We start from the raw sequence: 56,626 nt of genomic DNA on the forward strand, positions 1-56,626 counted from the left end.
CCCGCAAGATCGGCGAGGAGGAGGCGTACAGCCTGCTCCGGAAGGTCGCCATGAACGAAAAGAAGAAGATCTCCGAGATCGCACAGTCCGTCATCACCGCCGCGGAGCTGCTCTCATGAGTCTCGACCGCCTCAGGATCGGCTTCATTCCGCTCGTGGACGCGGCGATCCCGATCGTCGCCGCCGACGTCGGCTTCGCGGCGGAGGAAGGCTTCCGAATCGAGCTGTCGCGCGAGGTTTCGTGGTCGAACATCCGTGACCGCCTCGTGCTCGGCCATTTCGACGCCGCCCACCTGCTGGCGCCGATCGCCATCGCGACCTCGCTCGGCCTCGCCGGCATGAAGGCGCCTCTGTCCACGCCGCTCGCGCTCGGTCTGAACGGCAACGCCGTCACGTTGTCGCCCTTCCTACACGACGAACTGCTCGGCCATCTCGCGCCCGGCGCGGCGCTGTCGGACCCGCTCGCGACCGGCGCCGCCTTCGCCTCGCTCGTGCGCGCGCGCCGCAGCCGGGGCGACGAGCCGCCGACGCTCGGCATGACGTTCCCGTTTTCGACGCACAACTACCAGCTCCGGCTCTGGCTCGACGCCGCGGGGCTCGCGCCCGACCAGGACGTCCGGCTCGCCGTAGTGCCTCCGCCCTACATGGTCGACGCGCTCCAGAACGGCCATGTCGACGGCTTCTGCGTCGGCGCGCCGTGGAACTCGGTCGCGGTCGACCTCGGGCTCGGCCGCATCCTGCATCTCGGGGTCGAGCTCGTCCGGCGCTGTCCGGAGAAGGTGCTGGCCGTCCGGTCCGGCCTGCTCGACGAGGAGCCTGAGCGGATCGAAGCGCTCGTGCGGGCCTGCGTGCGAGCCGCGGCCTGGATCGACGACCCGGCGAACCGGGCCGAGACGGCGCGCGTTCTCGGCGCCGAGAACCGGCTCGACCTGCCCGCGGCGCAGATCGAGCGAAGCCTCCACGGCCGCCTGCTTACGGGCTGGCGCGACGAGGTGCGGATTTCGGACGACTACCTGCTGTTCGGCCGTAGCGACGCCACGCGTCCCGATCCCCGTCACGCGCGCTGGCTCCACGCCCAGATGGCGCGCTGGGGGCAGGCGCCGGACAGCGCGGCCGCCTCGGACGCGGCGGCCGCGCTGTATCGGACCGACATCTACGACAAGGCTCTCGGCGCCAAGCCGCCGGCCCTGTCGGACGACCCGCTCGGGCTCTTCACGAGCTGATCGACGAGCGGCGTGATTGTGTGCACTGCACACAGCCGAGGCGCGGCCTGCGCTTTCCACAGGCGCCTGAGCGCTTCCGCGCCTGATCCGTAAAACCCCCTAGCCTCTCCTGAAATCGTTCCAATTCGAGCGTATGCGCATCCCGGCCGGAGATTGGCACGGGTCTTGATTGTCATTAGCCAAGGTTCACGTCGGCGCTGACGTCCGGACCCTGCCGCCCAACGATGGGCAACCAGCGACGCCGCTGATCTGACACGCCTGACCGCGTGCCCAGACAGCGGCTTTTTCTTTTTCGGCCGTCCATTTCCGGACGGTCTCCAGACGACGCGGCGCCCGCGGGCGCGAATGGAGCCGATAGCTGATGAGCAAGGACGCCAGCACTTTTCTGACCGCGAGCTTGGGCCGGCGCGACGTTCTTCGCGCCGGAGCCGGCGCCGCCACGACGATGGCCGCAGCGCGCGTTCTCGCGCCGTCGGGGGTCTTCGCGCAGGGCGCCGGGCCGGAGACGACCAAGGCGACGCTGGGCTACATCGCGCTAACCGATTCCGCGCCGCTGATCGTGGCGAAGGAGAAGGGCTTCTTCGCCAAGCACGGCATGCCGGACGTGCAGGTCGTCAAGCAGGCGTCCTGGGGCACGACCCGCGACAACCTCGTGCTCGGCTCCGAGGGCAACGGCATCGACGGCGCCCACATCCTGACGCCGATGCCGTACCTGATCTCGGCCGGCAAGGTGACCCAGCAGAACATCCCGCTGCCGATGTATATCCTGGCGCGGCTGAACTACGACGCCCAGGCGATCTCCGTCGGCGCGGCCTACAAGGGCCTGAAGCCGACCGTCGACGCCAAGCCGCTGAAGGACGAGTTCCTGAAGAAGAAGGCGGCGGGCCAGCAGGCCAAGGTCGCCATGACCTTCCCCGGCGGCACCCACGATCTGTGGATCCGCTACTGGCTGGCCGCCGCCGGCATCGACCCCGACAAGGATGTCGAGACCATCGTCGTGCCGCCGCCGCAGATGGTGGCGAACATGAAGGTCGGCACCATGGACGCCTTCTGCGTCGGCGAGCCCTGGGGCGCCCAGCTTGTCGGCCAGGGCATCGGCTTCTCCGCCTGCAACACGTCCGAGATCTGGAAGGATCATCCCGAGAAGTCGTTCGGCATGCGCGCGGCCTATGTCGACAAATATCCCAACGCGACCAAGGCGCTGCTGATGGCGGTCATGGAGGCGCAGAAGTTCTGCGACGACATGGCGAACAAGGATGAGGTCGCCGCGATCGTCGGCACCCGCGCGTGGTTCAACGTGCCGGTCAAGGACATCGTTGGTCGTCTGAAGGGCGTCTACGATTACGGCGACGGGCGCGTGGTGGAGAACAGCCCCGGCCTGATGAAGTTCTGGGGCGGCGGCCCGGTCTCCTACCCCTACCAGAGCCACGACCTTTGGTTCCTCACCGAGGACATCCGCTGGGGCAAGTTCGCGCCCGACACGGACGTCAAGGCGATGGTCGCCAAGGTGAACCGCGAGGACCTCTGGAAGGAGGCCGCGAAAGCGGTCGGCGGCGCGACCATCCCGGAGTCCACGTCGCGCGGCGTCGAGACCTTCTTCGACGGCAAGACCTTCGATCCGGCCCAACCGACGGCCTACCTCGAAAGCCTCGACATCAAGCGCGTCGCCTGACGCCGCGACATCCCACCGGGGGCGCGGCCGCCGCGCCCCCTCGCCGCTTCCGCACCGTCAACCTTGAGGAGTCGCCATGTCGGCCCCCGTCCTGAAACTCGACGACGCCCGCGCCTCGAAGGCGGCGCCCGCCGCCGAAGTCGTGGCGTTCCGCGCGCCGAAGGCGCCCTCGCCACTGCAGAAGCGCGCCAGGAGCGCGCTGAACTGGGCGACGACCACGCTCGTGCCCCCGCTCGTGGTGCTCGCGCTGCTGCTGCTGTTCTGGGAGCTCGTGTGTTCGCGGCCGGGCTCTTCGCTTCCGCCCCCAAGTCAGGTCGTCACCGACACCTGGGAGCTGATCATCGACCCGTTCTATGACCGGGGCGGGCTCGACAAGGGCTTGTTCTGGCATCTGCTGGCGAGCCTCCAGCGGGTCGCGTTCGGCTACGCCATCGCCGTGGTCGTGGGCGTCGCGCTGGGCGTGCTCGTCGGCCAGTCGACCTGGGCCATGCGCGGCCTCGATCCGATCTTCCAGGTGCTGCGCACCGTGCCGCCGCTCGCCTGGCTGCCGCTCTCGCTCGCCGCGTTCCGCGACGGCCAGCCCTCGGCGATCTTCGTGATCTTCATCACCTCGGTCTGGCCGATCATCATCAACACCGCCGTCGGCATCCGCAACATCCCGACCGACTACTCGAACGTCGCCAAGGTCATCCGCCTGAACGGGTTCGAGTATTTCACCAAGATCATGATCCCGGCCGCGGCTCCCTACATCTTCACGGGCCTTCGGATCGGCGTCGGCCTGAGCTGGCTGGCGATCGTGGCGGCCGAGATGCTGATCGGCGGCGTCGGCATCGGCTTCTTCATCTGGGACGCGTGGAACTCGTCCAACATCAGCGACATCATTCTGGCGCTCGTCTACGTCGGGGTGGTCGGGTTCATCCTCGACCGGATCGTCGCCTTCATCGCCGGCGCGGTCACGCGCGGCACCGCGAACGCGTGAGGATCCCGGCGATGTCCAAGCAAGCCTTTCTCTCCATCCAGCACGTCGACAAGGCGTTCTCGCGCGGCGGCGTCACCAACGAGGTCCTCAAGGACGTCTCGCTCGACGTCCAGCAGGGCGAGTACATCTCGATCATCGGCCATTCCGGCTGCGGCAAGTCCACCCTGCTCAACATCGTCGCCGGCCTCACAGGCGTGACGAAGGGCGTGGTGTTCCTCGAAGGCAAGGTCGTGGACGAGCCCGGCCCGGACCGAGCCGTGGTGTTCCAGAACCACAGCCTGCTGCCCTGGCTCACGGCGTATGAGAACGTCGCGCTCGCGGTCGACAAGGTGTTCGCCCGGACGAAGACCAAGGCCGAGCGCCACGAGTGGACCATGCGCCAGATCGAGCTGGTGAACATGGCCCACGCCAAGGACCGGCGCCCGTCGGAGATCTCCGGCGGCATGAAGCAGCGCATCGGCATCGCCCGCGCGCTCGCCATGCAGCCGAAGGTGCTGCTGCTCGACGAGCCCTTCGGCGCGCTCGACGCGCTCACCCGCACCCATCTGCAGGACCAGGTCATGCAGATCCAGGCGGAGCTGAAGAACACGGTCCTGATGATCACCCACGACGTGGACGAGGCCGTGCTGCTCTCGGACCGCATCGTGATGATGACCAACGGCCCCTCGGCCCACATCGGCGAAGTGCTCTCGGTGCCGCTCGAGCGCCCGCGCAAGCGGCTCGAACTGGTCTCCGACCGGACCTACATCGCGGCCCGCGCCGCGGTGCTGAAGTTCCTCTACGAGCGCCACCGCTTCGTCGAAGCGGCCTGAGGAGCGTCGCCATGGAACGCGAGCGTCTCGTCGTCGTCGGCAACGGCATGGCCGGGCTTCGGCTCCTCGAGGAACTGAAGGCCGCCTGCCCCGGCCGTTACGCCGTCACGGTGATCGGCGCGGAGCCGGAGCCGGCCTACAACCGGGTCCTGCTCTCCTCGCTGCTCGCCGGCGAGGCGAGCGACGAGGACCTCGCGTTCCGGGACCGCGCCTGGTACGCCGCGAACGGCTATCGCCTGCTGACCGGCGCGCCGGTCCAGTCGATCGACGCAGCCGCGCGCAAGGCGACGCTGAAGGACGGCCGAGTGTTCGCCTACGACCGGCTCGTGCTCGCCACCGGGTCCGAGGCGGTCCGCCTGCCGCTGCCCGGCGCGCACCTCTCGCAGGTGCTGGTGTTCCGCGACCGCTGCGACGCCATGCGACTCAAGGCGCTCGGCGGACACGGGAAACGGGCGGTGGTGATCGGCGGCGGGCTGCTCGGGCTTGAGGCCGCCTACGGCCTCGTCCAGATCGGCTGCGCCGTCACCGTCGTCCACCTGATGGACAAGCTGATGGAGCGCCAGCTCGACGCCAAGGGCGCCGCCACGCTGCGCCGCGCGCTGGAGGCCAAGGGCGTCGCCTTCGCGCTCGGCGCTGAGAGCAAGGGCGTCGTGGGCGTCGAGAAGGTCGAGGGGCTGGAGCTGGGATCGGGCGAAATCCTTCCCGCCGACATGATCGTCATGGCCTGCGGCGTCCGGCCGAACGTTACGCTGGGGCGCGCCGCCGGTCTCGCGGCGAACCGCGGCCTGCTGGTTGACGACGCCATGCGCACCTCCGACGAACGCATCTACGCGCTCGGCGAATGCGCCGAGCATCGCGGCGTCGTCTACGGCCTCGTCGCGCCCGCCTACGAGCAGGCGAAGACGCTGGCGCGCAGGCTCGCCGGCGACGAGGCGGCCTACGACGGCAGCCTGCTCTCCACCAACCTGAAGGTCTCCGGCGTCTCGGTGTTCTCGGCCGGCGCGATCGAGGCGGAGGACGGCGACGAGACCCTCACGCTCTCCGATCCCGGCCACGGCTGCTACCGCAAGCTGATCGTCCGCGACGACCGCCTGAAAGGCGCGATCCTCGTGGGCGAGGCCTCGGACGCCCTCTGGTACCTCGACCTGATCGCGAGCGGCGCGGCGCTCGGCCCCTTGCGCGACGACCTCGCCTTCGGGCGCGGCTTCGCGATGGCGGCCTGACGGAGACGGATGATGAGCGGCGATTTTTCCCCCGATCAGAAGCGCTATCTCGAAGGCTTCGTCTCCGGCGTGCAGGCCGTCCGCGGTTCGCGCGGCGCGCCCGGATTCGGCGGGAGCGCGCCGTTCGGCGGCGCCGCGCCAGCAGCCGAGGCCGAGCCGACCGGGCCGGACGCCATCCATCTGAAAGCCATGGCGGCGCAGGAGAAGGCCGGCAAGAAGCTCGTGCCGCAGGAGAAGGCGAAGCGCGAGGAGCACCCCTTCGACGCCTACGCTCGCTTCAAGGACATGGCGGAGAAGGGCCAGTTCGCCAAGCAGCTCGACGATTTCCGCATCCGCTTCCACGGCCTGTTCTACGTCGGGCCGACGCAGGACGCGTATATGTGCCGCCTCCGGATCCATAACGGAGTCCTGAAGGCGTGGCAGTTCCGGGCGGTCGCCGATCTCTCCGAGCAATACGCCGGCGGCTTCACCCATGTGACGACCCGCGCCAACCTGCAGGCGCGGGAGATCAGCGCGGCGAACGGCATTCCCTTCATCGAGGGCCTGGTCGACGCCGGGCTGACGGCGAAGGGATCCGGCGCCGACAACATCCGCAACGTCACCGGCACGCCGACCGCGGGCGTCGATCCGCAGGAGCTGCTCGACACGCGGCCCTACGCGAAAGAATGGCACCACCACATCCTGAACGACCGTTCGCTCTACGGCCTGCCCCGCAAATTCAACGTGGCTTTCGACGGCGCCGGCCGCATCGCCGCGCTCGAGGACACCAACGACATCGGCTTCCAGGCTGTCGAGGTGAAGGACGGCTTCGGGGTCGCGCCCGGCGTCTGTTGGCGGCTCGCGCTCGGCGGCATCACCGGCCACAAGGACTTCGCCCGCGACACCGGGGTGATCGTGCCGCTCGACAAGGCGATCAAGGTGGCGGATGCGATCGTGCGCGTGTTCATCGCCTCCGGCGACCGCAGCGACCGCAACAAGGCGCGCCTGAAATACGTGCTCGACGCCTGGGGTTTCGACAAATTCCTGGCCGAGGTGGAGAAGACGCTCGGCTGGACCCTTACGCGCGTTCCGCCGGACGCGGTCGCGCCACGGCCGGAGAGCGACCGACTCGCCCACATCGGCGTCCATCCGCAGAAGCAGCCCGGCCTCAACTGGGTCGGTGTCGTGCTGCCCCTGGGCAAGCTGACCTGCGGCCAGATGCGCTCGCTCGCCGATCTCTCCGAGCGCTACGGCGACGGCGACGTGCGCCTCACCGTCTGGCAGAACCTGCTGATCTCCGGCGTGAAGGACGCCGACGTGGCGGCCTTCGAGCAGACTGTCGCCGACATCGGGCTCGCTACCTCCGCCTCGAACGTGCGCGCCGGCCTCGTGGCCTGCACCGGCAACCGCGGCTGCAAGTTCGCGGCCTCCGACACCAAGGGCTTCGCCGATCTGATCGCGAACCACGTCGACGGGATCGGTCTCGCGGTCGACACGCCTGTGAACATACACGTCACAGGCTGCCACAACTCCTGCGCCCAGCACTACATCGGCGACATCGGCCTGATCGGCGCCAAGGTGCCGATCAACGACGAGGACACGGTCGAGGGCTTCCACCTCCATGTCGGCGGCGGCTTCGGTTCGGACGCGACGATCGGCCGGGAGCTTCTGCGCGACGTCAAGGGCGAGGACTGCCCTGCCGTCGTCGAGAAGATGCTGCGCGGCTACCTCGCCAAGCGCGACGGCGCGGAGACCTTCGCCGCCTTCACGCGCCGACACGAGATCGATGCGCTCAAATCCCTCTTCGAACTCGAGACAGCGTGAACCCCATGACCGCGCAAGCGACCATCCTTCCGCCGCTCGTCCCGGAAAACGCGCCCTTCAGCCCCGAGCAGCGCGCCTGGCTGAACGGCTTCTTCGCCGGCCTGCTGTCCATGGACGGCGGCGTGCAGGCGCTGTCGCGCGACGCCGCGACCGCCCTGCTGGGCAATCCCCTCCCCGGCGAAAGCCAATCCGCGCCGGCCGAGGAGGATGACGGCGCTCCGTGGCACGACGCATCCATCCCGATCGACGAGCGCATGGAGATGGCGGCCGGCAAGCCGGTGAAGCGGCGCATGTACGCCGCGATGGCCCAGCAGGACTGCGGCCAGTGCGGCTATCTCTGCGAGAGCTACTCCGCCGCGATCGCGGCGGGCGAGGAGAAGAAGCTCAACCTCTGCGTGCCGGGCGGCAAGGAAACGACCCGCATGCTGAAGAAGCTGTTCGAGGAGCTCGACGGCGGCGGCGCGGCGCCCGCGAAGCCCGTAGCGACGGCGCCCGCCGCTCCCGCCCCGGCCGAGCCCGGCCGCTCGCGCGAGACGCCGGTCGAGGCGGCGTTCCTGTCGAAGCGCGCGGTCAGCGGCGAAGGCTCCGACAAGGAGACCAACCATGTGGAGATCGACCTTTCCGCCTGCGGCCTGACCTACGAGCCCGGCGACTCGTTCGGCCTGTTCGCGACCAACGCCCCGGAGCTGTGCGAGGCCGTCGCCGCGCGCCTGGGCGTCGCGCCGGACGCCGACGTCACGCATGACGGCCACACGCTGCCGCTTTCGACCTGGCTTTCGGAGCGCGTCTCGCTCGGCGCGGCGCCCGACGCGCTGTTCGAACTGCTGGGCGTCTACGCCGAAAACGCCGACGACAAGCAGAAGCTCGCCAAGCTCGCCGAGGGCGAGGACCCCGACGGCGACCTCGCGACGCTCGATGTGCTGGCCGCGCTGGAGAAGTTTCCGGCTACGACTCCTCCGGCCGCCGAGTTCCTCGGCGCGCTCGATCCGCTGCAGCCGCGGCTCTACTCGATCTCCTCGGCGCTCTCGGCCGACCCTAGCAAGGTGAGCCTCACCGTCGCCGCGGTCCGCTACCGCATCGGCGACCGCACGCGGCTCGGCCTCGCCTCGACCTATCTCGCCGACCGCGTCGCGCCCGGCGACAAGCTCAAGGTCTACGTCCAGAAGGCGCACGGCTTCGCGTTGCCGAAGGCCGGCGACACGCCCATCATCATGGTGGGGCCCGGCACGGGCGTCGCGCCGTTCCGCTCGTTCCTGCGCGAACGCAACGCGACCCGCGCCACGGGCGGCGCCTGGCTGTTCTACGGCCACCAGCACGAGGCGAGCGACTACTACTATCGCGAGGAGCTTGAGGAGCTACAGGCGGCGGGCGCGCTGACGAAGCTCTCGCTCGCATGGTCGCGCGACGGCGCGCAGAAGGTCTACGTGCAGGACCGCATGCGCGAAGCCGGCGCGGAACTCTGGAGCTGGCTGGAGAAGGGCGCGCATTTCTACGTCTGCGGCGACGCCAAGCGCATGGCGGCGGACGTGGAGAAGGCGCTCGTCGACGTCGTGGCGACCCATGGGGGCAAGAGCGCGGACGACGCCAAGTCCTTCGTCGCCGGCCTCAAGAAGGCGGGCCGCTATCAGGCGGACGTCTACTGATGGGCGCCGGGGGCGGTTCGTGTCCGGCAAACTCGCCGTCATGTCCGGCGAAGCCGGGTGTCCACGGCTTCGGCGTCGAGCGCTTCCCTAAGTCGTGGATGCCCGCGCGAAGGCGCGGGCATGACGGGATGCTCGGTCGGCCGCTCTCGCGTTCTTCGGGCTTGCGCCCATGAACATGCATCCCGCCGACCTGCCGACCGCGCCGACCGCGACCACCTGCCCCTATTGCGGGGTGGGCTGCGGCGTCCTCGCGCAGCCCGATCGGCTGGGCGGGGCGACGATCGCGGGCGATCCGGAGCATCCGTCGAACTTCGGCCGGCTGTGCTCCAAGGGCTCGGCGCTGGGCGAGACGTTGTCGCTGGAGGACCGGCTGCTGCATCCGGAGATCGACGGCGCGCGGACGAGCTGGGAGGCCGCGCTCGATCAGGTCGCCGACGGGTTCCGGCGCACGCTCGACGATCACGGGCCGGGCGCGATCGCGATCTACCTGTCGGGCCAGCTCCTCACCGAGGACTATTATGCCGCGAACAAGCTGTTCAAGGGCTTTCTGGGTTCGGCCAACGTCGACACCAACTCGCGCCTGTGCATGTCGTCGTCCGTCGCAGGCCACAAGCGCGCCTTCGGGACAGACACCGTCCCCGGCGTCTACCGCGATCTGGAGACCGCCGATCTCCTGGTGTTCGTCGGCTCCAACGCCGCATGGTGCCATCCGGTGCTCTACCAGCGCATGCTGGCCGCGCGGGCGTCGCGCGGCTCGAAGCTGGTGGTGATCGACCCCCGTGGCACCGCGACAGCCGAGGAGGCTGACCTCCATCTGCCGATCCGCGCCGGGACCGACGCCGCGCTGTTCTCGGGCCTGCTTGCGACCCTCGCCGACAATGGCCATGTCGACGGCGATTATGTCGCCGCGCACACGCAAGGGTTCGACGCGGCGCTCGCGCAGGCGCGCGCAATCGCGCCGAACATCGCGACGACCGCAGACATCTGCGGCCTCGACCCTTCCGGCGTCGACGCGTTCTTCGACCTGTTCAGACGGACCAGGCGCGTGGTGACGCTCTACAGCCAGGGCGTGAACCAGTCGGCCCAGGGATCCGACAAGGTCGGCGCCATCATCAACTGCCACCTCGCCACCGGCCGCATCGGGCGCGAGGGCATGGGCCCGTTCTCGCTCACCGGCCAGCCGAACGCGATGGGAGGACGCGAAGTCGGCGGGCTCGCGAACCAGCTCGCGGCGCATATGGATTTCGACGTCGAGTCGATCGAGAAGGTGCGCCGGTTCTGGAACGCGCCGCGCATGGCGCGCGCCCCCGGCCTGAAGGCGGTCGAGATGTTCGACGCGATCGGGCGCGGCGAGATCAAGGCGCTGTGGGTGATGGGCACCAATCCCGCCGCCTCGTTGCCGCGCGCCGACGAGGTCCGGGACGCGCTGCGCACGCTCGACTTGTTCGTGGTGTCCGAGAACGTCGCATCCAACGACACGCTGGGCGCCGGCGCCCGCATCCGGCTGCCCGCCGCCGCCTGGGGCGAGAAGGACGGCACCGTCACCAATTCCGAGCGCCGCATCTCGCGCCAGCGCCCGTTTCTGGCCCCGCCCGGTCAGACCCGGCCAGACTGGTGGGCGATCGCGCAGGTGGCGAAGCGCCTCGGTTTCGGCGAGGCGTTCGACTGGCGCACGCCCGGCGAAGTGTTCCGCGAACACGCCGCGCTGTCCGCCTTCGAGAACAACGGGACACGCGATTTCGACATCGGCGCGCTCTCGGAGCTCGACACCCGCGACTACGACCGGATGAAGCCGATCCAGTGGCCCGCCCGGCAGGGCTCGGTCCACAGCGAGACGCGCTTCTTCGCCAAGGGCGGCTATTTCACGCCGAACCGTCGCGCCCGCTTCGTCGCGGTGGCGCCGATCGCCCTCCCCGCCCGCGAGCGCGCCTTCCCGCTGCGCCTGAACACGGGGCGCATCCGCGACCAGTGGCACACGATGACGCGCACCGGCAAAAGCCAGCGCCTGTCGAGCCACATCGCCGAGCCCTTCGTCGAGATCCACCCGGACGACGCGGCGAAGGCGAACGTGGTCGACGGCGGCTTCGCGCGGGTGACGTCGGCGCACGGCGCCGCCGTGCTGCGCGTCCGGGTCGAGGCCGGCCAACGCCGGGGCGCGCTGTTCGCGCCGATCCACTGGACCGCCGAGACCTCTTCGAACGGGCGGGTCGGCGCGCTGGTGCACGCCGCGACCGATCCGTTCTCGGGACAGCCCGACGCGAAGGCGACGCCGGCCGCGATCGGACCCGTGGCCTTCGCCCTTCAGGGCTTCGCGCTGGCGCGGGGGCGCATCGGCGCGTCGTCCTGCGCGTGGTGGGCGAAGGCGACCGTGCCGGGCGGCGCGGGGCTGCTGTTCGCCGACGACGCGCCGCCGGACTTAGCGGCGCTGCTGCCGGACATCGCCGCCGGCGACGAGATCGTCGATTACATCGACGCCGGACGCGGCGTGCTGCGGATCGCGGCGTTCCGCGACGGCGCGCTCGAGGCCTGCCTGTTCGTCGGTCCCGGCCGGCACGAAAGCGCCTGGACCTTCCTGCGCGGTAAGCTCGGCGAGCGGCTGAGCGACGGTCAGGTGCGCAGCCTGCTGCTCGCGGGCCGGGCCGTCGACGGTCCGGCCTCCGGTCCGCTCGTCTGCGCCTGCCACGGCGTGCCGAAGGGCGTCATCACGGGCGCGATCGAGGGCGGCGCCTGCGACGCCGCGGCGGTCGGGGCCGCCACCAGAGCCGGCACCAACTGCGGGTCGTGCCTGCCGGAGATCCGCCGGATGATCGCATCCGCCCGCGCGCTGGCGCCGGCCTGACCCTCACGCCCGGCGTCGCCGCGCCAGCAGAAACCCGGGCACGGCGATCGCGCCGAAGGCGGCGAAGACCGCGACGCCGATCAGCGTCGCCGGCGCGAGGTCAGGGAAGGCCGGGATTAGGCCCTTGACGGCGTCGGCCGGGGTGAGGACCGCAAAGGCCGCGGCGATGGCGGCCGCCGTCGCGAGCGTCAGCGCGACCACGTTCAGCGTGAAACGGCTGTCGGCGGCGAAGCCGCCGCGCCCGCGCAGCAGGATGACGAGCAGGATCAGGTTCACCCAGGCGCCGACCGAAGTCGCGAAAGCCAGCCCTGCGTGGGCGTAGGGGCCGATCAGCGCGAACTTCAACACCAGATTGGCGATCGTCGCGACCGCGAGCGCCTTCACCGGCGTCGCGGTGTCGCCGGAGGCATGGAAGGCCGGCGTGACGCAGCGCAGCGCCACGATCGCCGGCAGGCCGATCGCATAGGCTTCGAGAGCGCCCGCAGCGCCGGCGACCGCCTTGGCGTCGAACGCGCCGCGGCCGAACAAGGCGGCCACCACCGGCTCGGCGGCCACGACGAACAGCGCCACGAAAGGCAGCGTCATGAGCCACGCGCCCTCGAGCGCGCGGTTGAGACGGTCGCGCGCGCCAGCGAGATCCTGCCGCGCCAGCCGTCGCGCGAGCTCCGGCAGCAGCACCGTGCCGACGGCGATGCCGACCACCGCGAGCGGAAGCTGGTAGAGCCGGTCGGCGTAATAGAGGTAGGAGACCGATCCCGTCGGCAGAAACGACGCCAGGATCGTGTCGGCGAACATCGCGAGCTGGACGCCGGCGGAGCCGAGCACCGCCGGCCCGAACCCCTTCAGGAAGTTCCGCACATTGGCGGTGAAGCGCGGCAGCCGAAGCCGGAGCGACAGTCCGGTCCTGCCCATGCCCGCGACGACGAGCGCGAGCTGCGCCACGCCCGAGACCAACACGCCGACCGCGAGCGCATGGGCGACGGTGGGGAATAGCCCGGAGGCGATCAGCGCCGCGATCATGCACAGGTTGAGCAGGATCGGCGCCGCGGCCGCGACCGCGAAGCGGTCGTGCGCGTTCAGAACGCCCGCGATCAGCGTCACGGCCGAGATCAGCAGCAGATAGGGGAAGGTGATCTGCGTCAGGCCGGCGGTGAGAGCGAGTTGCCCGGGATCGGCGGTGAAGCCCGGCGCCAGCGCCGACACAACCTGCGGCGCGAAAGCGATGGCGAGCGCGAGCAGGCCAAGATGGACGACGACCGTGATCGAGAGCACATCCTCGGCGAAGGCCCGCGCTGCGCCCTCCCCGTCCTGCGTCAGCGCCCGCGTGTATCGGGGCACAAAGGCGGCGTTGAACGCGCCCTCCGCGAAGATCGCGCGGAAATGGTTCGGCAGCCGGAACGCGATCATGAAGGCGTCGGCAAGCGGCCCGGCGCCCAGCACCGCGGCCATCATCACGTCGCGCACGAAGCCGAACAGGCGGGAGACGAGCGTCAGTCCGCCGACGGAGGCCGCCTTACGCCACATGAATCAGATGTCTCCCGACCATGCACCGTCGGGCACCGTCGCACGACGAGGAGGTAATGCGTACGAGAACAGGCGAGCGATGGTTATGAGGGATGGTACCAACTCGCTTGCGCTTCGCCCGAAGCCGACACTCGCAATGGAACACGTCGGGGGGATATCCATGTGGCGAGCATGGTGCAAACTGTTGGCCGGTTTCGCAACGGCGATGATCGGGTTCGCTGGCGTTGCGGCGCACGCGCAAGTGATTGAGCCCACGATCTATTCGGACGGCGCGTCATGTCCTGCGAATTGCGATAGTCACGTCGTTCTGCACAACAGCCGGAACGGCACCGCTTACGCGTCGGCGCCCAGCAGTTCGAGGGCCAATCCCTCGCGCTGTGTAACCGGCCAGCCGTGCCGGGTTTGCTTCTCCGAAAGCGACGCCTCATGCATTGTCGCGACCTATCGCGGATCCGGCCCGCCCCCGAACAAGTTCGATTTCACGCCTGCATTTTACGAAGAGAATTGCGCCAAGCCTTCCTTGCCCGAAGTCCTGCGCAGGAAATGCGACAGCTTTCAACGCACGCTCGACCGTCGGCTCAGGGGCAACGTGTACTGCGTCGCAAGCCCCCAGCACGGTGCGTGTCGGCCGATCATCGCCCGCGCGGAAGTCGCAAAGGCGCAAGATCGTCCGTTATGGGACGCTTGCCGCCGTGACGGCGAAGCCTCGTTCAACCGCGCGTATCGGAATGAGCCGGACAAACAGCGGTCCGAAGCCTGCGCATATGAGAGGCGGGGCACCGGAGGCCCCAACCGCGCCGGCGTCAGGTGGCGCCGACTGAAGCCGGCGGTTTGCCAGCCGGATTCCTATGTCGGACGGGACGGCTTGGACTGCTGCGATTCCAACCTGATGTCGCTGGGCGGACTCGACCTCGAATGCACACCCTTTTTAGCGCCCCGGTAACCGACCGGGCGCCAAGAAGTTCGTGGAAGTCCAGCCGGGATGAAAGGTTAAATCGGGCCTGCATTCTAAGGCCAGATGAGATGGCTTCATCGCTTCTCCAGCGCGGAGCCTACCACGCTGGAGAAGCAGCGTCAGGCTGTCACGGGCGCGCTGTCCGCCGGGAACAGCGCGTAGCGCTGGAACACGAGCCCGACCTTGTCGCCGACCGAGATGGGAGCGTTGGTGGGCAACAGCGCTTCGATGCGGCTGCGGTGCGCGCCGACCTCGATGTCGGCGCGGCGATAGGCGCCGGTGCGCCGCAGCGCGGCGACGGTGCCGGCGACCGTGGACGAGCCGTTGAGCTCCTTCACCGTCACGTCCTGCGGGCGCACGAAGAAGCGCGCCGGACCATCCTGCGCCGCGACGCCGGACACGGGGAGCGGCGCGCCGTCGAGCGCCGCCGCGCCGGACTGCACCGTGACCGGGATGGCGCTCGACTCGCCGATGAAGGCGTAGACGAATGGGGTCGCCGGATTGTCGTAGATCTCGTCCGGAGTGCCGATCTGCTGAAGGTCGCCCTTGTGCAGCACGGCGACCCGGTCCGCCAGCTCCAGCGCCTCCTCCTGGTCGTGAGTCACGAACACGGTGGTGTGGCCGGTCTCCTGATGGATCTGGCGCAGCCAGCGGCGCAGGTCCTTGCGCACCTGCGCGTCGAGCGCGCCGAACGGCTCGTCGAGCAGCAGCACCTGCGGCTCGATGGCCAGCGCGCGGGCGAGCGCCACGCGCTGGCGCTGGCCGCCGGAGAGCTGCGAGGGATAGCGCTTCTCGAGGCCGTTGAGCTGAACCAGCTCCAGCAGCTCCAGAACCTTGGCCTTGATCGCGCTTTCCGCAGGCCGCCGCGCCTTGTCGCGCACCCGCAGGCCGAAGGCGATGTTGTCGAACACCGTCATGTGGCGGAACAGGGCGTAGTGCTGGAACACGAAGCCGACGTTGCGGTCCTGCACCGAGCGCGACGAGGCGTCGACGTCTCCGAACAGGATCTTTCCGCCGTCGAGCGTCTCGAGGCCGGCGATGGCGCGCAGCAGCGTGGTCTTGCCCGAGCCGGAGGGCCCGAGCAGCGCGACGAGCTCGCCCTGCCGGATGTCGAGGCTCACGCCGTTCAGGGCGGCGAAGGAGCCGTACTCCTTGCGGACGTCGCGGATCTTGAGATCAACGGACATGATGCGCCCTCACTTCCTGTGCTTCGAGGATATTTCGCCGCCATAGCGCCATTCCAGCAGCGACTTGATCACCAGCGTGACGAGCCCGAGGCCGGCCAGCAGCGTCGCCGCCGCGAAAGCCGCGACGAAATTATAGTCATTATACAGAATCTCTACCTGAAGAGGGAGAGTGTTGGTAAGTCCTCGGAGGTGTCCTGACACCACTGAGACCGCGCCAAATTCGCCCATGGCGCGGGCGTTGCTGAGCAGCACGCCGTAAAGCAGCGCCCAGCGGACGTTGGGCAGCGTCACCGACCAGAAGGTGCGCCAGCCGCTGGCGCCGAGCGACAGCGCCGCCTCTTCCTCGCTCGTGCCCTGCTCCTGCATCAGCGGGATGAGTTCGCGCGCCACGAAGGGGAAGGTCACGAACACGGTGGCGAGGACAAGTCCCGGAACCGCGAAGATGATCTGTATGCCGTGCTTGTCGAGCCACGGGCCGAAGTAGCCGCTCGCGCCGAACAGCACGACGTAGCACATGCCGGAAACCACCGGCGAAACCGAGAACGGCAGGTCGATCAGCGTCAGCATGAAGCTCTTGCCGCGGAACTCGAACTTCGCGATCGCCCACGAGGCGGCAAGGCCGAACACGACGTTGAGCGGCACGGCGATGGCGGCGACCAGCAGCGTGAGCCGGATCGCGGCCTGGGTGTCGGGGTCCTCGAACGCCTCGAAATAGGCGGCGACGCCGTTCCGGAAGGCCTCGGCGAACACCGCGAACAGCGGGATCACCAGGAACAGCGCGAGGAATCCGAGGCCGAGAACGATGAGCAGCAGCTTGGCGCCGGAGCTTTCGCTGGTGGGATTGGCGAGAGCACGGCTCACGGGCGCGGCGACGGCTTCAGCTGACATGACCAAGCCTCCGGCGCGTCCAGGCTTCAAGCAGGTTGATCACCAGCAGCAGCGTGAACGAGATCAACAGCATGATGGTGGCGACGGCGGTCGCCGCGCCGTAGTCGAACTCTTCCAGCTTCATGATGATGATGAGCGGCGCGATCTCCGACACGTAAGGCACGTTGCCGGCGATGAAGATGACGGAGCCGTACTCGCCGACGGCGCGGGCGAAGGCGAGCGCGAAGCCGACGAGAAGCGCCGGAAACAGGGTCGGCAGGATCACCCGCGCCAGCGTCACCGGCCGACGCGCGCCAAGGGTCGCCGAGGCCTCTTCGAGCTCCCGGTCGAGGTCGATCAGCACGGGCTGCAGCGTGCGGACCACGAACGGCAGGCCGATGAACACCAGCGCCACGAAGATGCCGAGCGGCGTGTAGGCGACCTTGAACGGCAGCAGCGCGCCGATCCAGCCGTTGGGCGCATAGATCGCGGCGAGCGCGATGCCGGCGACCGCGGTCGGAAGCGCGAACGGCAGATCGACCGCCGCGTCGACCAGACGCCGGCCGGGGAAATCATAGCGGGTCAGGACCCAGGCGAGGATCAGGCCGAAGACGGCGTTCAGCGCCGCGGCGAGCAGCGACAGGCCGAAACTAACCCTGAGCGCCGCCAGGGTGCGCGGATCGGACGCGATCTGGATCAACCGCTCGACCCCGAGCGAGCCGGCCCACAGGATGACGCCGCCGAGCGGCAGCAGGATGATCAGCGTCAGCCAGAGCCAGGCGAACCCGAAGGTCAGTCCAAATCCGGGCAGAGCGCTGGGCGTTCGAAAGGTCGCGCGGCTCATTTAGGCATCGTTCTCGCGTAAGGGCGCATGGCTGGTTTCGCGCGACGTCGCGGGTGGGGGCGGCCCCCGCCCGCGACGCTATGGCTGAAGCTGAACGCCGGCCGGCGTCAGTTGCTCGGCTTGAAGATCTGGTCGAACACGCCGCCGTCGCCGAAGTGCTCGCCCTGCGCCTTGGCCCAGCCGCCGAACGTGTCGTCGATGGTGACCAGCTTGAGCGGCTTGAAACGCTCCACGTCCGCCTTGTTGGAGACGGTCTCAGGCTTCACCGGCCGGTAGAAGTGCTTGGCGGCGAGGGACTGGCCCTCCGGCGAGTACAACAGGTTCAGGTAGGCTTCGGCGGCCTTGCGCGAACCGTTCTTGTCGACGTTCGCGTCGACGATCGCGACCGGGGGCTCGGCGAGGATGGAGATCGACGGGAACACGATCTCGAACTTGTCGTCGCCGAATTCCTGGAACGAGAGGTAGGCCTCGTTCTCCCAGGCCAGCAGCACGTCGCCGAGCCCGCGCTGGGCGAAGGTGGTGGTGGAGCCGCGGGCGCCCGAATCCAGCACCGGCACGTGCTTGAACAGATCGGCGACGAAGGCCTTGGCCTTCTCGGGGTCGTTGTTGTTCTGCTGGAGGCCGTAGGCCCAGGCCGCCAGATAGTTCCAGCGCGCGCCGCCCGAGGTCTTCGGGTTCGGCGTGATGACCTCGACGCCCGGCTTCACCAAGTCGTTCCAGTCCTTGATACCCTTCGGGTTGCCCTTGCGGACCAGGAACACGATCGTCGATGTGTAGGGCGAGGAATTGTTCGGCAGGCGCTTCTGCCAATCGGCCGGCAGCTTCTTCGTCGCCTTGGCGATGGCGTCGATGTCGGAGGCGAGCGCCAGCGTCACGACGTCGGCGTTGAGGCCGTCGATCACGGAGCGGGCCTGCTTGCCCGAGCCGCCGTGCGACACCTGAACCCGGATATCCTGCCCAGTCTCGGCCTTCCAGTGCTTCACGAACAGCGCGTTGAAGTCTTTGTAGAGCTCGCGGGTCGGATCGTACGACACGTTGGTCAGCGTCGACTGCGCGGCGGCGGGAGCGGCCACGGCCACGGGCGCGACAACCGTCAGCGCAGCCAGAAGGCGGGCGGCGAGAAAGCGTTTCATCGGGTTCGGTCTCCAGGGAACGGCCGCAGGATTCCGGGGGCCGCCTCTGGTGTCAACAATAAAATACATTTTCTATGGAATTATAGATATATATCCTAAAAACCTTTGTGAAATACAGGCCGCGTCGAGACCGCGCAAAGCTCCCGAAACCCTTCACGGCGCGATTGCGTCGTCCCGCATGCGCCCTTATAAGGCTCGCACGTCGGAGCGTGGCGCAGCCCGGTTAGCGCACTAGTCTGGGGGACTAGGGGTCGTGGGTTCAAATCCCGCCGCTCCGACCATTCGCCTTCCCCGCTTCCCCCACCCACGAAGACACGTCATGTCGCCCGGCGGCGCTGGCCGACAGCAGGACATTGCAGATATGGACGACTACAAGGCGCTGCTTGATCGGATGAAGCAGGCGCAGCGGCAGCTGATCGACGCCGCGGCCAAGGCCGGGACGCTTCCCTCCGACGGCGCACTGCGAAAGATCGCGGATCTCGAAGTCGCGATCGGCGCCCTCGAGCACCTGCTTGATGACGAGTCCTGAGCAGACGTAAAGACTTCGTGAAATTTTCGCCGGCTGTGGAACGCGTCGCGGCGGGCGCGCGTTGGAGCGACATAATCATCGCCCCAGAGCGCCGTCATGTTTTACGTCCTGCGACTTTCCGACACCAATCGCGACCAGAGCATTGCGCTCGACCTCGCGACCGCCGCCAAGGTCGCGGGCGATGAAGGCGTTGGGTTTGAAGGTGGGGCCGACGATATCGACTTCGTCGATGACACCCTGCTGAACACTGCTCCGCATAACGCGATCGAACGCCAGTTGTTGACTGGCGACGTCGTCGGTCTTGCGCTCATGTCCGGCGCGATCATCTGGAGCGCCATGGGCGCGATAGCGTGAACGACGCACGTGTTTATCCGTAGTTATAGTACGTTTGAACCTTGCCCGATCGGCGTCGGCGTCTAGACCAAGACGGGATGCCGACAGCGGGAAATCCGGGTGCGCGTACTCTACGTCGACGATGAGCCGGATATCCGCGAGATCGCGTCCCTTGCGCTGCGGCTGGACGTCGGGTTCGACGTGGCGACGGCCGGCTCAGGACGCGAAGCCCTTAGCGCGGCGGTCGACTTCCAGCCCGACATCATCCTGCTCGACGTCATGATGCCCGAGATGGACGGTGTGGCGACGCTCGCCAGGTTGCGCGAGGGCGACCTCACCCGCGCGATTCCCGTCGCCTTCATAACGGCCCGCACGCAGGCGCTCGAAATCGAGCGCTTCCTGAAGCTTGGCGCGGTCGGCGTCATCCCGAAGCCGTTCGATCCGCTGACGCTCGCCATGCAGGTGCGGGCGCTGCTTCCTTCCCGCGACAAACCCCGTCGTTGAACGCGACCGGAAGCGTCTCGCTTGACGACGAGGCGACGTGATCCGACCGTTTAAGGCGTCGCGCGGATGAACAGCCCGAAGGAACGTGGGCCGTCGCCGGTCTCGAATTCTTCGATCACCTTCAGCGTCTGCGCGTCGACCACGCTCAGCGTGTTGCCGAACCAGTTCGCGACATAGACGCGCTTGCCGTCGGACGACGCCTGCGCGCCTTCCGGATACTCGCCCACATCGACTTCGCCGACCGCCGCCAGCGTGCGCACGTCGAACACGCTGAGCCGGTTGGCGTACTGGTCAGTGACAAAGGCGCGGTCGCCCGCGAGCGCGATGACGTAGGGGCGCTCCCCGACCTTGACGGTCTCCACGACCTTTCGGGCGGCGATGTCGACGATGGAGACATCGTTCGAGGCCACGTTGGCGACATAGGCGCGCTCGCCCCTGGCGTCGACCGTGACGCCGAAGGGCCGCTCGCCGACCGGGACGCGGGCGACGCGCCGGTTTGTGGCGGTGTCGATGACGGAGAGTTCGTTGGAATCCCGGTCCGCCGACAGCAGCAGCGCGCCGTCGGGCGTCACGGCGAGGCCCGAGGGCGATTTGCCGACGTCGATCCGCGCCGTGATGGCGCGGGCGCCGGGATCGACCACGAGGATATGGGCCGCGTACCAGTCGGCCACATAGACGGGTCGGCCGGCGGGATGGACGGCGACGCCGAGCGGCCCGCCCTCGAGCGGAATACGGTCCACGACCTTGCGCGCCGCTGCGTCGATGACCGTGAGCGCCTTGCCTTCCGGACTCGTGACATAAGCGCGGGCGCCGTCGCGCGTCAGCGTGATTCCCGCGGGCTTGCCCGGCACCGGGATGCTCGCCACGGTCTTGCCCGTCGCAAGGTCGAGCACGCCGACCTCGTCGCCGTTCTGGTTGGTGACGAAGGCCTCGTCGCCGCGGGCGGGCCCCGCGACGACGACGATCAGCGCGGCGACGGCGGCCGCGCGGCCGAGAGGGCTCAGCTGCCCTTCTCCACCTTGTCCTTGAGCGACTTCAGGCCAGCCTCGTAGAGCCCGTTCACAGCCTTCAGCGCGGCCTCGTCCGACAGCTCCGGCGGCGGATCGTTGTTCGGGAAGCCGCGGTAGAACGCGCCGGACCAGGTCACGGTCGACTTGTCGCCCTCGCCCTTCACCACGATGTTGGACGAGTAGTTCGTCACCGGCAGAACCTTCACCACGTCGTTGGTGATGCGGTAGGCGTAGGTGAACTTCTCGGCGTCGTACTTGGTCAGCAGCTCTTCGACGACCGCGCCCCCATCCTTGAGCGTCAGCTTGCGGGTGGCGTCCTTGTCGTTGCCGCCCGTCCCTTCCGTCTTCTCGACGATCGGAATCCAGCTCGCGTCCTGGAAGTTGCCGACCACGGCCCAGACCTTGTCCGGCGCCGCGTTGATCTCGACCGACTTGCTGGTCTTCTGACGCGTCGGGCCATGCGCCTCCGCGACGCCGGCCAGACCGACCGCAAGCGCCGCCGCCGCGGCGAGCACGTGAAACTTCATCCTGGGGTTTCCTTCCATTGTCAGTCGACGTCCGCGGGGGATGGGACGACAGGGCGCCGACCTTCGGGGCGCGCGACGCATAAAATCAAAGGACGAGAAGCGGATAAAGCCTTTTGGACTTGTTCCTTCGCCGCAGGGTCAGAAACGGCAGGAGAGTCCCAGAACGAGCCCGCGTTCGTCGAGCGCGTCGCGGCCGGCGGGCGTCGTGAAAGCCGCGGCGTACAGCGACAGCGCGGCTGTCAGGTCGTAGAGCGCGCCGGTCTGCAGCTTGTGTATCCGTTGCCGCAACGGATAGGGACCGTTCCATCGCGACAGGCCGAAGGTGTTGAAGCTCTGCGCCAGCCACTGCCAACGGCTGCCCGACCTGCGCCAGCCGAGCGTGGCGTCGAATCGGGCCTCGTCCGCGGGATCACCGAAGCGCGCGCGGTAGCCCGCCTGCAGATCGACGAAGCCGTGGCCGCCGAACGCCTCGAAGCTGCGCGCGACGAGCGCCCTGATGTCGACCTGGTCATCGGTCTCGCCGATCGCGGCCAGATCGTCACTCGATCGCGCGCCGGAAACCAGACCAGACGCCTGCGCCGAGACGATCCAGCCGTCGTTCGAGTAAAGCCTTCGCCGGAACCCTAGCTCCATGCGTCCGAGGCCCGTGCGCCGCGACCGCGCCTCGCCACGGACGGAAATGTCCTGCAGCGACGCGGCGGCGAACAGCGTCAGCGCGTCGGTCCACCCGTACTCGCCGAAGAGCTGCAGCTCGCGCTTCAGGAAATGGTCGCGCGGCTGCGGACGCCCGTTACGGTCGAAATACTGGTCGCCTTCCTGCACGAAAGCGACGGCGAACAGCTTGAGCTCGCCCTCCGGCAATGTGAACGCGCCGGCCCGCGCCGAGGAGAGCCCAGCGAGCATCCCGCACGTCGCAATGAGAACCCCGACGACGATCCCGCGCACGGCAGGTCCCGCAGCTTGACCGGGACAGCCTGTCCGCCGCGATCAGCGCGTCGATCTTGCCGCGTTGCGCGCATGCCGCGCAACACATGATTCGTACATCCGTCAAGTCCGGTAAGCGGCGAGACTGCGGATATCCTCGACAATATCGGGCACGCCGCGACCGTCACGCTCGGCGGCGGCGACCATGGCCTCCAAAACCCGTGCGCGGGCGCCGAGATCGCGAAGCCCTACCGTCGGCGCGCTGCCGGCTATGCTGTGCAGACCACGTAGGAGATCTGCTCGGGCGAGGTCGGGGCCAGGAGATCGCCGCTCGCGAGCGGCGAGCGCGAGCTCCGCGAGCGCGCCCGTTCGCGCTTCGAGCCCGGCGACGAACCGGGCCCGCACCGCGTCAAGAGCGGTTTTGAGACGGGCGCGAGCCGCATCGTCGTCCGCCTCCGCCATCGCGGCTCAGTAATCCCATTCGACAGCGACGCCGGCCGCGCTGTTGCCGGCCGCTCCCGTCTCGCCCTGAACCTTGATGTTCTTGGTCACGTCGATGTCGACCGTGACCTTGCTCGATTCTGGCGTCGTGCCCTGGCGGACGCCCAGGTAGATGTTGTCGGAGATGTACCGGCCGACGCCGACCGCAGGGCCGCCCCCCTCGCCGTCGCCCGCGGTGACGTCCAGCACGTCGACGCCAAGGCTCTTCCGCACGCTCTCGAGCGCGCCCGAACCGCCGCCGCCGGAGGTGTACTGCGCCAGCCCCTGAGCGAGCTGCAGCGCCTCCGAGGCGTTGAGCTCGCCCGCGGACTTCTTGAACAGCAGCCGCGCCAGCACCTCGTCCGTCGGCAACGCAGGCTGCGACGTGAAGTTGATCTGGGGTCGCGAGGCGGTTCCGGTCACGACCACCTGCGCGGTGACGTCCTTGGCCTTGGTCTCGGCGAGAAAGTCGATCGTGGGATCGAGGTCGCCGGCGAAGGAAACCGACCCGCGCGTGAAGGTCAGACGCTGGCCGATGACCACGATCTGGCCGCGGCCAGAGCGCAGCTCGAAGGCGCCGACCGGCTGCGGGGCGGCCGAGGTGCCGGCGAGCTTGATCTGCCCGCCCGCCTCCGCGGTCATGCCCATGCCACGGATGAAGATGCGGTTGTTGGCCTGAACGTCGATGTCGAGCGTCGCGACGAAGGCGTCCTCTTTCGCCGCGGCGCGCGTCTTGGCGGCGTTGGCGGCCCTGAGCTGCTGCGCCACGCGCCCCTGCGCGTTGCGGTGCTGGACGCCGTCGAGCGGCGTGTACTGAGCCGGGAGCCGGTCGGGAATCTGGATTTCGATCGAGCGCGCCGAGATCGTGCCGGACACGGTCGGCCGTCGCGCCAGCGCTCCGGACAGGCTGAGGTTGGTGTCGACGATCGCGGTGACGATGTCGGTGCCCATCACCTCGGCGTTCTGGGCGCGGATCGACAGCTCTCCCGGGAACCCGCGCGCCGGATCGACGGCGACGCGGCCTGAGCCCGAAATGCTGCCGCCGTTGCGGGTCGTCGCGCGCAGGGAGCGCAACTCGATGTTCGTGCCGTTGGCGGCGACGGAGGCCTGAACGCCGCGAAGCTGGAGACCCGAAGCGCGGTTGGAGTAGGACGCGTTCACAAGCTGGGCCGTGCCGTTGATCGCTGGCGCCGAGGTCGAACCACGCACGGCGACGTCGAAGGTAGCGGCCCCGTCCACGCGATCGCCGGACACCGACAGCGTATCGTTCAGGAAGGCGAGCGGCGCACGCCCGGCGACCTTCAGATCGAGATCGCCCTGCCCCAGCGGCGCCGAGCCAGTCGCCGTGACGCGCAGGCCGCCCGCGCCGGTGACGACGGTATTGGTGGTGACGCGGCCGTTCCCGAGATCGCCGCGGGCGTCGATCTGCGCCGCCGGAACGCCGGCGCCGCGCGTCTGAGCGGTCGACAAATTCGCGACTTTCAGGGTGTAGGAGCCCCGCGGCGCAGACAGCGGGCCGGCGACCTTGGCGTCGCCCTGCAGCACGCCCTGCGCGCCGAGATCGGGCGAAAAGCCGTTGGCGAGCGCGAGCGGGATCTGGCGGAGCTCCACGTTCATGTCGAGTTCGCCGGTCGCGCCGAGCGGCGCGGAGCCGACGGCGCTCAGGCGCATGGCGCCGCCGGTGACGAGCGTATTCGTCGTGACGCGCTGGCCTTCGAGCTCGCCCTTGGTGGTGACCTGCAGCGCAGGAACGCCCTTCGCCTGCGCGGCGGTGAGGCCGGTGATCTTGAAGTCGTAGCCGCCGCGCGGAGCGTTCACCGGTCCGGTCACCTTCGCGCCGCCCTGCAGCCGACCTGCGAGCCCCAGCGAGGGCTGGAAGGCGTTGGCGATCGCAAGCGGCAGTTCGGCGACAGCGACGTCCATGTCGAGGTCGCCGTCGCCGATCGGCACCGAGCCCTTGACGGTCGCGCGCACCCCGCCGCCGCCGAAGATCAGCGTGTCGGTGGTGACGCGGTTACCTTCGTAGGTGCCGCTGGTGTCGACCGAAATCGCCGGAACGCCGCGCGCCTTGTTCGAGGTGAAATCGCGAACCTTGGCGCTGTAGGTCGCGCGCGGGGCCGTGAGCGGACCGCCGACCTTCGCGTCCGCATTGGCGCGGCCGGTTAGACCGAGACCAGGCGAGACGCCGTTCGCGAGCGACAGCGGCAGTTCACGCACCGCGACGGTGAGATCGAGATCGCCGTCCGCGAGCGGAGCCGAGCCGACTGCGGTGACGCGCATGCCTTCCGGTCCGGTCACGAGCGCGTCGGTGGTCACGCGCGGGCCTTCGAGCGCGCCCTTCGCAGTCACCTCGAATGGTCCTGGCGCCTGCGCCGCCTTGAGGCCGACGACCTTGAGGTCATAGGCGCCGCGAGGCGCCGTGACCGGACCGGTGACGTCGGCGGTCCCCGTGAGCGAGCCCGCGAGGCCGAGCGATGGGACGAAGGCGTTCGCAAGCGCGAGCGGCAGCTCGGCGATCGCGACGTCGAGGTCGACGTCGCCGCTCGCAAGCGGCGCGGAGCCCTTGACCGTCGCCCGCACCCCACCGCCGCCGGTGATCAGCGTGTCGGTCGTCACCCGGAGGCCTTCGAGCTTGCCCTTGGTCTCGATCTGCACCGCCGGCACGCCGCGGGCGGTCGCGGAGGTGAATCCGTCGATCTTCGCGGCGTAGTCGCCGCGCGGCGCGGCGATCGGGCCGACGATGCGGGCGTCGCCGTTCATCAGTCCGGCGAGGCCGAGGCCGGGCGAGAATCCGTTCACGAGCGAGAGCGGCAGCTCGCGGATCGCGACCACCATGTCGAGATCGCCCTCGCCCACCGGCGCCGCGCCCTGCGCGGTGACGCGCAGGCGCTCCGGGCCGGTGATGACGGTGTCAGTGACGACGCGCGCGCCCTCGAACCGCCCGCTGGTGGCGATCTGGAGCGCCGCGATCTTGGCCGCGCGGGTGTCGGCGACCGAGAGGTCGCGCGCCCTGACGTCGAAGGTCGCGACCGGGGCCGAGGCCGACCCGGTCACCTTGGCGTTGGCGTCGAGCAGGCCGGCGAGGCCGAGCGTCGGCGCGAAAGCGTTGGCGAGAGCGAGCGGAAGCTCCTTGATCGCGACGTCGAGCGCCAGGCGCTCGCCGGCGGATCCGGAAACGTTCAGCGCGCCGCCCTGCCCGGCCTTCAGCGACAGCGCGTCGATGAAGACGTCCGAGCCGACGACCCGCACCCGCGCAGGCGCGGCGAGGCTGGCGTTCTGGCCGCCGCCCTTCAGGTCGAGCTTGCTCACATCCACGACGGTCGCGGTCGGCGCGTAGAGCACCCGCGCCGCGGTCGACAGCGCCGAGCCGAGCGCGGCGACGTCCGCCGTCACGTCCATACGGTCCGGCTGGCCGTTGGCCTTCACCGAGAGCTTCTCGATGACCTGACCGCCGGCGGCGATGCCGGCGCCCGAGACGGTTCCGTCGATCAGGATCTTGCCGCTCGGGTCGGTGACGGTCGCGGCGACGTCGAGGCCCTTCACGCGCGCGCCCGGCGCGAGGATGTCGGCGCCGTTCGCCTTCACCGTCGCATGCTGCACGCCATTCTCGACCGAGAGCGCGACGTCCGCGTCGAGGCGGCCGCCGAGTTCGGTCAGCGCCAGCGCGCCAAGCTCCGCGAGGTCCGGCGCCGCGATCACGATCCGTCCTGTGGCGAGGCCGTCCGGCGTCGCGGCCACGTCGCCCTTGACCGTCGTCGAGGCGATCGCGAGGTCGAGCCCGTCGATGCGGCGGAGGCCGTCGGCCTCGGTCGTCAGGCGCCCGGTACCGCGGATCGGCTTGCCGTCGAGCGAACCGGCGAGGCCGATCACGCCGCCCACGTCGCCGGTGACGTCGGTAGCGTCGACCGTGACGCGGACGTCCTTGAGCGCGCGGTCCAGGGCGCTTCCCTCCGGCACGGAGAGCGTCGCCTTGAGCGCCAGATCGTCCAGCTTTCCGGTCAGGGCCGCGTCGAGGAGCGCCCTGCCCTTCGCGCGCGCGTCAAGCCGCTCGAGGTCGGCGAGCTCGGCCTTCACAGCCACGTCGGCGGCTTCGGGCGTCGCCGAGCCGTTGGCGGAGAGCGCCACATGCCGGCCGTCGATCTTCACGTCGTCGAAGGCGAAGGCGCCGTTCGGAGAACGACGGACGCCGCCGCGGATCGTCACGTCGCCGCCGGTCAGGCCGTCGACCTGGGCGAGGCCAGTGGAAAGGCCCGTCGTCCGGCCGTCGAGCGCGACGTTGAGGCGCGACATGTCGTAGGCGAGATCGACGTCGGCCGCGAGGTCGACCGCGCCGGCGAGCGTCCGCCCGGCGAGCGTCGAGAAGATGGAGAGGTCGCGCGCGGCGACGGTCGCGCGTCCTTTGGCGGCTTCGGCCGAGACCGCGCCCGTGTAGGAGGCGGTGGAGCCGGCGAGCGCGAGATCGGCGCGCTTCACCTCGGCGTCGCCCGCAAGAGTGCTGTCGACGTCGAGATCAAGCGTAAGCGTGCGACCGACGCCGGCCATCAGCCGCTCGTCGGCGAAGCGCAGGCCATTCGCCTTGACGGTCGCGACCGCCGCGACCCGCGCGCCCTGCTCCGTCAGCGGGCCGTTCGGCGTCAGCGTCAGGTCGATGCGCGCGGCGTCGGCGCCGGCCTGGGGCGCGTTGACGCCTTCGCCCTGCAGGTTCGCGACGATGAGGGGATGAGTGAACGGTCCCTTGGCCGTGCCCGAAAGCGCGAGCGAACCCCAGCCGAGCCCCGGCGGCAGCAGGCTCGCGAAGCGCGCGACCGCCCCGGCCTTCAGGTCGTAGGCGACGTCGAGCGTCTCGGCTTCCGTATCGACGGCGCCGCGAAGGCCCAGCCGCAGCGCGGCGCCCGACACCGTGACGTCGGTCAGACGGATGGGTCCCGCATCCGGAACCACCGCCTCCGCCGCGATTCGCGTGCCGCCGCCGAGCAGTTCGGCGTAGGCCGGCGGAACCAGACGACCGACGTCGCCTTCGACCGACATGACGACGGTGCGCTCGGCGCCCTTGCGGGCAAGATCGACCGCCGCGTCGACGCGGCCGCGGTCGCCGGCGGTGAGCACGGCCTGCGCGCGCAGCGCGTCGAGCGTGCCGCCGCCTTCGATTCCAATGTCGACCGGCGGCAGGCCGGGAATCTGCGCGAGGCGCGCGACGAGCCCGCCGGCGGGTTCGCCGCCGCGGATCGAAATCCGGATGCGTCTGGTGTTGGGCGTGTAGCCGGCTTCGCCCTTGATCTGACCGGCGACGCCGTCGGTGCGCCGCACGTCGAACCGCGCCGCGAGCCCTTGGGCCGGATCGCGCAGCGACGCCGAGGCTTCGGCCGCGAGCCGCGCCGGCACGCCCATGACCGGCTCGGCCAGATTGAGGTTGTCGAGCGCGAAGCGCTTGAGCTCGATCTCGATCGGCAGCTCGGGGATGAGGGGCGCGTCCGGATCGGCCAGCGGCTCCGGCTCGGTCGAAGGCGGAATGATCGGCGCGCGGGCGACGTCCACCCGACCGAGTTCGACCGCGTCGATCGTGAGCGAGCGCCCGATCAGCGCGAGCGGCGACCACGCCACCCGGGCCCGGTCGACGCTGAGCCAGCGCCCTTCGCGGTCGGCGATCTCAAGGTCGCGGATCGTTAGATCGGACGGGAACGAGCCTTCGAGCCTGCCGATCTTGATCTTGGAATCGTCGGAGCTGGCGTAGGTGTTGACGAGCCCTGCGATCGTCGCGAGCCCGGAATCGGTCTTGGCGTAAAGAAACAGACCGCCGATCAGCGCGACCGGAATCAGCAGCAGCACGAGAAGGACGATAAGGGCGCGCTTCAGGATGGCCATAACCGCTCGTTCGCTGTGGCGGCCGGACTCGCCGCGTTGTCGACCCTACACGAGTTCGCGCGGACGCGACACGCGAGGAGCTATCGGGATACCCCTAGGACGGAAGCGCGTCAGAACGCCTGTCCGACGCTGACGTAGAACGCCACCGTGGGGTCGTTCTTGTCCTTGCCGACGACCGGCGTCGCCACGTCGAAGCGAATCGGGCCGATCGCCGTGTAGTAGCGCAGGCCGATGCCGGCGCCGACGCGGATCGCCTCGCCGAAGTCCGGATAGGTCTTGTCGAACGCCGCGCCTGCGTCGACGAACGGCACCACGCCGATCGTGTCCGTTATCTTGATGCGCATTTCGGCGGAGGCTTCCAACAGGCTGCGGCCGCCGATCGGCTGATCGTCGTCGCAGTCGAGCGCCTTGCTCGGGGTCGGACGGCGGGAGTCGCATTTCGGACTGGCGTTCTGGTAGGCGAAACCGCGGATCGACCCGCCGCCGCCCGCGAAGAAGCGCCGGTTCGCGGGCACGTCCTGGATCGCACTGGGGCCGACGATCGCCCCGGCGCCCAGCCGCCCCGCCAGCACGTAGCGGCCGTCGTCGTCGAACTTCCAGTAGGTCGAGATCTGCCCCTTGAAAATGTTGATCGACGACGAGCCGCCGCCCGAGTTGAAATAGGGCGCGGCCGTCAGCGAGGCGCGGACGCCCTCGGTCGGGTCGAGCTTGCTGTTGGTGTTGTCGAAGGTCACGCCGATCGGCGCGCCGACCAGCAGGAAGTCGTTCTCGCCGAAGGTGTCGCGGATCGTGGACGCCTCGACCTCCAGGCCGGCCTGGATCGAAAGCGAACTCGACAGCCTGCGGCGGATCGCGGCCGCGGCGCGCACGCCGTCGCGCCAATAAGCGTCGGGACGCTCGCGCATCGCCTCGACCTCGGCGAGCAGATCGTCGAATCCGGTCCAGATCCCCGGTTTCTCGAACGACGTGCGGACGTGGTACTCGTAGTCCTCCGGGTCGTTGGTGATGAGACGCGACGAACCGGCTTCGATACGCAGCTTTTCCGCGCCGCCGAACAGGTTGCGGTGGCCCCAATAGGCGTTGAGGCTGACGCCTTCGGTTGTGCCGTACTTCGCGGAGGCGCCAACGTAGCGGAACTTCTTCTCCTCCACGTCGATCACGACCGGCACCCGGCCCTGCGCGTCGGGCGCTTCAGCCTCCTTGACGCGGATCGACGAAAACACGTCGAGCTTAGCGAGTTCGTCGCGGAGCTCGATCATCTTCTTCGGATCGTAGCGGTCGCCCGGCTCGAACGGGACCCGGCCGCGCACCACCTCCGGATCGACCTCGCGCGTGCCGTTGACGGTCACCTCGCCGAACGGCGAGCGCGGACCGGACGCGACGTTGATGGTCACGTCGAGCTGGTTGCGCGCGTGGTCCGCGACGACCTCGCGGCTCGCGACCTTGGCGAAGGGAAAGCCCTCGTTGCGCAGCCGGTCGACGATCTTGGCCTCGGCCGCGAACACGACGCCCGACGGCGCCGGCTGTCCGGTCACGAGGCCGACCTCGCGCGGCTCGATCCGGCTTGGACGCTCATGCCCGCGCTCGGCGGCGAGAATGGCGATCCGCCCGATCGTAAAGACGGGCCCGGGATTGACCCTGACCACGACCGGCACAGGACGGCGCGAACGTTGCGCGACGTCCGGAGCGGAGGTGGAGGCCACAGACACGCCGGCAATCGAGACGTCTACGGTCGCGCCGTACCGGCCGGTCGCCATCAGCGCAGCGGAAATGCGTTCGATGTCGAGCTTGGCCCGGCCGACCAGTCCCGGCGGGCCGGGCGGCGGGTCCTTCTCGAGCGTCTTCAGCGAAGAGGTTTCGGAGGCGATCTTCTCGACCGCGGCGTCGCCGCCCACGATGGAGAACGTCGTGACGTAGGGAATGCCCGGCACTGCGGCGGCCGCGGCCGCCTTGGCGGGCGAATCCGGAGCCGGACCCTGCGCGCTGGCCTCATCCCTCGATGACGACCACGTCAGAGCCATGCACGCCAGAAGCGCAACACCCGCGCCGGCATGCTTCCGGTTACGCAACGCCCGTACACGCCCCATACGGCTTATCTCCCCTCGGATACCCTCATATCCGGTTAACGGGTCTACGCGCCACCCTAGGGAACAGATTGAATTTGCTCAGAGCCTCGCCTCGAGCAGGCGACGGCAGGCGTCAAGTTCGCCCAATGCGCCTCGCAACCGCCGGATCTGGTCGGGCGTCAGCGCGGGCGCGGCTTCGCGCGCGACAGCGGCGGGCGCCTGCGGCGGATCGTCGTCCTCGCGCGCGGGCGGCGGGACGGGAGCCCGGGAAACGGGAGCCGTCGGCGGCGGAGCCGGCCGGCGTTGCGGCGCCCACATCTCAGGGCCGGACCGCACGCCAACGAGATTTCCGGATTCGGAAGCAGGCGAGACCGCAGGCGACGCCTCATGGGGCTCGCCGTCGCTCGGGTCCGGCGCAGGCGCTCCGCCGTCGGCGTAGCCGGCGACCCGGCGCTGGCCCTGTTCGCGCAGGATGCGCTGAACGCCGCGGATGGTGTAGCCCTCGCCGTAAAGCAGGTGCTTGATCCCGCGGAGCAGATCGACGTCGTTGGGCCGGTAGTAGCGCCGGCCGCCGCCACGCTTGATCGGCTTGATCTGCGGAAAGCGCGTTTCCCAGAAACGCAGGACATGCTGCGGCAGACCGAGGTCGTCGGCGACCTCGCTGATGGTGCGAAACGCGTCCGGGCCCTTTTCCATGCTCGGCCGCCCCTCCACGCTCACGCCGCGCCGTTCTTCCGCGCGGGCTTCGCCTCGGGCTCGTCCGCGGCGTCCCCGCCGTTGATGCGGCTCTTGAGGATGTTCGATGGCTTGAACACCATCACGCGGCGCGGCGGGATCGGCACTTCCTGCCCGCTCTTCGGGTTGCGCCCGACCCGCTGCCCCTTTTCACGAACGACGAAGGAGCCGAACGACGACAGCTTCACCGTCTCGCCGCGCTCAAGGCAGTCGCCGATCTCGCCCAAAACCATTTCGACGAGAGCAGCGGACTCCGTGCGCGACAGGCCGACCTTCTGGTAGACCGCCTCGCACAGGTCCGCGCGCGTCACCGTGCGCCCCGCCATGTTCGTATTCCCCCTGAATCTTGTAGCTTCCGCCCATCGCACGCAACCTCGACGGAAAGAGCCGGCGAAGGCTAAGTGCGGTACGCCTCGGGGTCAACGTGGCCAACGGTCTGGCGGCCGCAAAATTAGCGATCGCTCACCAGCGGACGAGCGCGGACGCCCAGGTGAAGCCCCCGCCCATCGCCTCGAGCAGCACGAGATCGCCGTCCTTGATGCGCCCGTCCGCGCGCGCCTCAGCGAGCGCGAGCGGAATCGAGGCCGCCGAGGTGTTGCCGTGGTGATCGACGGTCACCACCACCTTGGCGGGGGCGATGCCGAGCTTCTGGGCGCTGGCGTCGATGATGCGGCGGTTGGCCTGATGCGGCACGAACCAGTCGATCGTGTCGGCCGATTCTCCGGTCGCCGCGAACGCCGCCTCGATCACGTCGGTGATCATGCCGACCGCATGCCGGAAAACCTCGCGGCCCTCCATGCGCACGTGGCCGACGGCGCCGGTCGACGACGGGCCGCCGTCGACGAACAGCTTGCCCCGGTGCCGTCCGTCCGAGCGCAGGTGGGTCGTGATGACGCCCCGATCGCTCGTCGCGCCCGGCTGCTCCTGCGCCTCCAGCACGACGGCGCCCGCCCCGTCGCCGAACAGCACGCAGGTGGTGCGGTCCGACCAGTCGAGGATGCGCGAGAACGTCTCGGCGCCGATCACCAGCGCGCGCTTGTGCTGCCCGGAGACGAGGAACTTGTCGGCGATCGAGAGCGCGTAGACGAAGCCAGAGCACACCGCCTGGACGTCGAAGGCGAAGCCGTGAGTGATCCCAAGCGCCGCCTGCACCGTCGTCGCGGTCGCGGGGAAAGTGTAGTCGGGCGTCGCGGTCGCGAGCACGATCAGGTCGAGCTCCCCGGCCTCCATGCCGGCGTCGGCGAGCGCGGCGCGGGCCGCCCCGATCGCGAGATCGGAAGTCAGCTCGCCCGGCGCTGCGATGTGGCGGGAACGGATTCCGGTGCGCTGGACGATCCAGTCGTCGCTCGTGTCGACGGTCTTCGACAGATCCTCGTTGGTGAGAACGTCCGCAGGGAGGTACGAGCCGCAGCCGCGCACCACGGAACGCAGGCGGCTCACGGCGTCGCTCCGGCGAGACGGGCCATTTCCTCGGGCGTCGCCGCGGCCGCCGCTTCAGCGGGCCGTTCATGCGCCATGCCTTGCCGGATTTTCTCGACGAGATCGTATCGCGCCATTTCGTAGGCGACCTCCACCGCCGAGGCGAAGCCTTCGGCGTCCGCGCCGCCATGGCTCTTGATGACGACGCCGTCCAGACCGAGGAACACGCCGCCGTTGACCTTCCGTGGGTCCATCTTCTCCCTTAGGGTGTCGAACGCGCCGCGCGCGAACACATATCCGAGCTTTGACATCCAGGTCCGGCTCATGGCCGCGCGGAGATACTCCGCTAGCTGCCGCGCCGTGCCCTCCGCGGTCTTGAGGGCGATGTTGCCGGCGAATCCTTCGGTGACGACCACGTCCACCGTGCCCTTGCCGAGGTCGTCGCCCTCCACGAAGCCGCGGAAGTCGAGCGCCGGGAACGCCTCCTCGCGCAGGATGCGGGCCGCTTCCTTGACCTGTTCGACGCCCTTGATCTCCTCGACGCCTACGTTGAGCAGGCCGACGGTCGGACGGTCGATGTCGAACAGGATGCGCGCCATCGCCGAACCCATGACGGCGAAGTCGACCAGTTGGCGGGCGTCGGCGCCGATCGTCGCGCCGACGTCGAGCACGATGCTCTCGCCGCGCAGCGTCGGCCACATCGCCGCGATCGCGGGGCGCTGAACGTCCGCCATCATGCGCAGGCAAAAGCGCGACATCGCCATCAGCGCGCCGGTGTTCCCCGCGGAGACGGCCGCGTGCGCGCGTTCCGTCTTCACCGCGTCGAGCGCCAGCCACATCGACGACTTCCAGCGGCCCTTCCGCAGTGCGACGCTCGGCTTGTCGTCCATGCGGACCGCGACGTCGGTGTGCAGGATCTCGGAGACATCCTTCAGCTTGGGATCGGCGTCCAGAAATGGCGCGATCTTCGCCTCGTCGCCGACGAACAGGAAGCTTGTGTCGGGCTTGCGCGACAGCGCGATGGCCGCGCCCGGAACGACCACGCTCGGGCCGTGGTCGCCCCCCATGGCGTCGAGTGCGATGCGGACATGTTCTGTCATAGAGCGTGCGACCGGCGGTTCTTCAGATCACGCAGGGTGCTGGGAAGCCCCGGCGGTTCAGGCGGGGGCGGACCATAGCTGTTCACGGCGCCGTGGCAACCCTCGGCGTCCGCGAGCCGGCGCCATGCCCCGCCTGTCGGCGAATCCGGACGTCATTCGCCCTTGTCGGCCGGCTTGAGCCGTGACAGCGCCGCGAACGGCGAGGTCGCGTCGCCGGCCCCCGCGTCGAGCGCGAACGCCGCGCCGGGTTTGCGGGGATAGGGATCGAGCCCGAGCACGAAGAACTCGGCCACGACGGCGCCGAGATCGATCTTGCCGTTGACGTAAGGATCCGGCGGATCGCTGGCGCCGATCTCGACCTCTTCGCCGGGATGCGGCTGCGGCAGATGGGATTCCGGCGCGAAGCGCAGGTCGATGGGTTCGTCGACCGTGGTTTCGAACGGCTCGAGCGTGACGACGCAGACGCGGGTGAGCGCCGCCGTGAGGCGGCCGTCGACCGCGACGCCGTCGGCCGCCACGGGCCGCAGCCTGAGATGCGCGACAAGTCGCTCGATCGAAGGAATGTCGTTCTCGGCCGCGAGCGCCGCGCGCTCCTCCTCGGTCGCGACCACTTCGACCTCGAGGCCCTCGGGCGGCAGGGTCTCGACCTTGATCGGGCGGGACAACGGATTCGCGCTCATGCGGTCTCCTCCACCTCGGGAAAAGCAGGGCCGGCGGCGAGCAGGTCCGCAAGCGGCTGGGTCGAAAGCGCCGCGTCCGCGCGCCGGACATAGGCCGCGAACCGTTCCGCCTCCGCCCGGTCCGCCGCCGCCGGCTCGCCATAGACATGACGCGCGAGAGCGGCGCCAAGGGCGTCGTCGTCGCGATCGAGCGCCGCCTCATAGGCCTCGATGCGGGCGTAGAACGCGCCGACCATCGTCTTCATCCGCTTCGGCACCGTCATGTCGCCGACGCCGATCTCGCGCAGCGAGGCGTCCAGGTCGCGAACCATCGCGTCGAACACAAGCTGGGCGCGGCCCGCTGCGTCCGGCGACGCCTTCACGCGGCGGAAGAACAACACGGCGTGAAGAAGGATGACTTCGAATCGTCCGACGACGGTGTCGGGCGCGCCCAGGTCGCGATAAAGCGCCGGACGGCGCGCCTGCGCCACGATCACGGCGTAGATCGCGTCCGCCGCCGCCGCGTCCGGCCGCGCGCGCCGCCCGAACAGACCGAAAGCCATCGTGGTCCCGACCGTCGCGGCCACGCTGGCCGCTCGTACATGTTGAACTGAACTCTCCCGCGAGGTACGCCAAGCACGGTGTAGGCGCAACCCTCGGCGAGGGACCGCCCGCCGCGGGGGCCGGCGCCCTCTGTCGTGTTGCGTTCCGGGGAGGGTTTCTCAATGACCACGCCGCATCGGGTTCGCGGACCGATCCGCAGCGCAGCCGTCGCGTTCGCCGTCACGGGAGCGGCCCTGACGGTCGCCTCCTGCGCGGAGACGCAGCAGAAGGGCTACGTGCTCTCGGAGAGCTCGCTGCAGCAGGTGCCGGTCGGCTCGAGCCAGGAGCAGGTGCTCGTCGTGCTCGGAACGCCTTCGACGACGGCGACGCTGAGGGGCGAGGTCTACTACTACATCTCGCAGACCACCCGGCGTCCCGTGGCCTTCATGAACCCGACGGTCACCGACCAGCGCGTGCTCGCGGTCTATTTCGACCAGAACCGCCGCGTCGAGCGAATCGCCAATTACGGCCTCAAGGACGGTCGCGTGTTCGACTTCATCGGCGAGGTCACGCCGACCGCAGGCCAGGAGACGAACTTCCTCGAGCAGGCGCTCAAGGGCATCCTGTCCACCGAGTGACGACGTCTTCCCCATCGTTTAGCGCCATGCTTCACAGGAGCCGCCCCATGCGCCTGCGGGCCGCTGTCCTCGCCAGCCTCGCCATCGCCGGTCTGTGGTCCCCCGGCGCCGTCGCCGCGCCCGGCGACAAGCAGTTCGTCGGCATCGAGAACCACGATCCGCGCTCGTTCCAGCGCGCCCTGCGCGCGGGCTCCGATTTCGTGCGCGGCGGCCGGGGACGCCAGTTCCAGATCATCCTCTCCGGCCGCGGCGCGATTCTCGTGATCCCCGGCACCTCGACGGTCCAGCGCGACATGCAGACGCTGCGCGCTCCGGGCCTCAAGGTCGTCGCCTGCCGCGAGACCATGGACGCTCTGTCACGCGCCAACCGGCGCCGGGTTCCGGTGATTCCGGGGGCGACGGTCGAGAAGTGCGAAGGGCTGCGCAACCGGCTGACCGTCGGAGGCTGGCAGTACGCGCCCGGCCTCTGAGGGCAGTGGACTCAAGATCGCCCGCCCCTGCCCGCGCGGGGCCTCCGGCCCTATGATCGCGCTCAGGGCGCGAGGCCCGACCGTCAGGCTCCAACATGACGCTTCATCTGCAAAAGCTCTGCGTCGGCTGCGACTCGGTCGAGGACCTCACGTCGTGGATCGACGAGCGCATGGCGGAAAAACGCCGGCGCGGCCTGCCCGAGGAGCATGTCCACACGACGCGGATGTCGCCGAAGCGCGTCGAAGAACTGCTCGACGGCGGTTCGCTTTACTGGATCATCAAGGGCGCGATTCTGGTGCGGCAGCCGCTGCTCGACCTGCGCGCGGTCAAGGGCGCGGACGGCGTCCCGCGCTGCGAACTCGTGCTTGCGCACGAACTCGTCCCGGTGCGGCCCGCGCCGCGTCGCCCGTTCCAGGGCTGGCGCTACCTCGCGGCCGCCGACGCGCCGCGCGACCTCGATGACGCCGTGGCCGCCGCGCCGGGCCTTCCGGCCTCGCTCGCGCAGGAACTCAGGAGCCTCGGTCTGCTATAAGCGAGCGAACGTTCCGCGACCGGGCCCGGCTCCATGAACTCGCTTTACGACCTCTCGAACCTGATCGCGATCGGCTACTTCCTGCTGGTCTGGTTCGGCCATTTCGCCTGGTCGGAGCACTCGCCCGCGAGCCTCAACTCGGTGATGGAGCTGCGCCGCCGCGACTGGATGCGACGCATGGCGGCGCGCGAGAACCGGATGCCCGACGCCATCGCGATGCAGGGCCTCCAGAACGGCTCCGCCTTCTTCGCCTCGACCACGCTGATCGCCGTCGGCGGCTGCTTCGCGGCGCTCGGCGCCAGCGGAGAGGCGATCGAGGTGTTTTCCTATCTGCCGCTCGGCATCGCCATGACTCGCGAGGTCTACGACGTGAAGGTGCTGGGGATGGCGGCCATCCTCGTCTACGCCTTCTTCAAGTTCGTCTGGTCTTATCGGCTGTTCAACTACTGCTCGATCCTGGTCGTCTGCACGCCGCCCCGGGAGGAAATCGGCATGGTCGAGACGGCGGTCGCGATCGAGCGCGCGGCGCGGATGAACATCGAGGCCGGCCGCCACTTCAACCGCGGCCTGCGCGGCGTGTTCTTCTCGCTAGCCTATCTCGGATGGTTCGCGAGCCCGTGGGCGCTGATGGCGACGACCACCGTCGTCACCATCATCCTGCACCGCCGCCAGTTCGACTCGAAACCGCTCGAGGCGGCGAGCTACGACGGCTGACCTTCCGCCGGCGCGCCAGCCTTCAGCAGCTTGTAGGTCACGCTGTCCACCAGCGCCTGGAACGAGGCGTCGATGATGTTCGGCGACACGCCGACCGTGGTCCAGACCTCGCCGTCGCCGTCGGTCGATTCGACCAGAACCCGCGTCACCGCCTCCGTGCCGCCGTTCAGGATGCGGACCTTGTAGTCCGTCAGCTTGAGGTCGGAGATGTAGGGCTGGTACCGGCCGAGGTCCTTGCGCAGCGCGACGTCGAGCGCGTTGACGGGGCCGATGCCTTCCGCCGCGGTCATCAACGGATCTCCGTCGACCATCGCCTTCACCACCGCTTCCGACACCGTCACCCGCTCGCCGAAGGCGTTGTGGCGGCGCTCGACCATCACGCGGAAGCTTTCGACCGAGAAGAAGTCGGGGACCCTTCCGAGCGCCCGCTTGGCGAGCAGGGCGAAGGACGCCTCGGCGCCCTCGTAGGAATAGCCGAGCGCCTCGCGCTCCTTGACCGTCGCCAGCAGGAGATCGAGCCGCGGGTCGGCCTTGTCGACCTCGACTCCGACGCGCGCGAGCTCCGCCAGCAGATTGGACTTGCCGCCCTGGTCCGAGACCAGCAGGCGGCGGCGGTTGCCGACGCTTTCAGGCGCCACATGCTCGTAGGTACGGGGGTCCTTCAGGATCGCGGAGGCGTGGATGCCCGCCTTCGTCGCGAAGGCGTTGGCGCCGACATAGGGCGCATAGCGGTTCGACGGCCGGTTCACCAGCTCGTCGAAGGCGCGCGAGAGCTGCGACAGCGACGCCAGGCCCTCGTCGGACACCCCGATTTCGAACCGCTCGGCGAAATCGGGCTTCAGCTTCAGCGTCGGGATCAGGGTGACGAGGTTGGCGTTGCCGCAGCGCTCGCCGAGCCCGTTCAGCGTGCCCTGGATCTGGCGCACGCCGGCGCTGACAGCGGCCAGAGAGTTGGCGACCGCGAGCCCCATGTCGTCATGGGCGTGGATGCCGAGATGATCGCCCGGCGCCGCATGGATCGCCTCCCGCACGATCGCCGCGACTTCGTCCGGGAGGGTGCCGCCGTTGGTGTCGCACAGCACTACCCAGCGCGCCCCAGCCTCCCGCGCGGTGTGGACGCAGGCGAGCGCGTACGCCGGGTTCGCCTTGAACCCGTCGAAGAAGTGCTCGCAGTCGATCATCGCTTCCTTGCCGGCGGCGACGGCGGCGCGGACGGTGTCGCGGATCTGCTCGAGATTCTGGTCGAGCGTGACGCCGAGCGCGTGGACGACATGAAAGTCCGAGGTCTTGGCGACGAAGCAGCAGGCCGCGGCCCTGGCCTGCAGCACCCCTTGCAGGCCGGGATCGTTCTCCGCCGAACGGCCGGTCCGCTTCGTCATGCCGAAGGCGGTGAAGACCGCGCGCTCGGTGCGGGACGCCGAGAAGAACTCGGTGTCCACGGGATTCGCGCCGGGAAAGCCGCCCTCCACGTAGTCCACGCCCAAGCGGTCGAGCAGGCGCGCGACCATGATCTTGTCCTGCAGCGTGAAATCGACGCCCGCCGTCTGCGCCCCGTCGCGCAGGGTGGTGTCGAACAGGTAGAGCCGCTCGCGCGCGCTCACCGCGCCACCTCCCAGGTGGTGCCTCCGGCGCCGTCCCTGAGGGTGACGCCGGCGGCGAGCAGCTCGTCGCGGATCCGGTCGGCCTCGGCGAAATCCTTCTCGCGGCGCGCGGCGAGGCGCGCGTCGATCAGGCGCTCGATCTCCTCGACCGGCAACCCGGCCTGCGGCGCGCGCTCGGATTTCCAGGCCTCGTAAACGTCAGGCCGGAAGCCGAGGAACGCCAATGTGCCGGCGAGCGCCTTGCGCCCGCCTTCCGCGCGCAGGCGGTGGATCTCGGCGATCATCCGCGGCGTGTTGAGGTCGTCGGCCAAGGCCTCCACCACGCCGGGCGCCGGGCGCGCTTCGGCGTCACTCGCCGCGGCGTCGAACCAGGCGCCGAGCGTCTTCTCCGCCTCCTGGAGCCCCTTGAGGGTCCAGTTGATCGGCTGCCGGTAGTGCGCCGAAAGCATGGCGAGACGCGCCACGTCGCCCGGCCAGTCCGCCAGCACCTCGCGGATGGTGACGAAGTTGCCGAGCGACTTCGACATCTTCTCGCCCTCGACCTGCAGGAAGCCGTTGTGCATCCACACGTTGGCCATGCGCTCCTGTCCGAAGCAGCAGGTCGACTGCGCGATCTCGTTCTCGTGGTGCGGGAAGATCAGATCGATGCCGCCGCCGTGGATGTCGAACACCTCGCCGAGCAGCGCGGCCGACATCGCCGAGCACTCGAGATGCCATCCCGGACGCCCCTTCCCCCACGGACTGTCCCATGCCGGTTCGCCCTCCTTCGAGGGCTTCCACAGCACGAAATCCATCGGGCCCTTCTTGTAGGACGCGACCTCGACGCGGGCGCCGGCCTCCATCTCGTCGAGCGAGCGGCGCGCCAGCTTTCCGTAGGCCGGCATGGAAGCGACGTCGAACAGCACGTGCCCGTCCGCCTCATAGGCGTGGCCGCGCGCGATCAGCCGCTCGACCAGCTTGACCATGTCGAGATCGTCGCCGCCGCGGCAGATGAACTCCGTCGCGCGCGGCTCGACGCTCGGCCTGAGCGCGCCGAGCTCCGCCACGTCCTGATGGAATCCCTTCGCGGTCTCCTCGGTCAGCTGGCGGATGGTGATCCCGCGTTCGGCCGCCCGCGCGTTGATCTTGTCGTCGACGTCCGTGATGTTGCGGACGTAAGTGACGTGCTCCGCGCCGTAGACGTGGCGAAGCAGCCGGAACAGCAGATCGAAGACGATGACGGGGCGCGCGTTGCCGATGTGCGCACGGTCATAGACAGTCGGGCCGCAGACATACATGCGGACCGACCGCGGATCGATCGGCGTGAAGACGTCTTTCGACCGGGTGAGCGAATTGTACAGCCTGAGCGCAGTCACGCCCCATCCTCCTCGTCGGCCGGAGGCGCCGCTGTTCTCTTGACGACAAAGAAAAACCGCCGCGCTCAGCCTGTCGCTTAAGCGCAGATAATGACGATCCGGTTGATGCGGGGCGTCGCGATCTTCATGGCGCGGGACAATGGTTGAGCGGATGTTCTGCGTCAAGCGATCGCGGCGGACGCCCGGCCGCGGCGTCCCTTACGCAGACGGCTGCGAATCGCGCGCCTCGGCCGTCACGGCGCGCAGGGCGTCCTCCGCGGCGAGGAACGCCTGGACCTCCGGCGCGGGCGGCGGGCTTTCCGCCACGACCCCGACCTCAGCCATCAGTTCCCGGATCGGCACGAAGCGGCGGGCGGCGCGGTCGTAGAGCGCGGCTCGCACCAGCGCGATGGCCGCCACGGCGTCGCCCTCGCCCAGAAAGCGGTGCTCGATCACGAGATGCGTCTCGGTCCACGACGCGATCGCGGTGCGAAGCCGGAAGCGCGCGAACGGCCGCAGCTCACGGCGGAACCGGATCTCGCCCGCGCTCACCACCGGCGTCCAGCGATGCGCGAGCACCGCGCGCCAGAGCCCCGACCGCAGGATCATGTCCGTGCGCCCAAGGTCCATCAGGGTCCAGTACCGCCCGTTGTTCATGTGCGCGGACAGGTCGAGGTCGTGCGGCCAGACCCGGAAGGCGAGATTCGAGACGTCGAGCGGCGGCGTCAGCTTTGGCCGGAACCGGAACGTCACGATCAGCCACAGTAGGCGCAGCCAGAGATTCATGGGCGGATAGAACTTTCGGCGATGCGGTGGTCGAGGCGCAGCCTGGGAACGAACAAGCGGCGCCCTTGGTAACACAGGCGGCGGCCTGTCGCGCGCATGCGCCTGCCGCAGCGCGGCATAAGAGTTTCTTGAGATTGAAGCGGTTTCATTACGAAGATTTAAGCCGCCGATCGCTGGCGCAATCAGGGCGCCAAAGCTACCTTCCATCCTGCGCAAAGCAACATTCGAACGTTGCTCCCAGCGTGAAAGTCTTAGGAAACCCTTAGGAGGCTACAATGGCCATCTGGACCGCCCCGATCGTCGAAGAGACCCCCGTCGGCCTCGAAGTGACGTCGTACTCCCCGGCTGAGCTCTGAGCCCAGTCGAATGGTTTTCGGGTTCGACGATCGTTTCGTAGGCTGACGCCATGACGTTGCGGATCGTCGTTCTCGGCTCCGCCGCCGGCGGCGGCTTTCCCCAGTGGAATTGCCGCTGTCCGGTGTGCGCGCTGGCGTGGGACCGTGACCCCCGGGTCAAGTCCCGCACTCAGTCCTCGATCGCGATCGAGACCGGCGACGACCGTTGGACGCTGTTCAACGCCTCGCCCGATCTTCGCTCGCAGATTCTCGCGACCCCGCAGGTTCAGCCCAGGGGCTTGCGCGACAGCCCGATCCGGTCGGTCGTGCTGACCAATGGCGACGTCGACCATGTCGACGGTCTGATCACGCTGCGCGAACGCTCGCCGCTCACGATCTACGCCACCTCAGAGATTTCCGCGATCATCGACGCCAATCCGGTCTACGGCGTGCTCGCCAAGGATGTGGTGGCGCGCCGGACGGTCGATCTCGGCGCGACGTTCCAAATCGACGACACGACGATCGAGTTCTTCGGCGTGCCCGGCAAAGTGCCGCTCTACATGGAGACCGAGAGCCTGAAGATCGGCGACGTCGGCGGCGACACGGTCGGCGTGGACGTGCGCAGAGGGGGATCGCGGCTGGTCTACATTCCCGGATGCGCGGTGGTGAACGACGAGGTTCGCGCCCGGGTCGAAGGCGCCGACGCGTTGCTTTTCGACGGCACGGTGTTCGACGACGACGAGATGCAGCGCGCTGGCGTCGGCGTGAAGACGGGCCGGCGCATGGGCCATGTCCCGCTGTCGGGCGCAGGCGGCTCGTTGGAAGAATTCAAGGGTGTGAATGTGGGCCGGAAGATCTACATTCACATCAACAATACCAACCCCATCCTGATCGAGGGCTCGCCCCAGCGGCAGGCCGTCGAGGCCGCCGGATGGGAGGTTTCGGAAGACGGGCTGGAGGTCGCGCTGGGCGACTTCGCCGGGGCGCTTCAGGCCCATGGCGACCGCGGATCAACCGCGGCGTAACGATCTGCGGAGGACTGTCGGAATGCCCGAGCTGCTTTCGCCTGCCGAACTTGAGGCGCGTCTCCGCGACGTCGGCGCCCGGCGGTACCACAGCCTTCATCCGTTCCAGATCCGCCTGCAGTCCGGCCAGTGCTCGCGCACCGAGGTCGAGGCCTGGGCGCTGAACCGCTATCTCTACCAGGCCTGCATTCCGCAGAAGGACGCGCACATCCTCGCCCGGATGGAGAGCGCCGCCGACCGCCGCGAATGGCGCCAGCGCATCATCGACCATGACGGCGAACGCGAGGGCGAGGGCGGCATCGCCAAGTGGCTGAAGCTCACCGACGACCTCGGCCTCGATCGCGAGACGGTGGTCTCCGGCCGGCTCGCTTTGCCCGCCACCAAGTTCGCGGTGACGTCCTACATCTCGTTCTGCCGCGACCGTCCGCTGCTGGAGGCGATCGCCTCGTCGCTCACCGAGCTGTTCTCGCCTTCGGTGATCAAGGTCCGCTCCGAGGGCATGCTCGCCCATTACGACTACGTCACCCCGGAGACGCTGGCCTACTTCAACAAGCGTCCGGTGCAAGCCAAGCGCGACAGCGACTTCGCGCTCGCCTACGTCATCGAGCACGCGAAGACGCGCGAAGCTCAGGATGCGGCGATCGCGGCGCTCGAATTCAAGTGCTCGATGCTGTGGACGATGCTCGACGCGCTCGAGCACGGCTACATCTACGCGAAGCCTTGGCCGGACGCGTTCCAGGCCCAGGACGGCGCGTCGCGACAGGCCGCGGAATGACCGAGGTCTCTTCGGAGGCGGTGCCGAAACTGCCGCGCGGCGTGCGTCTTCGCCGCGATGAAGTGCGCAACGAATGGCTCCTGCTCGCGCCGGAGCGCGTCCTCAAGCCGGACGCGATCGCGGTCGCGGTGCTGGAGCGCTGCGACGGAGTGAAGACGGTGGCGGAGATCGTCGATGATCTCGCCACCGCTTATGCGGCTCCGCGCGAGACGATCGAGACCGACGTCAAGGCGATGCTCGCGGATCTCGCGAACAAGCGCGTGCTTGATCTGGGCTGAGGCGGCGTCCGCCTCGCAGCCCAAACGGCGGACGGGCTTCCGGGCCCGCTCGCGGGAGAAGCGTCCATGAACGACATGACCGTTCCGAACCCGGCTTCGGCGACCCGCGTGGCGCCGCCGGCTCCGCTTGGCATGCTGGCCGAGCTGACGCACCGCTGTCCCCTCTCCTGCCCCTACTGCTCGAATCCGGTGGATCTCGAGAAGCGTTCGGTCGAGCTCGACACCGAGACCTGGAAGCGGGTGTTCTCGGAAGCCGCCGCCATGGGCGTGCTGCATCTCCACCTTTCCGGCGGCGAGCCCACCGCGCGCAAGGACATCGTCGAGCTCACCGCACATGCGGTGAAGGTCGGGCTCTACACCAACCTCATCACCTCGGGCATCGGCGTCACGCGCGAGAAGCTGCAGGAGCTGGCGGACGCTGGGCTGGATCACGTCCAGCTCTCGATCCAGGACGCGCTGCCCGACAACGCCGACCGCATCGCGGGCCTGAAAGGCGCGCATGAGAAGAAGCGCGTTCTCGCCGGCCACGTGCTGGAGCTCGGCCTGCCGCTCACGATCAACGCCGTGATCCACCGCGCCAACATCGAGAACATCGAGGCGCTGGTGCACATGGCGCTGGAGTTCGGCGCGCGCCGTGTCGAGATCGCGCATTCGCAGTACTACGGCTGGGCGCTCGAGAACCGGAACATGCTCATGCCGACGCGCGAGCAGGTGATGAAGGCGGCCGACACGGTCGAGCGGCTGCGCGAGGAGCTTCAGGGCAAGCTCGTCATCGACGCCGTGGTGCCGGACTATTACGCCCGCCGCCCCAAGCCCTGCGTCGGCGGGTGGGGCAAGCAATCCCTCAACGTCACGCCGCAGGGCAAAGTGCTGCCGTGCCACGCAGCCGAAACGATTCCCCATCTCGTGTTCGACTACGTCACCGAAAAGAGCCTGTCGGAGATCTGGGAGCATGGCTCCGCCTTCGAGGCCTATCGCGGCACGAGCTGGATGAAGGAGCCCTGCACCTCCTGCCCGCGCAAGGAGATCGACTTCGGCGGCTGCCGCTGCCAAGCGCTCGCGATCACCGGCGATCCGGCCAACGCCGACCCCGCCTGCTCGCTCTCGCCGCACCACGCCAAGATCACCTCCCTGGCGCTGAAGGCGGCGGATTCCGGCAAGTCCGACTACGTCTACCGCAGCTTCGGAGGGGCGAAGGGCGGGCCGCGCGTGGAGATCACCCGTTCGAACTCCTCGGGCGCGAACCTCGCGCCGAACTGAGCGGGCCGGGCGGCCAATGTGAGGCCGCATCCTCACTTCCGTCTCATTCCGGCGGCCCTGTGCGCAGCGGCCTCGAAGAGGTATGTACGGGTCGGGGCCGGCGCCGCAGACGGCGTCGAATCGCCTGAAAGGATGCGGATGAGGTCGAGGATCGTCGCAATCGCAGCCGTCGCGCTCGCGCTGACGGCGGCGACCGGGGACGCGCTGGCGCAGCAGGGCTCCGATCAGTGTCTGCGGCTCGAGGCGCAGCTCGCTTCGCTCGACCGCGGCGGCGCGCGCCGCGCAGACCCCCGCCAGATCGAGCGCGACGCCAACCGGCAGCAGTACGAACTCGACCGGACCAAGGCTTATGCGCGCGGCCTCGGCTGCGGCCGTGGCTTCCTGTTTTCGTCGCCGCCGCCGGAATGCGCGGACGTGCAGCGCCGCATCAAGCAGATGGAGGTCAACCTCGACCGCCTGATGTCGCAGGCCCAGCAGGCGTCGCAGAGCGGCGGCGACCCCCGCCGGCGCGAACTGCTGTTCGCCCTCGCCCGCAACCAGTGCGGGCCGCAGTACCGCTTGGTCGAACGCCGGGTCGAGCGCCCGCAGGAGCGCAAGGGCTTCTTCGAGATGCTGTTCGGCGGCGGGAACGCGCCGGCGCAGGAGGAGACCATCGTCGAGCCGGAGATGGACCCGCAGTCGACGCCGCGGGTGTCGACCTTCCGTACGGTCTGCGTCCGCACCTGCGACGGATTCTTCTTCCCGATCTCGTTCCAGACCACCCGGAACGCCTTCGAACGCGACGAGGGCATCTGCGAGGCGACCTGCCCGGGCGCAGAGGCGCGGCTCTACGCCTATCCCAATCCCGGCGGGCAGATGGAGCAGGCGACGAGCGTCGACGGCGAACCTTACGCCAAGCTCCAGAACGCGTTCCGCTACCGCAAGGAGTTCGTCGCGGGCTGCTCGTGCAAACCGGAAGGCATGAGTTGGGCCGAGGCGCTCGCGGGCGTCGAGGACAAGACCGTCAAGAAGGGCGACATCGTCGTCGACGAACAGAAGGCGCTCGAAATGTCGCGGCCGGGCTCCGCGCCGGGGCAGTCGACACGCCCCAACCCGCAGGCGCGCGCGCAGCGCCCGGCGTCTGAGCAGGCTCCGGCCGACGCGCCCTTCGCCACGGAATCGCGGCCGGCGGCGCCCCGCACGCGCAACGACGTCATCATCACCGACGACGCGCCGATCACCCGCGGCGGCGACGTGCAGCGTCGTCCGCTCGACGGTCCGGCCGTGGAGCGGGCCCCGTCCGGCCTGCCGGAGGATTGATCCGCTTGGCGGTTCCGGCGCCGCGGCCCTTGACGCCGCCGCCCTCCCCGCGTTGATTGCGCGCGCCGGAGAAGAGCGATGACCGCCGTCACCTTGATCGACAACTACGACAGCTTCACCTGGAACGTCGTGCACGCGATCGGCGCGCTCGGCGCGACCGTCACCGTGCACCGGAACGACAAGGTGAGCGTGGACGAGGTTCTGGCCGAGGGTCCGGACGCGATCGTGATCTCACCCGGCCCCTGCACGCCGCGCGAGGCCGGCGTCTCCTGCGAGCTGATCGCGCGCGCCGCCGCGACGACGCCGATCTTCGGCGTCTGCCTCGGCCATCAGGCGATCGGCGAGGTGTTCGGCGGGATCGTGGAGCGCGCGCCGGTTCCGGTCCATGGCAAGCTCGCGCGGATCAACCACGCCGGCCGCGGCGTGTTCCGCGGCGTCAACGGCCCGCTGCGCGCGACCCGCTATCACTCGCTGGTGGTGCGGCGGGACGGCCTGCCGGACGTGCTCGAGGTGACGGCCGAAACCGACGACGGCCTGATCATGGGGCTGTCGCACCGCGAGCTGCCGATCCACGGCGTCCAGTTCCACCCCGAGAGCATCGCGTCCGAGCACGGGGCGACCCTGTTCGGCAACTTCCTGGAATCCGCGCGCGTCTGGAACGCCTCCCGCCGCGACCCCGCGCGCCTCGCAGGCTGACGGGCGGCGCGCAGTGGAGAACTTCAAGGCGGTCATCGCCCATGTCGCCGAGGGATGTCCGCTGTCGCGCGGCGAGGCCGAGGCGGCGTTCGACCACATCATGTCCGGCGAGGCGACGCCGGCGCAGATCGGCGCCTTTCTGATGGCGCTCAGGCTGCGCGGCGAAACCGTCGACGAGATCGCCGGCGCGGTCGCCGTCATGCGCGCGAAGATGACGCCGGTGATCGCCCCCGCGGACGCCGTCGACGTCGTCGGCACCGGCGGCGACGGAGCGGGCTCGGTCAACGTCTCCACCTGCACGGCCTTCGTGGTCGCGGGCTGCGGCGTGGCCGTCGCCAAGCACGGCAACCGCGCGCTGTCGTCGAAGTCGGGCTCCGCCGACGTGCTGCGCGCGCTCGGCGTCAATGTCGACGCCTCGCCCGAGGTGATCGGCGCCTGCGTCGCGGAGGCCGGCATCGGCTTCATGTTCGCGCCGAACCATCACGCCGCCATGCGCCATGTGGGCCCCGCCCGCGCGGAGCTCGGCGTACGCACGATCTTCAACCTGCTCGGCCCGCTCTCGAACCCGGCCGGCGTCCGTCGCCAGATGGTGGGCGTGTTCGCCGAGAAATGGGTCGAGCCGATCGCCGAGGCCCTCAAGACGCTCGGCGCGGAGAAGGCCTGGATCGTGCACGGCTCGGACGGGCTCGACGAAATCACCACCGCAGGCGTCACGAAGGTCGCGGCGCTGGAGGACGGCCACGTCACGACGTTCGAGATCACGCCCGAGGACGCCGGACTGCCGCGCCATCCCTCCGACGCGCTGAAGGGCGGCGACGCGGCCGCGAACGCCGTCGCGCTGCGCGCCGTGCTCGATGGAGCGAAGAACGCCTATCGCGACGTCGCGATCCTGAACGCGGCGGCGACGCTGATCGTGGCCGGGCGGGCGAAGACGCTCGCGGAAGGCGCGGCGCTCGCCGCCAGCGCGCTCGACACCGGGGCCGCCTATTCCAGGCTCGACGCGCTGGTGCGCGTGTCGAACGCGGGCTGACCCGTCAGCGCCGGCTGTCGAACGCGAGCCGCAGCGCGAGCCCGCCCAGCACCAGCCCCATCAGCCAGCGCTGCGTGCGCAGCCACAAAGGATGCCGCGCGAGAAAGCTCGAGATCGCGCCGGCGCTGACCGCGATCAGCGCGTTCACCCCGACGCTGATGGCGATCTGCGTCGCCCCGAGCGTCAGCGTCTGCCCGAGCACGGAGCCGCGCGCCGGATCGATGAACTGCGGCAGCAGCGCGAGATAGAGCATCGCGATCTTCGGATTGAGCAGATTGGTGAGGAAGCCCATCAGGAACAGCTTCCGCGGCCCGTCCGGCGGCAGCGGGCGCGGCTGGAACGGCGAGGAGCCGCCGGGCCTCAGCGCCTGCCAGGCGAGCCAGCCGAGATAGAGCGCGCCGGCGATGCGGAGCGCGTCGTAGGCGTAGGGCACGGCCATGACGAGCGCGGTGATGCCGAACGCGGCGCAGACCATGTAGAACACGAAGCCGAGCGCGACGCCGCCGAGCGAGATCAGCCCGGCGCCCGGCCCCTGCGTTAGCGAGCGCGAGATCAGGTAGAGCATGTTCGGACCGGGCGTCAGCACCATGCCGAGCGACACGGCGGCGAAGGCGATGAGGGTCGAGGCGTCGGGCATGGCGTTCGCTCCCCGACGCGAGGTTGCGGGCGTCGGCGGTTTTGGACCATAGATCGTCGGCAGCCTGCGCGCTCACGCAAAGCTTTGAAGCGCGCGATCACCGGAAGCGATGGCCGATGACCGACATCCTCGCCCGCATCGAAGCCTACAAGCGGCGCGAGATCGCCGACGCCAAGGCCGCCCGTCCCTTCGAGGCGGTCAGGAAGGCGGCCGATCGCGCGTCCGCGCCGCGCGGCTTCGTGCGCGCGATCGAGCACGCGCATGACGCGGGCCGCACCGCGCTCATCGCCGAGATCAAGAAGGCGAGCCCGTCCAAAGGCCTGATCCGCGCGGATTTCGACCCGCCGGCGCTGGCGCGCGCCTACACCGAAGGCGGCGCGGCCTGCCTGTCGGTCCTGACAGACGGCCCCTCCTTCCAGGGCGCGCCGGACTATCTCGTCGCCGCGCGCGAAGCGGTCGCGCTGCCGGTGATCCGCAAGGACTTCCTGTACGAGCCCTATCAGGTGGCGGAGGCGCGCGCGCTCGGCGCGGACTGCATCCTGATCATCATGGCGGCCGTCACCGACGCCGAAGCGCGCGATCTCATGACAGCCGCCGCCGATTTCGGCATGGACGCGCTGGTCGAGGTCCACGACGCCGAGGAGCTGGAGCGGGCGCTGCCGCTCGGCGGCCGGCTCGTCGGCGTCAACAACCGCAACCTCCGCACCTTCGATGTGACGCTGGAGACGACCGAACGGCTCGCCGCGGCGACACCTCGGGACCGCATCCTCGTGGGCGAAAGCGGGATCTTCACGCCCGCCGACGTGGCGCGGCTCGCCGACGTCGGCTGCCGCACGCTGCTGGTCGGCGAGAGCCTGATGCGGCAGGCGGACGTGGCGGCGGCGACCCGCGCGCTGCTGGCGCCCGCCGACGTCGCCGCCTGACCGCGCCTCGCGCCATGACCGAACAAGCGGACCCGGACAAGGCCAAGCCCGACATCGAGGCGGTGTTCCGCAACGGCACCATCACGGCGTTCGGCATCACGGCGTCGTTCTCGCTGGGATTCCTGTCGCAATGGGCGTCGAGCCCCGGCGCCTGGCGACTTCACGACGCCGCGCCGGCCGGCGCGATCATCTGCGGCTCGATTCTGCAGATCTGGGCGCTCGCGCTTCTGTTGCCAATCGAAGGGCTCGCGCGGCCGATCTACGACCGCGCCCGAAAGCTCTATCTTGCGGGCCTGATCCTGACCGGTTGCGGCGTGTTCGGGGCCGTCGTCGCGGACGTCGTGTCCGCAATCACGCCCTGAGAGCCCCATGTCCGATCAGAACGCCCCGCGACTCACGCATCTCTCGTCTTCGGGCGAGGCGAACATGGTGGATGTCGGCGACAAGGACGCGACCCGGCGGGAGGCGACCGCCGAGGGGCGGGTGATCATGGCCCCGGCGACGCTCGACCTCGTCGTGTCCGGCGAGGCGAAGAAGGGCGACGTGCTGGGAACCGCTCGCCTCGCGGGGATCATGGCGGCGAAGCGCACTCACGAGCTGATCCCGCTCTGCCACCAGCTGCTGCTGTCCAAGGTGTCCGTGGAGCTTGCGCCCGACCCTGCGCTGCCCGGCGTCGTCGTGACGGCGACGGCGCGGACCACCGGGCCGACCGGCGTCGAGATGGAGGCGCTGACCGCTGTGACCGTCGCCTGCCTCACGATCTACGACATGGCCAAGGCGGTCGACCGCGGCATGCGCATCGAGGGCGTGCGGCTGAAGGCAAAATCCGGCGGCCGCTCCGGCGATTTCCGCGTCGAGGAGTTTTCGTGAGCGCGCTGCTGCCGGTCGTCGACGCCCGCGCCCGCATCCTCGACGGACTGAACCCGAAGCCGGCGGAGACCGTAGCCCTCGGCGACACGCTCGGGCGCACGCTCGCCGCGCCGCTCGCGGCCCTGCGCACGCAGCCGCCCTGGGACTGCTCGGCCATGGACGGCTACGCGGTGCGCGCCGCCGACGCCGCGGTCGGAGCGCGGCTCAAGGTCGTCGGAGAATCGGCGGCTGGGCGGAGCTTCGCGGGCGAGATCGGCGCCGGCGAGGCGGCCCGCATCTTCACCGGCGCGCCGGTCCCGAAGGGCGCCGACGCGATCCTGCTGCAGGAGGACGCGACCCGCGACGGCGACGCCGTCACGCCGCGCGAAGCGGCGGTCGCCGGCCGCCACATCCGCCGCGCGGGTCTCGATTTCCAGGCCGGCGAAACCCTGCTCGACGCCGGACGCCGGCTCGGCGCGCGCGACCTCGCGCTCGCCGCGGCGCTCGGCCATGGCGCGCTCTCCGTCGCCCGCCGGCCGCGGGTCGCCATTCTCGCGACCGGCGACGAACTGGTGGCCCCCGGAACCGATGTCGGCCCCGACCAGATCGTGGCCTCGAACTCCTTCGCGATCGCGGGCGTCGTCGCCGGCGAGGGCGGCGAGGCGATCGACCTCGGCATCGCCCCGGACGACCGAGCCGCCATCAGGGCCGCGGTCGAACGCGCTTTCGCGGCCGAGGCCGACATCCTCGTCACGCTCGGCGGCGCCTCGGTCGGCGACCACGACCTCGTCCGGCCCGTGCTGGAGGAGGCGGGCGTCGCGCTTGACTTCTGGAAAATCGCCATGCGGCCGGGCAAGCCGATGATGGCGGGCCGCAAGGGCGCGACGCTTGTGCTCGGCCTGCCGGGCAACCCGGTCTCTGCGATCGTCTGCGCGCTGCTGTTCCTCGTCCCCGCGCTGCGCAAGCTGTCCGGGCGCGCCGACGCCACGCCCGGGCTCAGGCCCGCGCGGCTCGGCCGCGACATGCCGGCCAACGACCACCGCGAGGATTACATGCGCGCGGCGCTGAGCGTCGACGACGCGGGACGTCCCGTCGCGACCGCCTTCCCGCGGCAGGATTCCTCCATGCTGCGGCCGCTCGCCGACGCCGAATGCCTGCTGGTGCGCGCGCCGAACTCGCCGGCCGCATCCGCTGGCGACCCCTGCCTGATCCTGGAGCTGCCGTACCCGCTCTGAGGCGTCAGGCGTCCGGGCGCGCGAGCACGCCGCCCGTCAGCGGGCGCGGCGCGGCGGTGGTGCCGGGATAGGTCAGCGGCAGGCCCCTCAGGCTGCGCACCGCGAGCACCGCGAAGGCCTGCGCCTCGAGCGCGTCCGCCGAAAGGCCGACCGCATCCGCGGTCCGCACGTCGGCGCCGAGCCGCCGGCGCAGCAGATCGAGCAGCGTCGGGTTGCGCGCGCCGCCGCCGGCGACGATCCAGAGAACCGGCGGCTTCGGCAGATGCGCCGCGGCGCGGACCACCGTCTCGACCGTGAAGGCGGCGAGCGTCGCCAGCGCGTCGGCGAGCGGGAGCGCTTCGGTCGGCCCGGCGCTGAAGGCGTTCCGGTCGAGCGACTTCGGCGGCGCGACGTCGAAATAGGCGTCGTCCATGAGCCGCGCGAGCGCCGTTTCATCGACGGTTCCGGAGGCGGCGATCGCGCCGTCGCGGTCGAAGGCCTCCCCGGTCTCCCGCATGAGGCGGTCGTCCATCAGCGCGTTGGCGGGGCCGGTGTCGAAGGCGACGAGCTCGCCATCCGCGCCGATGAAGGTGACGTTGCCGACGCCGCCGAGGTTCAGCACGGCGAGCGGACGCGGCAGGTCGAGCCCCCGCAGCAGCACGGGGTGGATCGTCGGCGCAAGCGGCGCGCCCTGCCCGCCGGCCGCGACGTCCGCGGCGCGGAAATCGTAGACCACCGGCAGGCCGAGCCGCCGGGCGAGCGCAGGCCCGTCGCCGATCTGGACCGTCAGCCCCGCCTCCGGCCGGTGCAGCACCGTCTGGCCATGGAAGCCGACCACATCGACGCCGTCGACGTCGATGTGGTGTTCGCGCAGAAAACGCTCGACCGCCTCGGCGTGCGCCGCCGTCACGACGGCCTCGGCCTCCGCGACGGCCCCCGGCCGCTCGGTCCGTCGTTCGATCGCGACCGCGTCCGACAGCGCCTGCGACAGCACGCGCCGCTCCGCGGCCATGTAGGGGCGATAGCCCGAAGGCCCGAACGCCTCGATCCGTTCGCCGTTGGTCTCCACCAGAGCCACGTCGACGCCGTCAAAGGAAGTGCCGCTCATCAGTCCGATCGCACGCATCCGCCGCTCCGTGCCTCTCGCTCGTCACTTTAGCCGCGAATGTCACGGGAAAGGTGAATCGTCCGCTCGATGCTGATAGACGGTCCCCCGCCGCTCCCCGGAGCGATCCGACATGCTCATGAAGCGATCCAACCGATGACCGCGTACAAATCCGATTTCCTGCGCCTGCTCGAGGAGCGCGGCCAGATCCACCAGATCTCCGACCCGGTCGCGCTCGACCAGCTCGCGAGCGAGGGAATCGTCACGGCCTATATCGGCTACGACCTGACGGCGCCGAGCCTTCATGTCGGGCATATGGCGAACATCATGATGCTGCGGCGGCTGCAGCAGACCGGCCACAAGCCGATCGTGCTGATGGGCGGCGGCACGACCAAGATCGGCGACCCCTCGTTCCGCGACACCCAGCGTCCGCTGCTCGACGACGATCAGATCGCGGCGAACAAGCAGTCGATCAAAACCGTCTTCCAGCAGTTCATGGGCTTCGGCGACGGCCCGACCGACGCGATCATGGTCGACAACGCGGAATGGCTCGACAGGCTCGAATACGTGCCGTTCCTGCGCGAGATCGGCCGGCATTTCTCGGTCAACCGCATGCTGTCCTTCGACAGCGTGAAGTCGCGGCTCGAGCAGGAGCAGCCGTTCTCCTTCCTCGAATTCAACTACATGATCCTGCAGGCCTACGACTTCCTGGAGCTGAACCGTCGCTACGGCTGCCGGTTGCAGATGGGCGGCTCCGACCAGTGGGGCAACATCGTCAACGGCATCGAGCTGTCGCGGCGGGTGGACGGCGCGGGCGTGTTCGCCCTCACCTGCCCGCTCATCACCACCGCCTCGGGCGCCAAGATGGGCAAGACCGCCGGCGGCGCCGTGTGGCTGAACGCCGACATGGCCTCCCCTTACGTGTTCTGGCAGTACTGGCGGAACACCGAGGACGCCGACGTCGTGCGCTTCCTCAAGCTGTTCACGGACCTGCCGCTGCCTGAGATCGAGCGGCTCGGGGCGCTCGGCGGCGCCGAGATCAACGAGGCGAAGAAAGTGCTGGCGACCGAGGCCACCGCGCTCGTTCACGGCCGCGCCGCCGCGGAAGAGGCCGAGGCCACCGCCCGCAAGACCTTCGAGGAAGGCGCGCTGGCCGACACCCTGCCGACGGTCGAGGTGGAGGCCTCGGCGCTCGCCGCCGGCCTCGGCGTGCTGACCGCCTTCGCCGAGATCGCCAAGCTCGTCGCCTCCAACGGCGAAGCCCGCCGGCAGGTGAAGGGCGGCGGCCTGCGCGTCAACGACAAGCCGGTGACGGACGAGCGCGCGACCCTGACGAACGGCGACCTGACGCCCGAGGGCGTCGTCAAGCTCTCGCTCGGCCGCAAGAAGCACGTGTTGCTGCGACCGCGCGATTGAACCCAAACGGCCCTCAGTGGTGAACCTCAAGTAGGACGAGCTTTTCGCCGAGTCGCCCCTCCCATTCCGAAGCCACGAGCACGCGATTGGCTGGGTAATCCTCAAGATGAAAGTGAGGATCTTCAGCTATATGAGCCTGCTCTGTCCGCCAATAATTGAACCACTCGACAGACCTGAACCACTTCAGGCGTGAACCCAAATCCGCCTCGACAAAGCGAAATGGCGTCGGTGCCATCAGACCCCGCAGATCCGCCTTGCTCAGTTCGCGTATCCTCACGCCAAACGATCCAAAGTCGTCCCAAAGCTCCGCAAGAGGGAGACGAATGATCTGCCGGGTCCTGCTTCGCATGGCGCTCCTCAGGGCTCGGTCTGCGAGGGAACGGGCACCCTGGCCGCGGCGTCGCCGCCGTCCTGGCGGAACTCGAACATCTTGCGCAGGAAGCCGGGCGCGACGGCTGACACGGGGTTGATCGTCACCACCGGCGCGCCGGTGCGGCCGGTGACCTGGAAGGTCACGCCGACCAGCCCGCCATGCTCCCCGCCGCCGAGCAGCGCTCCGAGGATCGGCACCCGCGCGAACAGGTTGTTGAGCGCATAGGCCGGCACGAAGGTGCCCACCATCGACACCTTGTCCGCGGAGTAGTCCACGAGGCCTTCCAGCGTGGCGCCGAGCTGCGGGCCGGTCAGCGCCGCCTCCTTCACGTCGATCTTGCCGCCGCCTTCGACGAAGGCGATGCGAAGCCGGTCGAACCGGGTGGCGCTCCCGCCGCCACGGTCGGCGCCGGTGCTCTGCCGCACCCGGACCAGCGCGTCCTCGTTGCGCACGGCGAAATCGCGCATCCGGAGCAGGCCCGGGCCGCCGACGAGGGAAGCCCTGAGGTCGAACACGCCGCCGTCGATACGGCCGTAGAGATCGGCGAGCCGGAAGAACGCGCCGGCGTCTTGTCCCGTCAGCCGCAGCCGCCCGTCGTCCGCGGTGGCGAGCCGGATGGCGCCGGCGCCGAGCCGGGCGGAGCCGTCCGCGTCGGTGATCTTGCCGTCGCGCATGGCGAGCTTGAGGTCGAGGCCCGCGAGCGCCTCGCCACCATAGCCGAGGCCCGTTCCGAGTTTCGCGATGACGTCCAGCGTCTTCGGCATCGCCGGCGCGCCGCCGCCAGCGGTCGCCGTGCGCGCCGCGGCCGATTTGCCGCGGAAGGCGTCGAGCAGCGGCTTGAGATCGAGCGAGGCGCCCTGCACCAGCACTTTGGTCGATCCGGTCCGCGCCTTCTCGATCTCGACGCGGGCGTCGTCGCCGGGAGCCGGCCGGTAGATCGGCAGCGTCGCTGACAGGAACTCGCCCTTCGGGCCAAAGGTCAGCGCGCCGCGCACGCTGCGGTCGCCGCTCTCGATCGCGAAGTTACGCACCGTCGTCTTGTCGGCCGACTTGTCGATCGTGAAGGCCAGGCGGCCCGGCTGCCCCACGGGCTTGCGAAAGCCGGGCACGACGCCATCGATCCCAACTGTCTTCAGGTCGGCGGAAAGCGAGATCGGCGCGCCGGGCTCGTCGATCGACATCGACGCCTCGAGCGGGACCGCGCCGCGCAACGTTCCCGGGACGTCAAAGCCGAGGCGGGTCAGGTCGCCGGCGTCCGCCGTCAGGGTCGCGGTCAGCTCGCGCTTGAGCGCGCCGTCCGCCGAGGGCTTCTCCGCCACGGCGATGGTGGTCGGCGCTCCGCCGATCTGCCCCTTGCCGGACAGATCGGTCTTTCCGTTCGCGACATTGATGCGGAACGCCCCGTTCTCGAAGGCGCGGCCGGCGAACGCGTCGGCGATCGTGACGTCCGAGAGCGTCGCTTTCACGGCCACCGCCGGCCCCGGACCGGGAGCGGCCGGCGCGTGTCCAAGGTCGACGCCGACCGACACGTCTGCCGTCACACGGCCCGACACCTTGGTCGCGTCGAAGCCGGCGGGAAGAGGATTCGCCCCTACGACGCCGGAGGCGAGCAGCGTCACGACGGGATCGATCCCGCCATCGGCCTTGAAGGTGATCGTCGCCCTCGGATTGCTCGGCGTGATGTCGGGCGCCTCGAAGCGAACCGCGCTGAGCCTGAGCGTGTCCTTCGCGCCGCTGACGTAGGCGTCCCCGATCGAGGCGGTAACATGCCGCGCGCTGGCGTCGACGCGGCCGCCTGCGCCCTCGACCCAGGGCAGCTCCGGTCTGCCGCGCAGGGTCGCGTTCGAGAACATGACGGCGAGCGCGAGCGATCCGTCCGGCAATGGGCCGCCACGGGCGAGCGCTCCGGAAGGCACGTCCATGCTCAGCGTCAGCTCGTCC

At 69.5% G+C, this 56,626-nt stretch carries 52 protein-coding genes and 1 tRNA gene (1 of these 53 cut by a window edge); 30 read left to right on the forward strand and 23 right to left on the reverse strand.

Features of this window, described 5'->3' with window-relative positions:
* From ACFSCV_RS02135 to ACFSCV_RS02175, 9 genes are all read left to right on the forward strand, one after another.
* Positions 1-119: ANTAR domain-containing protein (locus tag ACFSCV_RS02135; RefSeq protein ID WP_378796745.1), on the forward strand; the 119-nt coding region annotated here is incomplete at its 5' end.
* Positions 116-1,222, forward strand: a complete 1,107-nt coding sequence (locus tag ACFSCV_RS02140) for a CmpA/NrtA family ABC transporter substrate-binding protein (RefSeq protein WP_378796535.1) — start codon at positions 116-118, stop codon at positions 1,220-1,222. The genes ACFSCV_RS02135 and ACFSCV_RS02140, both read left to right, overlap by 4 nt.
* A gap of 361 nt (positions 1,223-1,583) precedes the next feature.
* On the forward strand, positions 1,584-2,894 hold the full coding sequence (locus tag ACFSCV_RS02145; RefSeq protein WP_378796537.1) for a CmpA/NrtA family ABC transporter substrate-binding protein: 1,311 nt from the start codon (positions 1,584-1,586) through the stop codon (positions 2,892-2,894).
* Between the two features lie 76 nt (positions 2,895-2,970).
* Positions 2,971-3,873, forward strand: coding sequence for a nitrate ABC transporter permease (ntrB, locus tag ACFSCV_RS02150; protein ID WP_378796539.1), 903 nt, complete (start codon positions 2,971-2,973; stop codon positions 3,871-3,873).
* A gap of 11 nt (positions 3,874-3,884) precedes the next feature.
* Entirely contained in the window at positions 3,885-4,685 is an 801-nt protein-coding gene (locus tag ACFSCV_RS02155) for an ABC transporter ATP-binding protein (protein WP_378796541.1), read from the forward strand.
* An 11-nt stretch (positions 4,686-4,696) separates the two neighbouring features.
* Positions 4,697-5,908, forward strand: a complete 1,212-nt coding sequence (locus tag ACFSCV_RS02160) for an NAD(P)/FAD-dependent oxidoreductase (RefSeq protein ID WP_378796543.1) — start codon at positions 4,697-4,699, stop codon at positions 5,906-5,908.
* Positions 5,909-5,920: 12 nt separating this feature from the next.
* Positions 5,921-7,711 carry a NirA family protein gene (locus tag ACFSCV_RS02165; protein WP_378796545.1) on the forward strand — a complete coding sequence of 597 codons (1,791 nt, stop codon included), beginning with the start codon at positions 5,921-5,923 and terminating at the stop codon, positions 7,709-7,711.
* A gap of 5 nt (positions 7,712-7,716) precedes the next feature.
* Positions 7,717-9,354, forward strand: a complete 1,638-nt coding sequence (locus ACFSCV_RS02170) for a sulfite reductase subunit alpha (RefSeq protein WP_378796547.1) — start codon at positions 7,717-7,719, stop codon at positions 9,352-9,354.
* Positions 9,355-9,523: 169 nt separating this feature from the next.
* On the forward strand, positions 9,524-12,193 hold the full coding sequence (locus ACFSCV_RS02175) for a nitrate reductase (protein WP_378796549.1): 2,670 nt from the start codon (positions 9,524-9,526) through the stop codon (positions 12,191-12,193).
* A gap of 3 nt (positions 12,194-12,196) precedes the next feature.
* Here the strand turns inward: ACFSCV_RS02175 and murJ are convergent, their stop codons facing one another.
* The 5 genes from murJ to ACFSCV_RS02200 all read right to left on the reverse strand — a co-directional run bounded on the left by murJ (position 12,197) and on the right by ACFSCV_RS02200 (position 18,703).
* Positions 12,197-13,717, reverse strand: coding sequence for a murein biosynthesis integral membrane protein MurJ (gene murJ, locus ACFSCV_RS02180; protein ID WP_378796550.1), 1,521 nt, complete (start codon positions 13,715-13,717; stop codon positions 12,197-12,199).
* Positions 13,718-14,791: 1,074 nt separating this feature from the next.
* Entirely contained in the window at positions 14,792-15,859 is a 1,068-nt protein-coding gene (locus ACFSCV_RS02185; RefSeq protein ID WP_378796551.1) for a sulfate/molybdate ABC transporter ATP-binding protein, read from the reverse strand.
* A 9-nt stretch (positions 15,860-15,868) separates the two neighbouring features.
* Positions 15,869-16,747 carry a sulfate ABC transporter permease subunit CysW gene (gene cysW / locus ACFSCV_RS02190; protein ID WP_378796552.1) on the reverse strand — a complete coding sequence of 293 codons (879 nt, stop codon included), beginning with the start codon at positions 16,745-16,747 and terminating at the stop codon, positions 15,869-15,871.
* On the reverse strand, positions 16,737-17,570 hold the full coding sequence (gene cysT, locus ACFSCV_RS02195) for a sulfate ABC transporter permease subunit CysT (RefSeq protein WP_378796553.1): 834 nt from the start codon (positions 17,568-17,570) through the stop codon (positions 16,737-16,739). Before cysT ends, cysW begins: the two co-directional genes overlap by 11 nt.
* 107 nt (positions 17,571-17,677) lie before the next feature.
* Entirely contained in the window at positions 17,678-18,703 is a 1,026-nt protein-coding gene (locus ACFSCV_RS02200) for a sulfate ABC transporter substrate-binding protein (protein ID WP_378796554.1), read from the reverse strand.
* 203 nt (positions 18,704-18,906) lie between these two features.
* On the opposite strand from ACFSCV_RS02200, the gene ACFSCV_RS02205 reads away from it, so the two are divergent.
* From ACFSCV_RS02205 to ACFSCV_RS02220, 4 genes are all read left to right on the forward strand, one after another.
* Positions 18,907-18,984, forward strand: a tRNA-Pro gene (locus tag ACFSCV_RS02205).
* An 80-nt stretch (positions 18,985-19,064) separates the two neighbouring features.
* Positions 19,065-19,232, forward strand: coding sequence for a hypothetical protein (locus ACFSCV_RS02210; RefSeq protein WP_378796556.1), 168 nt, complete (start codon positions 19,065-19,067; stop codon positions 19,230-19,232).
* Between the two features lie 96 nt (positions 19,233-19,328).
* Positions 19,329-19,586, forward strand: coding sequence for a hypothetical protein (locus ACFSCV_RS02215; RefSeq protein ID WP_378796558.1), 258 nt, complete (start codon positions 19,329-19,331; stop codon positions 19,584-19,586).
* 99 nt (positions 19,587-19,685) lie between these two features.
* On the forward strand, positions 19,686-20,069 hold the full coding sequence (locus ACFSCV_RS02220) for a response regulator (RefSeq protein ID WP_378796560.1): 384 nt from the start codon (positions 19,686-19,688) through the stop codon (positions 20,067-20,069).
* Positions 20,070-20,119: 50 nt separating this feature from the next.
* Here ACFSCV_RS02220 and ACFSCV_RS02225 read toward each other — a convergent pair whose 3' ends face one another.
* The 12 genes from ACFSCV_RS02225 to ACFSCV_RS02280 form a co-directional block, all read right to left on the reverse strand.
* Positions 20,120-21,073, reverse strand: a complete 954-nt coding sequence (locus ACFSCV_RS02225) for a YVTN family beta-propeller repeat protein (RefSeq protein ID WP_378796747.1) — start codon at positions 21,071-21,073, stop codon at positions 20,120-20,122.
* Positions 21,070-21,606 (reverse strand): SRPBCC family protein, encoded by a 537-nt coding sequence (locus ACFSCV_RS02230; RefSeq protein WP_378796562.1) that lies wholly within the window; start codon positions 21,604-21,606, stop codon positions 21,070-21,072. Before ACFSCV_RS02230 ends, ACFSCV_RS02225 begins: the two co-directional genes overlap by 4 nt.
* A gap of 138 nt (positions 21,607-21,744) precedes the next feature.
* Complete coding sequence (locus tag ACFSCV_RS02235; RefSeq protein WP_378796564.1) at positions 21,745-22,509, reverse strand: hypothetical protein; 765 nt, start codon at positions 22,507-22,509, stop codon at positions 21,745-21,747.
* A gap of 144 nt (positions 22,510-22,653) precedes the next feature.
* On the reverse strand, positions 22,654-22,992 hold the full coding sequence (locus ACFSCV_RS02240) for an Hpt domain-containing protein (protein WP_378796566.1): 339 nt from the start codon (positions 22,990-22,992) through the stop codon (positions 22,654-22,656).
* Positions 22,993-22,998: 6 nt separating this feature from the next.
* Entirely contained in the window at positions 22,999-28,872 is a 5,874-nt protein-coding gene (locus ACFSCV_RS02245; RefSeq protein WP_378796567.1) for a translocation/assembly module TamB domain-containing protein, read from the reverse strand.
* A 110-nt stretch (positions 28,873-28,982) separates the two neighbouring features.
* A complete protein-coding gene (locus tag ACFSCV_RS02250) occupies positions 28,983-30,803 on the reverse strand; it encodes an autotransporter assembly complex protein TamA (RefSeq protein WP_378796569.1) in 1,821 nt (606 codons plus the stop codon).
* Positions 30,804-31,037: 234 nt separating this feature from the next.
* Entirely contained in the window at positions 31,038-31,634 is a 597-nt protein-coding gene (locus tag ACFSCV_RS02255) for a MerR family transcriptional regulator (RefSeq protein WP_378796571.1), read from the reverse strand.
* A 20-nt stretch (positions 31,635-31,654) separates the two neighbouring features.
* Positions 31,655-31,999 (reverse strand): integration host factor subunit alpha, encoded by a 345-nt coding sequence (locus ACFSCV_RS02260; RefSeq protein ID WP_378796572.1) that lies wholly within the window; start codon positions 31,997-31,999, stop codon positions 31,655-31,657.
* Between the two features lie 136 nt (positions 32,000-32,135).
* Complete coding sequence (locus ACFSCV_RS02265) at positions 32,136-33,113, reverse strand: beta-ketoacyl-ACP synthase III (RefSeq protein ID WP_378796574.1); 978 nt, start codon at positions 33,111-33,113, stop codon at positions 32,136-32,138.
* Positions 33,110-34,192 carry a phosphate acyltransferase PlsX gene (gene plsX, locus ACFSCV_RS02270; protein WP_378796576.1) on the reverse strand — a complete coding sequence of 361 codons (1,083 nt, stop codon included), beginning with the start codon at positions 34,190-34,192 and terminating at the stop codon, positions 33,110-33,112. The genes ACFSCV_RS02265 and plsX overlap by 4 nt, the downstream gene beginning before the upstream one ends.
* Positions 34,193-34,344: 152 nt before the next feature.
* A complete protein-coding gene (locus ACFSCV_RS02275; protein WP_378796578.1) occupies positions 34,345-34,872 on the reverse strand; it encodes a YceD family protein in 528 nt (175 codons plus the stop codon).
* Positions 34,869-35,438 (reverse strand): ubiquinol-cytochrome C chaperone family protein, encoded by a 570-nt coding sequence (locus tag ACFSCV_RS02280; RefSeq protein WP_378796580.1) that lies wholly within the window; start codon positions 35,436-35,438, stop codon positions 34,869-34,871. Before ACFSCV_RS02280 ends, ACFSCV_RS02275 begins: the two co-directional genes overlap by 4 nt.
* 138 nt (positions 35,439-35,576) lie before the next feature.
* On the opposite strand from ACFSCV_RS02280, the gene ACFSCV_RS02285 reads away from it, so the two are divergent.
* The 4 genes from ACFSCV_RS02285 (at position 35,577) to ACFSCV_RS02300 (ending at position 37,749) form a co-directional block, all read left to right on the forward strand.
* Positions 35,577-36,032, forward strand: coding sequence for an outer membrane protein assembly factor BamE (locus tag ACFSCV_RS02285; protein WP_378796582.1), 456 nt, complete (start codon positions 35,577-35,579; stop codon positions 36,030-36,032).
* A 47-nt stretch (positions 36,033-36,079) separates the two neighbouring features.
* Positions 36,080-36,502, forward strand: coding sequence for a hypothetical protein (locus tag ACFSCV_RS02290; RefSeq protein WP_378796584.1), 423 nt, complete (start codon positions 36,080-36,082; stop codon positions 36,500-36,502).
* Positions 36,503-36,597: 95 nt separating this feature from the next.
* Positions 36,598-37,035, forward strand: coding sequence for a DUF1489 family protein (locus ACFSCV_RS02295; protein WP_378796586.1), 438 nt, complete (start codon positions 36,598-36,600; stop codon positions 37,033-37,035).
* 33 nt (positions 37,036-37,068) lie between these two features.
* Positions 37,069-37,749, forward strand: coding sequence for a DUF599 domain-containing protein (locus tag ACFSCV_RS02300; RefSeq protein ID WP_378796587.1), 681 nt, complete (start codon positions 37,069-37,071; stop codon positions 37,747-37,749).
* Here ACFSCV_RS02300 and cimA read toward each other — a convergent pair.
* The 3 genes from cimA to ACFSCV_RS02315 form a co-directional block, all read right to left on the reverse strand.
* The gene (gene cimA, locus ACFSCV_RS02305; RefSeq protein WP_378796589.1) at positions 37,737-39,350 is read right to left on the reverse strand and encodes a citramalate synthase; all 1,614 of its coding nucleotides are present in this window, start codon (positions 39,348-39,350) and stop codon (positions 37,737-37,739) included. The two genes, ACFSCV_RS02300 and cimA, sit on opposite strands and share 13 nt — an antisense overlap.
* Positions 39,347-40,705 (reverse strand): cysteine--tRNA ligase, encoded by a 1,359-nt coding sequence (gene cysS, locus ACFSCV_RS02310; RefSeq protein WP_378796591.1) that lies wholly within the window; start codon positions 40,703-40,705, stop codon positions 39,347-39,349. Before cysS ends, cimA begins: the two co-directional genes overlap by 4 nt.
* 198 nt (positions 40,706-40,903) lie before the next feature.
* A complete protein-coding gene (locus tag ACFSCV_RS02315) occupies positions 40,904-41,470 on the reverse strand; it encodes a thioesterase family protein (protein WP_378796593.1) in 567 nt (188 codons plus the stop codon).
* Between the two features lie 275 nt (positions 41,471-41,745).
* Here ACFSCV_RS02315 and pqqA point away from each other — a divergent pair, with 275 nt between their 5' ends.
* From pqqA to trpD, 8 genes are all read left to right on the forward strand, one after another.
* A complete protein-coding gene (gene pqqA / locus ACFSCV_RS02320) occupies positions 41,746-41,826 on the forward strand; it encodes a pyrroloquinoline quinone precursor peptide PqqA (RefSeq protein ID WP_128776471.1) in 81 nt (26 codons plus the stop codon).
* Positions 41,827-41,882: 56 nt separating this feature from the next.
* Positions 41,883-42,830: a pyrroloquinoline quinone biosynthesis protein PqqB gene (gene pqqB / locus ACFSCV_RS02325; protein WP_378796749.1), complete on the forward strand. Its 948-nt coding sequence runs from the start codon at positions 41,883-41,885 to the stop codon at positions 42,828-42,830.
* Between the two features lie 22 nt (positions 42,831-42,852).
* Complete coding sequence (gene pqqC, locus ACFSCV_RS02330) at positions 42,853-43,605, forward strand: pyrroloquinoline-quinone synthase PqqC (protein WP_378796595.1); 753 nt, start codon at positions 42,853-42,855, stop codon at positions 43,603-43,605.
* Entirely contained in the window at positions 43,602-43,883 is a 282-nt protein-coding gene (gene pqqD / locus ACFSCV_RS02335) for a pyrroloquinoline quinone biosynthesis peptide chaperone PqqD (protein WP_378796597.1), read from the forward strand. The genes pqqC and pqqD overlap by 4 nt, the downstream gene beginning before the upstream one ends.
* A 75-nt stretch (positions 43,884-43,958) precedes the next feature.
* Entirely contained in the window at positions 43,959-45,143 is a 1,185-nt protein-coding gene (gene pqqE, locus ACFSCV_RS02340) for a pyrroloquinoline quinone biosynthesis protein PqqE (RefSeq protein ID WP_378796751.1), read from the forward strand.
* Between the two features lie 138 nt (positions 45,144-45,281).
* Complete coding sequence (locus tag ACFSCV_RS02345) at positions 45,282-46,442, forward strand: DUF2865 domain-containing protein (RefSeq protein ID WP_378796599.1); 1,161 nt, start codon at positions 45,282-45,284, stop codon at positions 46,440-46,442.
* Positions 46,443-46,520: 78 nt separating this feature from the next.
* Positions 46,521-47,138 carry an anthranilate synthase component II gene (locus tag ACFSCV_RS02350; protein ID WP_378796601.1) on the forward strand — a complete coding sequence of 206 codons (618 nt, stop codon included), beginning with the start codon at positions 46,521-46,523 and terminating at the stop codon, positions 47,136-47,138.
* Between the two features lie 13 nt (positions 47,139-47,151).
* Complete coding sequence (gene trpD / locus ACFSCV_RS02355) at positions 47,152-48,168, forward strand: anthranilate phosphoribosyltransferase (protein WP_378796603.1); 1,017 nt, start codon at positions 47,152-47,154, stop codon at positions 48,166-48,168.
* A gap of 4 nt (positions 48,169-48,172) precedes the next feature.
* On the opposite strand, the gene ACFSCV_RS02360 is transcribed toward trpD, so the two are convergent.
* Positions 48,173-48,805, reverse strand: a complete 633-nt coding sequence (locus ACFSCV_RS02360; RefSeq protein ID WP_378796605.1) for a LysE family translocator — start codon at positions 48,803-48,805, stop codon at positions 48,173-48,175.
* Between the two features lie 116 nt (positions 48,806-48,921).
* Here ACFSCV_RS02360 and trpC point away from each other — a divergent pair, with 116 nt between their 5' ends.
* The 4 genes from trpC to ACFSCV_RS02380 are packed head-to-tail and all read left to right on the forward strand — an operon-like array spanning position 48,922 to position 51,812.
* Complete coding sequence (gene trpC, locus ACFSCV_RS02365; protein WP_378796606.1) at positions 48,922-49,728, forward strand: indole-3-glycerol phosphate synthase TrpC; 807 nt, start codon at positions 48,922-48,924, stop codon at positions 49,726-49,728.
* Between the two features lie 14 nt (positions 49,729-49,742).
* Positions 49,743-50,090 carry a hypothetical protein gene (locus ACFSCV_RS02370; RefSeq protein ID WP_378796608.1) on the forward strand — a complete coding sequence of 116 codons (348 nt, stop codon included), beginning with the start codon at positions 49,743-49,745 and terminating at the stop codon, positions 50,088-50,090.
* A gap of 7 nt (positions 50,091-50,097) precedes the next feature.
* The gene (gene moaC / locus ACFSCV_RS02375) at positions 50,098-50,598 is read left to right on the forward strand and encodes a cyclic pyranopterin monophosphate synthase MoaC (RefSeq protein ID WP_378796610.1); all 501 of its coding nucleotides are present in this window, start codon (positions 50,098-50,100) and stop codon (positions 50,596-50,598) included.
* Positions 50,595-51,812 carry a molybdopterin molybdotransferase MoeA gene (locus tag ACFSCV_RS02380; RefSeq protein WP_378796612.1) on the forward strand — a complete coding sequence of 406 codons (1,218 nt, stop codon included), beginning with the start codon at positions 50,595-50,597 and terminating at the stop codon, positions 51,810-51,812. Before moaC ends, ACFSCV_RS02380 begins: the two co-directional genes overlap by 4 nt.
* 4 nt (positions 51,813-51,816) lie before the next feature.
* Here ACFSCV_RS02380 and ACFSCV_RS02385 read toward each other — a convergent pair whose 3' ends face one another.
* The gene (locus tag ACFSCV_RS02385; protein ID WP_378796613.1) at positions 51,817-52,917 is read right to left on the reverse strand and encodes an anhydro-N-acetylmuramic acid kinase; all 1,101 of its coding nucleotides are present in this window, start codon (positions 52,915-52,917) and stop codon (positions 51,817-51,819) included.
* A 135-nt stretch (positions 52,918-53,052) separates the two neighbouring features.
* Between ACFSCV_RS02385 and tyrS the strand changes: the two genes are divergently transcribed.
* Entirely contained in the window at positions 53,053-54,312 is a 1,260-nt protein-coding gene (tyrS, locus tag ACFSCV_RS02390; protein ID WP_378796615.1) for a tyrosine--tRNA ligase, read from the forward strand.
* Between the two features lie 357 nt (positions 54,313-54,669).
* Here tyrS and ACFSCV_RS02395 read toward each other — a convergent pair whose 3' ends face one another.
* Positions 54,670-56,626: the 3' portion of a YhdP family protein gene (locus ACFSCV_RS02395; RefSeq protein ID WP_378796617.1), read on the reverse strand. 1,355 nt of this gene lie beyond the right edge of the window; 1,957 of the gene's 3,312 nt are visible here — the last part of the coding sequence; its start codon lies off the right edge, out of view — the gene reads right to left on this strand; its stop codon occupies positions 54,670-54,672.

The organism is Methylopila henanensis (assembly GCF_042681025.1).
In the GTDB taxonomy this organism is placed as follows: Bacteria; Pseudomonadota; Alphaproteobacteria; order Rhizobiales; family Methylopilaceae; genus Methylopila; species Methylopila henanensis.

Excerpts from the sequence above, each read along its gene's own strand:
- ACFSCV_RS02140 (WP_378796535.1), top strand. The coding sequence starts at position 116 with ATGAGTCTCGACCGCCTCAGGATCGGCTTCATTCCGCTCGTGGACGCG.
- ACFSCV_RS02145 (WP_378796537.1), top strand. The coding sequence starts at position 1,584 with ATGAGCAAGGACGCCAGCACTTTTCTGACCGCGAGCTTGGGCCGGCGC.
- ntrB (WP_378796539.1), top strand. The coding sequence starts at position 2,971 with ATGTCGGCCCCCGTCCTGAAACTCGACGACGCCCGCGCCTCGAAGGCG.
- ACFSCV_RS02155 (WP_378796541.1), top strand. The coding sequence starts at position 3,885 with ATGTCCAAGCAAGCCTTTCTCTCCATCCAGCACGTCGACAAGGCGTTC.
- ACFSCV_RS02160 (WP_378796543.1), top strand. The coding sequence starts at position 4,697 with ATGGAACGCGAGCGTCTCGTCGTCGTCGGCAACGGCATGGCCGGGCTT.
- ACFSCV_RS02165 (WP_378796545.1), top strand. The coding sequence starts at position 5,921 with ATGAGCGGCGATTTTTCCCCCGATCAGAAGCGCTATCTCGAAGGCTTC.
- ACFSCV_RS02170 (WP_378796547.1), top strand. The coding sequence starts at position 7,717 with ATGACCGCGCAAGCGACCATCCTTCCGCCGCTCGTCCCGGAAAACGCG.
- ACFSCV_RS02175 (WP_378796549.1), top strand. The coding sequence starts at position 9,524 with ATGAACATGCATCCCGCCGACCTGCCGACCGCGCCGACCGCGACCACC.
- murJ (WP_378796550.1), bottom strand. The coding sequence starts at position 13,717 with ATGTGGCGTAAGGCGGCCTCCGTCGGCGGACTGACGCTCGTCTCCCGC.
- ACFSCV_RS02185 (WP_378796551.1), bottom strand. The coding sequence starts at position 15,859 with ATGTCCGTTGATCTCAAGATCCGCGACGTCCGCAAGGAGTACGGCTCC.
- cysW (WP_378796552.1), bottom strand. The coding sequence starts at position 16,747 with ATGTCAGCTGAAGCCGTCGCCGCGCCCGTGAGCCGTGCTCTCGCCAAT.
- cysT (WP_378796553.1), bottom strand. The coding sequence starts at position 17,570 with ATGAGCCGCGCGACCTTTCGAACGCCCAGCGCTCTGCCCGGATTTGGA.
- ACFSCV_RS02200 (WP_378796554.1), bottom strand. The coding sequence starts at position 18,703 with ATGAAACGCTTTCTCGCCGCCCGCCTTCTGGCTGCGCTGACGGTTGTC.
- ACFSCV_RS02210 (WP_378796556.1), top strand. The coding sequence starts at position 19,065 with ATGGACGACTACAAGGCGCTGCTTGATCGGATGAAGCAGGCGCAGCGG.
- ACFSCV_RS02215 (WP_378796558.1), top strand. The coding sequence starts at position 19,329 with ATGTTTTACGTCCTGCGACTTTCCGACACCAATCGCGACCAGAGCATT.
- ACFSCV_RS02230 (WP_378796562.1), bottom strand. The coding sequence starts at position 21,606 with ATGAAGTTTCACGTGCTCGCCGCGGCGGCGGCGCTTGCGGTCGGTCTG.
- ACFSCV_RS02235 (WP_378796564.1), bottom strand. The coding sequence starts at position 22,509 with ATGCTCGCTGGGCTCTCCTCGGCGCGGGCCGGCGCGTTCACATTGCCG.
- ACFSCV_RS02240 (WP_378796566.1), bottom strand. The coding sequence starts at position 22,992 with ATGGCGGAGGCGGACGACGATGCGGCTCGCGCCCGTCTCAAAACCGCT.
- ACFSCV_RS02245 (WP_378796567.1), bottom strand. The coding sequence starts at position 28,872 with ATGGCCATCCTGAAGCGCGCCCTTATCGTCCTTCTCGTGCTGCTGCTG.
- ACFSCV_RS02255 (WP_378796571.1), bottom strand. The coding sequence starts at position 31,634 with ATGGAAAAGGGCCCGGACGCGTTTCGCACCATCAGCGAGGTCGCCGAC.
- ACFSCV_RS02260 (WP_378796572.1), bottom strand. The coding sequence starts at position 31,999 with ATGGCGGGGCGCACGGTGACGCGCGCGGACCTGTGCGAGGCGGTCTAC.
- plsX (WP_378796576.1), bottom strand. The coding sequence starts at position 34,192 with ATGACAGAACATGTCCGCATCGCACTCGACGCCATGGGGGGCGACCAC.
- ACFSCV_RS02275 (WP_378796578.1), bottom strand. The coding sequence starts at position 34,872 with ATGAGCGCGAATCCGTTGTCCCGCCCGATCAAGGTCGAGACCCTGCCG.
- ACFSCV_RS02285 (WP_378796582.1), top strand. The coding sequence starts at position 35,577 with ATGACCACGCCGCATCGGGTTCGCGGACCGATCCGCAGCGCAGCCGTC.
- ACFSCV_RS02290 (WP_378796584.1), top strand. The coding sequence starts at position 36,080 with ATGCGCCTGCGGGCCGCTGTCCTCGCCAGCCTCGCCATCGCCGGTCTG.
- ACFSCV_RS02295 (WP_378796586.1), top strand. The coding sequence starts at position 36,598 with ATGACGCTTCATCTGCAAAAGCTCTGCGTCGGCTGCGACTCGGTCGAG.
- ACFSCV_RS02300 (WP_378796587.1), top strand. The coding sequence starts at position 37,069 with ATGAACTCGCTTTACGACCTCTCGAACCTGATCGCGATCGGCTACTTC.
- ACFSCV_RS02315 (WP_378796593.1), bottom strand. The coding sequence starts at position 41,470 with ATGAATCTCTGGCTGCGCCTACTGTGGCTGATCGTGACGTTCCGGTTC.
- pqqA (WP_128776471.1), top strand. The coding sequence starts at position 41,746 with ATGGCCATCTGGACCGCCCCGATCGTCGAAGAGACCCCCGTCGGCCTC.
- pqqC (WP_378796595.1), top strand. The coding sequence starts at position 42,853 with ATGCCCGAGCTGCTTTCGCCTGCCGAACTTGAGGCGCGTCTCCGCGAC.
- pqqD (WP_378796597.1), top strand. The coding sequence starts at position 43,602 with ATGACCGAGGTCTCTTCGGAGGCGGTGCCGAAACTGCCGCGCGGCGTG.
- pqqE (WP_378796751.1), top strand. The coding sequence starts at position 43,959 with ATGACCGTTCCGAACCCGGCTTCGGCGACCCGCGTGGCGCCGCCGGCT.
- ACFSCV_RS02345 (WP_378796599.1), top strand. The coding sequence starts at position 45,282 with ATGAGGTCGAGGATCGTCGCAATCGCAGCCGTCGCGCTCGCGCTGACG.
- ACFSCV_RS02350 (WP_378796601.1), top strand. The coding sequence starts at position 46,521 with ATGACCGCCGTCACCTTGATCGACAACTACGACAGCTTCACCTGGAAC.
- ACFSCV_RS02360 (WP_378796605.1), bottom strand. The coding sequence starts at position 48,805 with ATGCCCGACGCCTCGACCCTCATCGCCTTCGCCGCCGTGTCGCTCGGC.
- trpC (WP_378796606.1), top strand. The coding sequence starts at position 48,922 with ATGACCGACATCCTCGCCCGCATCGAAGCCTACAAGCGGCGCGAGATC.
- ACFSCV_RS02370 (WP_378796608.1), top strand. The coding sequence starts at position 49,743 with ATGACCGAACAAGCGGACCCGGACAAGGCCAAGCCCGACATCGAGGCG.
- moaC (WP_378796610.1), top strand. The coding sequence starts at position 50,098 with ATGTCCGATCAGAACGCCCCGCGACTCACGCATCTCTCGTCTTCGGGC.
- ACFSCV_RS02385 (WP_378796613.1), bottom strand. The coding sequence starts at position 52,917 with ATGCGTGCGATCGGACTGATGAGCGGCACTTCCTTTGACGGCGTCGAC.
- tyrS (WP_378796615.1), top strand. The coding sequence starts at position 53,053 with ATGACCGCGTACAAATCCGATTTCCTGCGCCTGCTCGAGGAGCGCGGC.